This window comes from Collinsella sp. CLA-ER-H2 (genome assembly GCF_040092405.1).
Classification (GTDB): domain Bacteria; phylum Actinomycetota; class Coriobacteriia; order Coriobacteriales; family Coriobacteriaceae; genus Collinsella.
This window is the reverse complement of the sequence record NZ_JBBNLO010000005.1, coordinates 1-57,671: the sequence shown is the minus strand read 5'-3', so window position 1 is coordinate 57,671 and position 57,671 is coordinate 1. Positions and strand designations below refer to the sequence as shown.

General features: G+C 61.2%; 52 protein-coding genes and 1 pseudogene (1 of these 53 running past the window's edge). 5 read left to right on the top strand and 48 right to left on the bottom strand.

Translation table 11 applies throughout. The features are described 5' to 3' along the window. The 4 genes from AAAX59_RS02470 to AAAX59_RS02455 all read right to left on the bottom strand — a co-directional run. On the bottom strand, positions 1 to 72 hold the beginning of the coding sequence (locus AAAX59_RS02470) for a 4Fe-4S binding protein (RefSeq protein WP_271747272.1). The gene continues 408 nt to the left of window position 1, outside the view; the window shows 72 of its 480 coding nt (coding positions 1–72); its start codon is at positions 70 to 72; the stop codon falls past the left edge of the window. An 11-nt stretch (positions 73 to 83) separates the two neighbouring features. Further along, positions 84 to 3,083 (bottom strand): putative selenate reductase subunit YgfK, encoded by a 3,000-nt coding sequence (gene ygfK / locus AAAX59_RS02465; RefSeq protein WP_349070379.1) that lies wholly within the window; start codon positions 3,081 to 3,083, stop codon positions 84 to 86. A gap of 149 nt (positions 3,084 to 3,232) precedes the next feature. Beyond that, positions 3,233 to 4,588 (bottom strand): putative aminohydrolase SsnA, encoded by a 1,356-nt coding sequence (ssnA, locus tag AAAX59_RS02460; protein ID WP_349070378.1) that lies wholly within the window; start codon positions 4,586 to 4,588, stop codon positions 3,233 to 3,235. A 196-nt stretch (positions 4,589 to 4,784) separates the two neighbouring features. Further along, positions 4,785 to 6,179 (bottom strand): solute carrier family 23 protein, encoded by a 1,395-nt coding sequence (locus AAAX59_RS02455; protein WP_089572468.1) that lies wholly within the window; start codon positions 6,177 to 6,179, stop codon positions 4,785 to 4,787. 352 nt (positions 6,180 to 6,531) lie between these two features. Between AAAX59_RS02455 and AAAX59_RS02450 the strand changes: the two genes are divergently transcribed. Beyond that, positions 6,532 to 7,188 carry a PAS domain-containing protein gene (locus tag AAAX59_RS02450; RefSeq protein ID WP_349070377.1) on the top strand — a complete coding sequence of 219 codons (657 nt, stop codon included), beginning with the start codon at positions 6,532 to 6,534 and terminating at the stop codon, positions 7,186 to 7,188. Positions 7,189 to 7,300: 112 nt separating this feature from the next. Here AAAX59_RS02450 and AAAX59_RS02445 read toward each other — a convergent pair whose 3' ends face one another. Beyond that, positions 7,301 to 7,678, bottom strand: a complete 378-nt coding sequence (locus AAAX59_RS02445; protein WP_195232293.1) for a RidA family protein — start codon at positions 7,676 to 7,678, stop codon at positions 7,301 to 7,303. A 300-nt stretch (positions 7,679 to 7,978) separates the two neighbouring features. On the opposite strand from AAAX59_RS02445, the gene AAAX59_RS02440 reads away from it, so the two are divergent. Both AAAX59_RS02440 and AAAX59_RS02435 read left to right on the top strand, forming a co-directional pair. After that, positions 7,979 to 10,471 carry a U32 family peptidase gene (locus tag AAAX59_RS02440; RefSeq protein WP_195232295.1) on the top strand — a complete coding sequence of 831 codons (2,493 nt, stop codon included), beginning with the start codon at positions 7,979 to 7,981 and terminating at the stop codon, positions 10,469 to 10,471. A 15-nt stretch (positions 10,472 to 10,486) separates the two neighbouring features. Further along, positions 10,487 to 11,146, top strand: a complete 660-nt coding sequence (locus AAAX59_RS02435) for an RluA family pseudouridine synthase (RefSeq protein ID WP_227789749.1) — start codon at positions 10,487 to 10,489, stop codon at positions 11,144 to 11,146. 60 nt (positions 11,147 to 11,206) lie between these two features. On the opposite strand, the gene AAAX59_RS02430 is transcribed toward AAAX59_RS02435, so the two are convergent. The 27 genes and pseudogenes from AAAX59_RS02430 to AAAX59_RS02300 form a co-directional block, all read right to left on the bottom strand. After that, the gene (locus AAAX59_RS02430) at positions 11,207 to 11,953 is read right to left on the bottom strand and encodes a DeoR/GlpR family DNA-binding transcription regulator (RefSeq protein ID WP_349070376.1); all 747 of its coding nucleotides are present in this window, start codon (positions 11,951 to 11,953) and stop codon (positions 11,207 to 11,209) included. A 3-nt stretch (positions 11,954 to 11,956) separates the two neighbouring features. Continuing rightward, positions 11,957 to 13,033, bottom strand: coding sequence for a Gfo/Idh/MocA family oxidoreductase (locus AAAX59_RS02425; RefSeq protein WP_349070375.1), 1,077 nt, complete (start codon positions 13,031 to 13,033; stop codon positions 11,957 to 11,959). Between the two features lie 330 nt (positions 13,034 to 13,363). Beyond that, the gene (rplX, locus tag AAAX59_RS02420; protein WP_349070374.1) at positions 13,364 to 13,669 is read right to left on the bottom strand and encodes a 50S ribosomal protein L24; all 306 of its coding nucleotides are present in this window, start codon (positions 13,667 to 13,669) and stop codon (positions 13,364 to 13,366) included. A 13-nt stretch (positions 13,670 to 13,682) separates the two neighbouring features. Beyond that, entirely contained in the window at positions 13,683 to 14,051 is a 369-nt protein-coding gene (gene rplN, locus AAAX59_RS02415; RefSeq protein ID WP_006235041.1) for a 50S ribosomal protein L14, read from the bottom strand. Positions 14,052 to 14,169: 118 nt separating this feature from the next. Then, positions 14,170 to 14,430, bottom strand: a complete 261-nt coding sequence (rpsQ, locus tag AAAX59_RS02410; RefSeq protein WP_006235040.1) for a 30S ribosomal protein S17 — start codon at positions 14,428 to 14,430, stop codon at positions 14,170 to 14,172. A 16-nt stretch (positions 14,431 to 14,446) separates the two neighbouring features. Next, on the bottom strand, positions 14,447 to 14,662 hold the full coding sequence (gene rpmC / locus AAAX59_RS02405) for a 50S ribosomal protein L29 (protein ID WP_006235039.1): 216 nt from the start codon (positions 14,660 to 14,662) through the stop codon (positions 14,447 to 14,449). Positions 14,663 to 14,769: 107 nt separating this feature from the next. Further along, positions 14,770 to 15,165: pseudogene (gene rplP, locus AAAX59_RS02400) on the bottom strand (50S ribosomal protein L16); the annotation flags it as partial. Then, entirely contained in the window at positions 15,165 to 15,875 is a 711-nt protein-coding gene (gene rpsC, locus AAAX59_RS02395; protein ID WP_006235037.1) for a 30S ribosomal protein S3, read from the bottom strand. The gene rpsC and the pseudogene rplP, both read right to left, overlap by 1 nt. Before the next feature lie 6 nt (positions 15,876 to 15,881). Then, positions 15,882 to 16,253 (bottom strand): 50S ribosomal protein L22, encoded by a 372-nt coding sequence (gene rplV, locus AAAX59_RS02390; RefSeq protein WP_006235036.1) that lies wholly within the window; start codon positions 16,251 to 16,253, stop codon positions 15,882 to 15,884. Positions 16,254 to 16,267: 14 nt separating this feature from the next. Next, entirely contained in the window at positions 16,268 to 16,528 is a 261-nt protein-coding gene (gene rpsS, locus AAAX59_RS02385) for a 30S ribosomal protein S19 (protein WP_006235035.1), read from the bottom strand. A gap of 32 nt (positions 16,529 to 16,560) precedes the next feature. Beyond that, positions 16,561 to 17,391 (bottom strand): 50S ribosomal protein L2, encoded by an 831-nt coding sequence (gene rplB, locus AAAX59_RS02380; RefSeq protein ID WP_022094198.1) that lies wholly within the window; start codon positions 17,389 to 17,391, stop codon positions 16,561 to 16,563. A gap of 179 nt (positions 17,392 to 17,570) precedes the next feature. Continuing rightward, positions 17,571 to 17,858 (bottom strand): 50S ribosomal protein L23, encoded by a 288-nt coding sequence (rplW, locus tag AAAX59_RS02375; RefSeq protein ID WP_022094197.1) that lies wholly within the window; start codon positions 17,856 to 17,858, stop codon positions 17,571 to 17,573. Next, the gene (gene rplD / locus AAAX59_RS02370; protein WP_006235032.1) at positions 17,859 to 18,485 is read right to left on the bottom strand and encodes a 50S ribosomal protein L4; all 627 of its coding nucleotides are present in this window, start codon (positions 18,483 to 18,485) and stop codon (positions 17,859 to 17,861) included. Positions 18,486 to 18,531: 46 nt separating this feature from the next. After that, positions 18,532 to 19,152 (bottom strand): 50S ribosomal protein L3, encoded by a 621-nt coding sequence (gene rplC, locus AAAX59_RS02365; protein ID WP_035137484.1) that lies wholly within the window; start codon positions 19,150 to 19,152, stop codon positions 18,532 to 18,534. 454 nt (positions 19,153 to 19,606) lie between these two features. Then, positions 19,607 to 20,233: a histidine phosphatase family protein gene (locus AAAX59_RS02360; RefSeq protein ID WP_349070373.1), complete on the bottom strand. Its 627-nt coding sequence runs from the start codon at positions 20,231 to 20,233 to the stop codon at positions 19,607 to 19,609. A 39-nt stretch (positions 20,234 to 20,272) separates the two neighbouring features. Further along, complete coding sequence (locus AAAX59_RS02355) at positions 20,273 to 21,427, bottom strand: cation diffusion facilitator family transporter (RefSeq protein ID WP_349070372.1); 1,155 nt, start codon at positions 21,425 to 21,427, stop codon at positions 20,273 to 20,275. 150 nt (positions 21,428 to 21,577) lie between these two features. Continuing rightward, positions 21,578 to 22,792 (bottom strand): hypothetical protein, encoded by a 1,215-nt coding sequence (locus tag AAAX59_RS02350; RefSeq protein ID WP_349070371.1) that lies wholly within the window; start codon positions 22,790 to 22,792, stop codon positions 21,578 to 21,580. A gap of 40 nt (positions 22,793 to 22,832) precedes the next feature. After that, positions 22,833 to 24,557, bottom strand: a complete 1,725-nt coding sequence (accD, locus tag AAAX59_RS02345; protein WP_349070370.1) for an acetyl-CoA carboxylase, carboxyltransferase subunit beta — start codon at positions 24,555 to 24,557, stop codon at positions 22,833 to 22,835. Then, on the bottom strand, positions 24,544 to 25,887 hold the full coding sequence (locus AAAX59_RS02340; RefSeq protein ID WP_349070369.1) for an acetyl-CoA carboxylase biotin carboxylase subunit: 1,344 nt from the start codon (positions 25,885 to 25,887) through the stop codon (positions 24,544 to 24,546). The genes accD and AAAX59_RS02340 overlap by 14 nt, the downstream gene beginning before the upstream one ends. 10 nt (positions 25,888 to 25,897) lie before the next feature. Beyond that, positions 25,898 to 26,320 carry a 3-hydroxyacyl-ACP dehydratase FabZ gene (gene fabZ, locus AAAX59_RS02335; RefSeq protein WP_349070367.1) on the bottom strand — a complete coding sequence of 141 codons (423 nt, stop codon included), beginning with the start codon at positions 26,318 to 26,320 and terminating at the stop codon, positions 25,898 to 25,900. A gap of 9 nt (positions 26,321 to 26,329) precedes the next feature. Further along, positions 26,330 to 26,803 (bottom strand): acetyl-CoA carboxylase biotin carboxyl carrier protein, encoded by a 474-nt coding sequence (gene accB / locus AAAX59_RS02330; protein WP_349070366.1) that lies wholly within the window; start codon positions 26,801 to 26,803, stop codon positions 26,330 to 26,332. Between the two features lie 3 nt (positions 26,804 to 26,806). Continuing rightward, the gene (gene fabF / locus AAAX59_RS02325; protein WP_349070363.1) at positions 26,807 to 28,054 is read right to left on the bottom strand and encodes a beta-ketoacyl-ACP synthase II; all 1,248 of its coding nucleotides are present in this window, start codon (positions 28,052 to 28,054) and stop codon (positions 26,807 to 26,809) included. A 39-nt stretch (positions 28,055 to 28,093) separates the two neighbouring features. Continuing rightward, positions 28,094 to 28,867, bottom strand: a complete 774-nt coding sequence (fabG, locus tag AAAX59_RS02320; RefSeq protein WP_349070361.1) for a 3-oxoacyl-[acyl-carrier-protein] reductase — start codon at positions 28,865 to 28,867, stop codon at positions 28,094 to 28,096. A 30-nt stretch (positions 28,868 to 28,897) separates the two neighbouring features. Then, the gene (locus AAAX59_RS02315; RefSeq protein ID WP_349070358.1) at positions 28,898 to 29,824 is read right to left on the bottom strand and encodes an ACP S-malonyltransferase; all 927 of its coding nucleotides are present in this window, start codon (positions 29,822 to 29,824) and stop codon (positions 28,898 to 28,900) included. Further along, positions 29,812 to 30,756 carry an enoyl-[acyl-carrier-protein] reductase FabK gene (gene fabK, locus AAAX59_RS02310; protein WP_349070355.1) on the bottom strand — a complete coding sequence of 315 codons (945 nt, stop codon included), beginning with the start codon at positions 30,754 to 30,756 and terminating at the stop codon, positions 29,812 to 29,814. The genes AAAX59_RS02315 and fabK overlap by 13 nt, the downstream gene beginning before the upstream one ends. Positions 30,757 to 30,758: 2 nt before the next feature. Further along, positions 30,759 to 30,995 (bottom strand): acyl carrier protein, encoded by a 237-nt coding sequence (locus AAAX59_RS02305; RefSeq protein ID WP_006235019.1) that lies wholly within the window; start codon positions 30,993 to 30,995, stop codon positions 30,759 to 30,761. 51 nt (positions 30,996 to 31,046) lie between these two features. After that, complete coding sequence (locus AAAX59_RS02300; protein ID WP_349070353.1) at positions 31,047 to 32,006, bottom strand: beta-ketoacyl-ACP synthase III; 960 nt, start codon at positions 32,004 to 32,006, stop codon at positions 31,047 to 31,049. Between the two features lie 176 nt (positions 32,007 to 32,182). Between AAAX59_RS02300 and AAAX59_RS02295 the strand changes: the two genes are divergently transcribed. Continuing rightward, positions 32,183 to 32,959 (top strand): biotin--[acetyl-CoA-carboxylase] ligase, encoded by a 777-nt coding sequence (locus tag AAAX59_RS02295; RefSeq protein ID WP_349070351.1) that lies wholly within the window; start codon positions 32,183 to 32,185, stop codon positions 32,957 to 32,959. 116 nt (positions 32,960 to 33,075) lie between these two features. Here AAAX59_RS02295 and rpsJ read toward each other — a convergent pair whose 3' ends face one another. The 12 genes from rpsJ to AAAX59_RS02235 form a co-directional block, all read right to left on the bottom strand. Continuing rightward, positions 33,076 to 33,384, bottom strand: a complete 309-nt coding sequence (rpsJ, locus tag AAAX59_RS02290) for a 30S ribosomal protein S10 (RefSeq protein WP_022094184.1) — start codon at positions 33,382 to 33,384, stop codon at positions 33,076 to 33,078. A gap of 61 nt (positions 33,385 to 33,445) precedes the next feature. Continuing rightward, complete coding sequence (gene fusA / locus AAAX59_RS02285) at positions 33,446 to 35,545, bottom strand: elongation factor G (RefSeq protein ID WP_022094183.1); 2,100 nt, start codon at positions 35,543 to 35,545, stop codon at positions 33,446 to 33,448. 19 nt (positions 35,546 to 35,564) lie between these two features. Beyond that, positions 35,565 to 36,038: a 30S ribosomal protein S7 gene (gene rpsG / locus AAAX59_RS02280; protein ID WP_006235013.1), complete on the bottom strand. Its 474-nt coding sequence runs from the start codon at positions 36,036 to 36,038 to the stop codon at positions 35,565 to 35,567. Between the two features lie 73 nt (positions 36,039 to 36,111). Beyond that, positions 36,112 to 36,489 (bottom strand): 30S ribosomal protein S12, encoded by a 378-nt coding sequence (rpsL, locus tag AAAX59_RS02275; RefSeq protein ID WP_006235012.1) that lies wholly within the window; start codon positions 36,487 to 36,489, stop codon positions 36,112 to 36,114. Between the two features lie 334 nt (positions 36,490 to 36,823). Next, a complete protein-coding gene (locus tag AAAX59_RS02270; protein ID WP_349070349.1) occupies positions 36,824 to 37,900 on the bottom strand; it encodes a DUF4179 domain-containing protein in 1,077 nt (358 codons plus the stop codon). Continuing rightward, positions 37,851 to 38,369, bottom strand: coding sequence for an RNA polymerase sigma factor (locus AAAX59_RS02265; protein ID WP_349070348.1), 519 nt, complete (start codon positions 38,367 to 38,369; stop codon positions 37,851 to 37,853). The genes AAAX59_RS02270 and AAAX59_RS02265 overlap by 50 nt, the downstream gene beginning before the upstream one ends. 319 nt (positions 38,370 to 38,688) lie before the next feature. Continuing rightward, positions 38,689 to 43,167 (bottom strand): DNA-directed RNA polymerase subunit beta', encoded by a 4,479-nt coding sequence (locus AAAX59_RS02260; protein WP_199580722.1) that lies wholly within the window; start codon positions 43,165 to 43,167, stop codon positions 38,689 to 38,691. A gap of 6 nt (positions 43,168 to 43,173) precedes the next feature. After that, positions 43,174 to 46,665 (bottom strand): DNA-directed RNA polymerase subunit beta, encoded by a 3,492-nt coding sequence (locus tag AAAX59_RS02255; RefSeq protein ID WP_255412935.1) that lies wholly within the window; start codon positions 46,663 to 46,665, stop codon positions 43,174 to 43,176. A 287-nt stretch (positions 46,666 to 46,952) separates the two neighbouring features. After that, entirely contained in the window at positions 46,953 to 47,861 is a 909-nt protein-coding gene (locus tag AAAX59_RS02250; protein ID WP_148331913.1) for a UTP--glucose-1-phosphate uridylyltransferase, read from the bottom strand. Positions 47,862 to 48,177: 316 nt separating this feature from the next. Continuing rightward, positions 48,178 to 48,555 (bottom strand): 50S ribosomal protein L7/L12, encoded by a 378-nt coding sequence (rplL, locus tag AAAX59_RS02245; RefSeq protein WP_006235005.1) that lies wholly within the window; start codon positions 48,553 to 48,555, stop codon positions 48,178 to 48,180. A 102-nt stretch (positions 48,556 to 48,657) separates the two neighbouring features. Then, positions 48,658 to 49,179: a 50S ribosomal protein L10 gene (gene rplJ, locus AAAX59_RS02240; RefSeq protein ID WP_006235004.1), complete on the bottom strand. Its 522-nt coding sequence runs from the start codon at positions 49,177 to 49,179 to the stop codon at positions 48,658 to 48,660. Between the two features lie 508 nt (positions 49,180 to 49,687). Beyond that, positions 49,688 to 50,824: an aminotransferase class I/II-fold pyridoxal phosphate-dependent enzyme gene (locus AAAX59_RS02235; protein ID WP_349070345.1), complete on the bottom strand. Its 1,137-nt coding sequence runs from the start codon at positions 50,822 to 50,824 to the stop codon at positions 49,688 to 49,690. 93 nt (positions 50,825 to 50,917) lie between these two features. Here AAAX59_RS02235 and AAAX59_RS02230 point away from each other — a divergent pair, with 93 nt between their 5' ends. Continuing rightward, entirely contained in the window at positions 50,918 to 51,589 is a 672-nt protein-coding gene (locus AAAX59_RS02230; protein WP_349070342.1) for a hypothetical protein, read from the top strand. Between the two features lies 1 nt (position 51,590). On the opposite strand, the gene AAAX59_RS02225 is transcribed toward AAAX59_RS02230, so the two are convergent. The 4 genes from AAAX59_RS02225 to feoB all read right to left on the bottom strand — a co-directional run bounded on the left by AAAX59_RS02225 (position 51,591) and on the right by feoB (position 57,362). After that, entirely contained in the window at positions 51,591 to 51,947 is a 357-nt protein-coding gene (locus tag AAAX59_RS02225; RefSeq protein WP_349070339.1) for a uracil-DNA glycosylase family protein, read from the bottom strand. Between the two features lie 152 nt (positions 51,948 to 52,099). Beyond that, complete coding sequence (locus AAAX59_RS02220) at positions 52,100 to 53,476, bottom strand: alpha-amylase family glycosyl hydrolase (RefSeq protein WP_349070409.1); 1,377 nt, start codon at positions 53,474 to 53,476, stop codon at positions 52,100 to 52,102. Between the two features lie 154 nt (positions 53,477 to 53,630). Next, complete coding sequence (locus AAAX59_RS02215; protein WP_349070337.1) at positions 53,631 to 54,827, bottom strand: MFS transporter; 1,197 nt, start codon at positions 54,825 to 54,827, stop codon at positions 53,631 to 53,633. 123 nt (positions 54,828 to 54,950) lie between these two features. After that, entirely contained in the window at positions 54,951 to 57,362 is a 2,412-nt protein-coding gene (gene feoB / locus AAAX59_RS02210; RefSeq protein ID WP_349070335.1) for a ferrous iron transport protein B, read from the bottom strand. Between the last annotated feature and the right edge of the window lie 309 nt (positions 57,363 to 57,671).

Below are 57,671 nucleotides of genomic sequence, written 5' to 3'. Positions count from 1 at the left end.
GTCGCCGCCTGCGGAGGCGCAACCGCTTCCGCAGGCAACGTAGGCCACGTTATGTTGAATGGATTTGGCCATAAGAGACTCGCCTATTTCTTAAGAAGGTACGAATAGTTGTCGCGCACAGCCCTGATGGTCAGGCGGACGGCCTCGGGAAGACCGGTGTTGACGGCATCGACCGAGACGGTGCGGACCGTGCCGGCGACGCGGACCTTAAAGTGATCATCGCCCACGGCCAGGAAGCCCTCGTTCTCGGAGTTCTCCATGTCCTGCTCGCTCCAGAACAGGGTGAGCTTGTCCTTGTAGGGACGACCCTCCTGGTAGGGGCAGAACACGGCGCAGTTGCCGCACTCGTTGCACATGCCATCGACGTGAACGACCTGATGCTTGGCCAGACCCGGCACCTTAATGGCAACGTTGGCGCGGTTGGGGCACACGTCGCAGCAGACCTCGCACACCGAGCCGCAGCCCAGGCAGCGAGTCTTGGTGCAGTTGCGCTTGTCGCGGCACAGCGACCCCTTGCGCTCGTAGCAGGTGCCCTCGCGGCCGGCCTGCTCGTTGCAGTCGGCGTACTTGTTAAAGTCCACGCCGGCGATGGCACGAGCGACCTCGGCGGCGTCGGCGATAGCCTCGACCACGGTGGCCGGACCGCGACGGCAATCGCCTGCAGCCCAGACGCCCTCGACGCCGGTGGAGGTGGCGGCAAGGCGACCGCGACGGTCGTGTTCGACGCCCACGGCATCGTACAGGCTGGCATCGATGCCCTCGCCCACGGCGCAGATCACCGTGGTGGCGGAAAGCTCGACGGTCTCGCCCGTGGCGACGGGGCTGCGACGGCCGCTTGCATCCGGCTCACCGAGCTCCATAACATCGCAGGTCAGCACGGCGCCGTTGAGCGCCTTGGGCGCCAGCAGCTCGCAGAACTCAACGCCGTCTGCCAGAGCAAAATCGAGCTCTTCCTCGTCGGCGGGCATCTGCTTCTTGGTGCGGCGATACACCAGGCGCACGTTCTTCACGCCGGCCAGGCGCTTGGCCACGCGAGCCGCGTCCATGGCGGTGTTGCCGGCGCCGATGACCACGACATCCTCGCCCAGCTCGAGCTTCTCGCCCTTCTTGGCAGCCTCGAGGAACTCCAGTACATCGAGCTCGGCACCCTCGCCCAGGCCCGCAGAGCCGGGCATCCAGGCACCAGTGGCCACGACCACGTCGGTAAAGCCCTGGGCCTTGAGCTCGTCGATGGAATCCACGCGGGCGTTGAGCTGCACCTTGGCACCAAAGGCCAGGCAGAGCTCGGCATCGTGGGAGATATCATCGCTGGCGATACGGAACTCGGGGATCACGTGACGGACCACGCCGCCGAGTGAATCGCGGGCCTCGAAGATGGTGACGGGCACGCCGGCGCGCGTCAGGAAGAACGCCGTCGCCAGGCCGGCCGGGCCGCCGCCGATAACGGCAACGTTGCGCTCACCGTCGTTGGCGATGGCCTGGGCGCGCAGCTTGGGCAGCACGGCAGTCATGGCCTCGCGGGCGGCCTTGAGCTTGCTGGCGCGGATCTGGGCGCCCTCGGGCTCGTAGAACGCACGCTCGCAGGCACGACCGCAGGGATGCGGGCAGATGGTGCCGGTAATGAACGGCAGGGCGTTGCGCTCGATGATGATGTTGAGTGCGTCCTCGTAGCGGCCCTCGTCAACAGCCGCCAGGTAGGCAGGAATATCCTGCTGGATGGGGCAGCTCGTGCGGCACGGCGTGGTAAAGCAGTCGGAAAGCGGGCTCTTGCCGGCAACCTTGCGGTCGGGCAGCGGGCGCAGCGGCTTCTTATAGAGCGGATTGGTGAGCGAGTCGGTCTGGATCGCGGTCACGGCCTCGAGAGAGACGCCCGCGAACGGCTTGCCGTCCAGGTCGGCAAACTCGCCGGCCATCTGGCTAAAGCGCTCGTAGCCACCGGGCTTGAGCACGTCGGTCGCCAGGGTGACGGGCCAAATGCCGGCATCGTACAGAGCGCGGATGTTGTAGACCGTGGCGCCGCCGGAGTAGCTGATGCGCAGCTTGCCATCGAACTGCTCGGTAATGCGGCGGGCGGCCTCGATGGTCAGCGAGAACAGCGAACGGCCGGACATGTACATCTCGGTGGAAGGCAGCTCGTTCCTCGTCACGTCGACGGGGAACGTGTTGGTCAGCTTGACGCCAAACTCCAGGCCGCGCTCGGCACACAGGGCAATCAGGCGCTCGAACATGGGCACGGCGTCGGCCCATTGCAGGTCCTCGCGGAAGTGCGTGTCATCGAAGACGATGTAATCAAAGCCCAGCTCGTTGAGGCGCTGGCGGGCAAACTCATAGCCCAGCAGCGTGGGGTTGCACTTGATGTAGGTGTTGAGGCCCTTCTCGGTGATCAGATAGGTCGCGATGCGCTCGATCTCCGCCGGCGGGCAGCCATGCAGCGTTGACTCGGTAATGGAGTTGGAGACGCGCGCCGGGATGGACTCGACAAACGCGGCATCGACATGCTCAAACTTGTCCAGGTTGGCGAGCGCCCACGTGCGGCACTCGTTCCAGACGTCGGAGCCGCTGGCGTCCTTCATGCCCTCGATGTAGGCATCGACCTTGGGGCTCTTGATGCCCTCGAGGTCATAGCCCACGGACATGTTAAAGACAAAACCGTCCGGGCTGCCCAGGCCGTACTCGCGAGCGATCAGGTGGCAGGCAAACCATGCCTTCACGTACTCGGCAAAGGCCTGCGGAACCTCGAGCTCGGTCGACCACTCGCAGTTGTAGCACTCGTCCTGCGCCACAATGCAGGGCTTGTTCACACACTTGGAGAGCTCCTCGCCGTCCATAACCTGGACGGTCTTGAGCTCAAAGAAGCGGGAACCGGCCACGTAGGATGCCACGATGTTCTGGGCAAGCTGCGTATTGGGGCCGGCGGCCGGGCCAAACGGGGTCTCGATGCGCTCGTCAAAAATGGGAAGCGCGCCCTCCTGATTGGTCGTGACCATCTTACGCACGCCAAAGATGGCGTCCTGGGTCTTGTGCTCCTCGATGATCCAGTTCATCAGCTGCGAAAACGGGATCGGCCTCATGATGTCGCTCATAGTGAGCTCCTCTCTGTAACGCCCGGCGAGACCGCGCGGCGGGCGCAAATACGGTGTAGCGCTAGCACAGCGCCGGCGACCCCGCGGAGGTCGCCTATACGCGCGTCGGATGCGGCGAAACATCCGGCGCGCGTGAATCTACTTGTGAATTAGTAGGTGCGATCGTTGAGCGTGCTCCAGAGCTTCTTGGACTCAGCCATGGTCCACACGTTGATCTTGTCCTCATCAATGCCAACGAACTCGCGATCCTTGTACAGGACGCGGCCGTTGATGATGGTGGTGCGGCAGTTTTTGCCCATCATGCCAAAGAGCATGTGGCCGTCGATGTTCTCCTCGCTCAGCGGCGTAAAGGGCTTGTAGTCCATGACGATGACGTCGGCGGCAGCGCCGGCCTCGAGCACGCCGAGCTTGCGATCGAAGTACTTGCTCGCCATCTTGGCGTTGTTCTCGAACAGCATCGTCATGGCCTCGCACCAGCCCACGTTGGGCATGGCGGCGTTGTGGCGCTGGATGATCAAGAAGACCTTGAGGCTCTCGAGCATATCGTGGGTGTAGGCGTCGGTGCCCATGCACACGGGGATGCCGCGGCGGAAGAACTCGAGCACGGGGGCGCAGCCCACGGCGTTGCCCATATTGGATTCGGGGTTGTTGACGAGCCAGGTGCCGGACTCCTTGACGATATCCATCTCGGCAGGCGTCACGTGGATGCAGTGACCCAGCATGGTGTCGGGACCCAGCAGGTTGTGCTGCAGCAGGCGCTCGACGGGGCTGATGCCGCCGCGGTTGAGGCGGGAGTCCCAAACGTCATTCATGCCCTCGCACACATGGATGTGGAAGCCGGTCAGGCCGTTGTTGGCCTCGGCCATCTTGTCCATGGTCTCGTCCGACAGCGTAAAGGTGGCGTGACCGCCAAACATGGCGGCGATCATGTGGTTGTCGTTATCGCGACGCTCTTTGGCGGCCCACTGGGCAAATTCGGCGTTCTCGGCAATGGCCTGATCGCACTTTTCCTGGCCGCGGCGGTCGGAAACCTCGTAGCACAGGCACGAACGCATGCCCAGCTCCTGAGCGGCGTCCTTAATGGTAAAGAGGCTGCCCGGAATCTCGCAGAAGCTCGCGTGGTGATCGAAGATCGTGGTGACGCCGTCGCGGATGGAATCCAAAATCGTGGCATAGGCGCTGGCCTTGGTGCCGTCGAGCGTCAGGTTGTCGTCAATCTTCCACCACTGCTGCTCAAGATTCTCCAGGAAGTTGGTGGGGTTGCAGCCCTTAATGGCAAGGCCGCGGGCCAGACCCGAGTAGATGTGGGTGTGGCAGTTGATAAGTCCGGGCATGATGAGGTTGCCCTGGGCGTCGACGTACTCGGCATCCGGGTACTTGGCCTTGAGCTCGCGCTCGGGGCCCACTTCGACGATCGTATCTCCGTCAATGGCGACCGCACCGTTGGGAATAAACGGAGTCTGAGCGTTGCGGGTAAAGACGGAACCGTTAGCGACCAGAAGCATAAATGCTCCCTTCAACATCAGGGGCGGGGTTTGACACCTCTGACATGGCGGAAGTGCGAAGCGCCGGCCTACACCGGAAACGGGCCCTCTCCCGTCAACGCTTCACCAAAGGGACAAGCCCTTTGAAGTGCGGCTTGGCGCCGCATGGCGCCGGCGGACGAGGCGATGCGTCCGCCGGCGAATAGCACCGAATTGGTTACTTCTTGCTCTCGGGCAGGACCAGATCCACAGCGGCATCCTTGGCGGCATCGATGTGCTGAGCCACGACCGGCGTCTGCGGAAGGATCAGGTTAAGGACAATGGCCATGATGGCGGTGGGGGTCACGGCGTTGGAGCCGATGACGGTGGACACCCAGGCGGGCATGCCCTCGCCGGCGAGGCAGCCGCTGGCCATCCAAATACCCAGGCCAAAGACGACCGAGGTGCCGACGATGGTGGTGGTGCGCTGCGTGAGGCCCTCGCGGGTGAACATGCGCACACCGTTCATGGTGATGGTGCCAAAGACGCCGACGGTCGCGCCGCCGATGACAGGCTGCGGGATGGCGGAGAGCACGGCAGAGAGCTGCGGGAACAGACCGGCGATGGCAAAGACGGCCGCGATGATCACAAAGACCCACTTGTTGACGACCTTGTTGGAGCAGATGATGCCCACGTTCTGGCCAAGGGCGCTGGTGGGAAGACCGCCCAGCAGGCCGCCGACCATAGAGGTGAGGCCCTGGGACACAATAGCGCCGGAGAGCTCGCGCTCGGTGGGCATACGGTCGATGGAGCCCAGGCAGGCGGCGGAAACGTCACCGATAACCTGGATGGCGACCATGGGGAACACGACAGCGAGGGTAATGCAGACCTCGGGATCAAACTCGAGCGCGTAGGGCATGAGCTTGGGAAGGGCGAAGACCTGAGCGGTGGCGACGCTGGAGAAGTCGATCATGCCAAAGGGAATCGAAACGATCATGCCAACGATCATGCCAAAGAACACGGATCCCAGCTTGAGCGTGCCCTTGCCAAAGTTGGCGAGCGCAAAGACCACGGCGAAGGTGATAAGAGCGACGCACCAGGCCTGCGGGGTGCCCCACAGCGGCGTACCCATACCGCCGGCCATATACTTGACAGCCGTGGGATAGAGAGAGACGCCAATGGAGAAGATGACCGTACCGGTCACGACGGGCGGGAATAGCCACTTAATCTTGCTGTAAGCCAGACCAAAGAGGACCGCGACGGCGCCGCCGACGATCTCGCCGCCCAGCAGCGCACCAAAGCTAAAGCCCGAGGCACCCATGGCCTGGAGGGCCGGGAGGAACGCGAACGAAACGCCCATGACGATGGGCAGGCCGCCGCCGATGCGACGGAAGGGAGCGAAGGCCTGAAGGGCCGTGTCGATTGCCGAAAGAATGAGCGCGACCTGGATGATGTCGGTGCTCTGCTGGCTATTAAAGCCGTAGACGCCGGCCATGATGACAGCCGGGGTGATGATACCGGCAAACGAAGCCAGTACGTGCTGAAGGGCACACGGGATCATTTCCTTAACGGGAGGCATGCCTTCACGAGTGAACAGGGCTTCAGTGCCGTTCTTAACCGTCTCCTGGGTCATTTGACCACCAATCCTCGAAATAGTTGTTTTCGCATCTAACGCTCTATTGTGACGCAGTGCGGGGTTGAGGTTGTGCCTTCGTTGCATATCGTATTAAAGATGATTCTCATTCTCAATAATAATTTTTTGTTATCAGACTATTCTTGAGCTGAGACAATGCATTTCCGCAGGTCAAGAAAGTGTCTGGTCAAAATAACATCTAACTATTCTTTTGGTCGACCGTTTACCGCCAAATTCCTACCGTTCGTCTGTATTACGCAATGTACCTGCGAATATGCGAGATGAGGAATGGCGTGTTACCATGAGAAAAAATTGTTATGAACATTTTCGATTTCACCCCAAGGAGTTGCCCGTGAACGAGACCGTACGTCGCTTTTTGCCGATGGTCGATTTCCTGGAGCAGGTACTCGGTAAGAACAGCGAAATCGTGCTGCACGATTTCTCAGATCCCGACCACGCCATCGTCGATATTCGCAACGGCATCGTGAGCGGCCGCAAGGTCGGCGGTCCCGCCACCGATCTGGCACTCAAGATCATGCACGACGCCAAGTATCGCGACCTGCCGTTTATTACGGGCTACGAGGGGCGCGGTGCCGGTGGCAAGACGTTGGAGTCAGCGACGTACTTTATCCGCGAGAATGACGAGATCGTCGGCATGCTCTGCGTCAACACCGATCTTTCCACGGTACGCTCTATCAACGCCATAGCTCAGCAGCTCATGGCTTGCTTCGACGCTGCGCCTAGGCAGGCGGAGCCCGCGTCTATCGAGGTCGAAAGTCTTTCGGAGTCTACACAGGAGCTCATCGACCGCAGCATTGCCGAGTTGCTGAGCGCGCGCGGGCTGGATGTGGCGTCGCTTGGTCAGAGCGACCGCGTGGACGTGATTCGCCACCTTAACGGCAATGGCGTATTTATGCTCAAGGGCGCTGTTGCCTGCGCTGCCACCGCGCTGGGCATCTCGGAGCCCAGCGTCTACCGCTACCTGCAAAAAGTTCGCAAGGAGGGCTAACGAGCAAAATGGAGCGCGGCTCCACAAGCGATCCGTCACTTAACAAAAGACCCTGCAGCTCGCACGCGCTGCAGGGTCTTTTTGCATGTCATGTTTAGTTGTTGCCAACGCCTTAGAGAGCGGCGACGACCTCGATCTCGACCAGACCGCCAGCCGGAAGGGCGGCAACCTGGAAAGCGCTGCGCGCGGGGAACGGGGCCTCGAACTTGGAGGCGTAGATCTCGTTCACGGCAGCGAAGTCGGCAATGTCGGCCAGGTAGACCGTGGTCTTGACGACATCGGCAAACGTAGCGCCGGCGGCAGTCAGCAGGGCCTCGACGTTAGCAAGGGACTGCTTGGCCTGGGCCTCGACGCCCTCGGGCATCTTGCCAGTTGTGGGGTCGATGCCCAGCTGGCCGGACAGGAACACCATGTTGCCGGTCTGGATACCGGGGGAATACGGTCCGATGGCTGCGGGTGCGTTATCGGAAGACACGACGGTCTTGCTCATGTTTTTCTCCTTACGATCAGATAGAGAGCGTGAGCGCGGCGTTCGCACCGGGAGGCACAATTCGGTCTGAACACCGCGCTTGATTTGGGATAGTACTCAAGGTTTCTGTTTGATGCAAGAATATTATCAGCTGGAGAGAATATTTTATCGCCCAACGGCGCCCGTTGGCAGCTGAACGGTTCTCCACGGGGTCAGCCAGCCTAAGCTGCTGAAGACTTTATCCCGCTTGGAGCACGGGCATCGCCTGCCGCAACGGCACCACTATACTTTTGAATATCTGAGCATTTTGAAAGGCAGGATATGACCGCAACCGCCAGTCGAACCACCAACCGCAGACCCGAGCTTTTGGCGCCCGCCGGAGGGCCCGAGCCCTTTGCCGCCGCGCTCGCTGCCGGGGCAGACGCCATCTACTGCGGCATGGGCAGCTTCAACGCCCGCCGCAAGGCAACCAACTTTACCGACGAGGCCTTTGAGCAAGCCTGCCGCGCCGCGCATCTAGCCGGGTCGCGCGTCTACGTCACGGTAAACATCGTCATCAAGCAGTCTGAGATGGGCGATGCGCTGCAACTCATCCATCGCTGCTCCACGCTGGGCGCCGACGCCTTCATTATCCAGGACTGGGGTCTGTTCTTTGAGGTCAAGCGCACCATGCCCGGCATCGAGACACACATCTCGACCCAGGCGAACATCCACGACGACCGCGGAACCCTTTGGTGCCGTGAGCAGGGCGCCGACCGCGTGACTCTCTCGCGCGAGCTCTCCATCGACGAGATCGCCGCCATTCACAACGCCGCGCCCGATGTGGACCTTGAGGTCTTTAGCCACGGTGCCATCTGCTTTTGCTACTCGGGTCTGTGCCTGCTGTCGAGCTTTGCCATGGCTGGCCGCTCGGCCAACCGCGGCATGTGCGCCCAGCCCTGCCGCCTACCCTACAAGCTAATTGACGAGAACGGCCGCTCGCTCTCCCCTGCCGGACGCGAGCGCGCGCTGTGCCCGCGCGACACCAACACTTCGCAGCTTGTTCGCCGTCTGTATGACGCCGGCGCCGCATCGCTCAAGCTCGAGGGCCGCATGAAGGCCCCCGATTACGTGTATTCCATCGTCGACGTGTATCGTCATCAGATTGATGACATGCTGGCCGATGTTTCGACCTCTAAGGATGAGGATGCGGCCCGCCAGCGACAGCTCAAGCGCTGCTTTAACCGCGACTTTACGCACGCCTACCAAGACGGTACCTCGGGTGACGAGATGATGAGCTACGAGCGCTCCAACAACCGCGGCCAGATCGTGGGCACGGTGCTGGGCAGCCGCCCGGCCAACCGCGATGTGCGCGGCCTCAAGCCCGACGACCGCCGTCGGCGCGCCGCCATCGCCCGCATTGAGTTGTTTGAGCCCGTGGGCAAGGGCGACCTGCTGGAGCTTCGCCACGATAACGAGTTTGACCAGTTCCTGACCACCATTGCCGCCGATGATGCCGCCGCCGGTGACATCATCGAGTGCCGCGTGCCTCGCAGCATGCCCGAGGGCTGCCGCGTGCGCGTGATTCGAAGCCAGCGCGCCATTGACGCTGCCGGCGCCGCGCTCAAGCGCGATGTGCTGCGCCGCCGCGCCGTTGATGTAACCGTTGTGGCGCGTTTGGGCGAACCGTTTGCCGTCACGCTTACTTGCTGCGACGCCCCTTCGCTTACGGCCACGGCCACGGGCTTTACCGTCGAGGCCGCCAAGACCCGCGCGGTCGAGGCGTCCGATCTGGTAGAGCATGTGGGCCGCATGGGGTCCTCGCCCTTTGAGTCCGCGAGCTTTGATGTGGCGCTCGATAAGGGCTGCGGCATGGGCTTCTCCGCTGTGCACAAGGTGCGCGCCGCCGCCTGCAAGGCGCTGGAGGAGGCCATTCTGGCACCGTATGACGAGCGTGCCCGCACGCTCGAGCTGCCGGTGCTCGACAAATGTACGCGGCCCATGCCCGAGCACTACCGCGACGAGCCGCAGATCTGCGCCACCGTCACCTCGCTCGAGGCCGCCGAGGCAGCGCGAGCGGAGGGTGCAACGCGCATCTACATGACCACCGACGCGCTCGATGCGGCCGAGCTCTCCCCCGCCGATGCGTTTGAGCAGGGCATCGTGCCCGTGCTCGACGAGGTCTGCCGTGCCGTTGACCACGAGCGCGTCGACCCGTGGGTTGTTGCCGGCGCCACGGTCGCTATTGGCAACATCTCTGAGCTTGCCCTGGCCGCCCAGGTTGGCGCCACGGCCGAGATTCGCTCTTGCCTGCCGGTGCACAACACGCCCTGCATGGAGGCGCTTGCCGAGCGCGGGGCCGGTGCGTTTTGGCTCTCGCCCGAGATCACGCTCGACGAGATTGTCTCGTTCGGCGCCGCCGCGCCCGCGACTCTGGGCATCACCGTCTTTGGCCGCCCACGCGTCATGACAAGCGAGCATTGCATTCTGCAGGTTGCCAACGGCTGCATCCACGATTGCGCCAACTGCCGCCTGCGTGCCCGCAAGCTCTCGCTCAAGAATATCGACGGCAAGGTCATGCCCGTACGCACCGACATCCATGGCCGCTCTCGCTTGTACGATGCTTACCCCATCGACCTCACGCCGCAGGTACCGCAGTTGCTCGACGCCGGCGTCCGTCGTCTTATGGTCGACGGAACCTTGCTCGAGGCCGATGAGATTGGCCGTGCCGTCGCTCGCGTCCGTCGCGCCGTCGAGGCGGCTCAAGCCGGCCGCAAGCCCGCCGCCCGCCTGCGCGGCGCCACCTCGGGCTGCATGTTTGTGGGAATTAGCTAATCGAAAGGCTTACACGTGAACGAAGAACCTCAAGTCCTCTACTGCGACGCCTGGCTCATGGCTATCGATAAGCCTGCCGGCATGATCGTCCACGGTGACGGCACCGGCGAGCGCACACTTACCGACTACGCCAGCGACCTGCTGCTGGCGATGGGCGACGGCTTTGCCGCGACCGACATGCAACCGCTCAACCGCTTGGACCGCGACACCACCGGCGTGGTGTTGTTCTCGCTCGACAAGCGGACGCAGCCCGCTTTTGACCAGATGGTCATCGACCACGCATTCGAAAAGCACTATCTGGCGCTCGCCGAGGGCAAGATCGACTGGAACGAAAAGCTCATCGACAAGCCCATCGCCCGCGACCGCCACGACAGCCGCAAGATGCGCGTCGGTGCCAGCGGCAAGCCGTCTCAGACGCGCGTCAAGGTACTCAAGCGCCTTAAGAGCCGCCGAGGCCTGCCCGCGCGTTCGTATATCGATGTTGAGCTGCTCACCGGCCGCAAGCATCAGATTCGCGTGCACCTGGCCAGCGAGCGTCACCCCCTGGTTGGCGACGACCTGTACGGAACGCCGCGCCCCTGCGGCCTGATGCTCCACGCCCACAGCGTGTCCTTCACGCATCCCGTAACCGGCGAGCACATCCACATCGAAGCCCCCTGCCCCTGGGAGCCCTAAACCACCACAATGGGGACAGGCACCTTCGCGGTGGTTTTGGCCTTAGCCCGTCCCCTGCTGCTAGACCGTGATGACGTTGTCCATTGCCCGGTACTTGGCGGGGACCTCGCCTGCGGTAATAATCGTTGCGTCGCGGAAGTCCGCGAACTTGACGGGCGCCACCATGCCAAATTTACTGGCGTCCGAGATTACGAAGCGTTTGGCGGTATGGCGCATCGAGATACGCTTGACCTGTGCTTCCTCGATATCCGGTGTGGTGAGACCTTGCTCGGCCGCGATGCCGTTGGATCCCCAAAAGCCGCAGTTGAAGTTATAGCGGTCCAGGGTTGCCAAGGCATCGGGGCCAACGAGCGCCTCGGTCTCGGGTTTGAGCTCGCCGCCCAGCACCACGGTACGCATGCCGCGCAAAGCAAGGTGCTGAGCATGGAGCACGGAATCAGTCACATAGGTGACCGATTCGAGATGCGGAAGATGCTCGATGAGTCTGAGCGTTGTCGAACCCGAATCGATGTACACAAAGCTCTCGGGCTCCACGAGCGCCGCGGCGCGGGCGCAGATACGCTCCTTGTCGTCGTTATGGAGATCACTGCGCTCACTGATCGTTAGGTCGCGCGTCACGTGCGCGCGCTCAAGACTTGTCGCGCCACCGTGCACCTTGGCGATGCGGTGCGCTCGGTCGAGCGTGTGTAGGTCGCGTCGAATGGTAGAGGCCGTCACGCCCAGGGCATCGGCAAGCTCGGGCACCGTTACCGAGCCAGCCTGCTGCACCATCGACACGATCGTATTGAGCCTATCTTCCGCAAGCATCGCTTACTCCTCCTCGGGGTAGACGACTCCCCAATCGGCGCGGAGCTTGGTCATGAGCTCCATCACATCAGAAGCATAATCCAGAAGCTCACGCTTGGAATCGTCGCCGGCGACGGCCTGCTCGAGGTCAGCCATCTCGTAGCACAGGGCATAAGCCTCGGTGCCCGCGGCGACCTCCTCGCGATGACCGTCCGCGGTCCACACGATCGTCGCGTGATCGGCGCGCGGATACTCGTTGACCTCGACATAGCAATTGTCAAAGCTGATAACCGAGCGCTTTGGCTGCTTGGAGTGGAGCGTAAGGCTCACGACGCCCAGCTGCTGCTCGGCATTGCGGCAGACGATGCCGCCTGCAACGTCCACGCCGGTCTCGCAGGTGTTACCCAGAGACACGACCTCGACGGGCTGGCTCGCCATAAACAGGCGCATGACGGACAGGGCGTATACGCCAATATCGAGCATGGCACCGCCGGCGAGGTTGCGATTGTAGAAACGGTTGGTCAGGTCGCCGTACTCCTTGTAGCTACCAAAGTTGAGCTGAGCGAGGTTCATGCGGCCAAACTCGCCGGCATCCATGCGGCGGCGCAGCTCTTGATACAAGGGCATGTGGAGCACCGTGGTAGCGTCCATAAGGACCACGTTGTGTTCGGCGGCAATGGCGCGGGCCTCATCGAGCTCGGCGGAGTTGAGCGTGATGGCCTTCTCGCAGAGAACGTGCTTGCCGGCCGCCAGGGCGGCGCGCAGATAGGTGATATGGGTGTTGTGCGGGGTGGTGATGTAGACGGCGTCGATGTCAGGATCGGCGTAGAGATCCTCAACCGTGTCATAGACCTTCTCGACGCCGTACTGGTCGGCAAAAGTCTGAGCCTTGGTGAGCGTGCGGTTGGCAACGCCCGTAAGCTTGCGGCCGGCCAGGGCAAGGGACTGAGCCATCTGGTTGGCAATAACGCCGCAACCGATCACAGCCCAACGGAGCTCGGGAGCCGTAAAGATGTCGTTAGGGAACGGCTTGTCCTGGACCGAAGCAAATGCTTTGGCGGCTGCCGCGGCGTCGAGTGGAGCCTGCTTGGAATCTGCCATTATGTGTCTCCTGTGTCATAGAACGTCTTGCATTTCTGACAGCTCTATATTCGCACAAACACGCGCGTCTGTGCGCGTTTTTGCGTATCTCACCGCTAAACGGTCATTATTGCCCCGTAAACGGCGCATATATACGCATAGGTGCGTAATTAAACGCAATCTAACGCGCATAAACGCGCACACAAGCAATTTATACAGCACGACCCGCTCATTTATGCTTACCCAGTTAGGGTACTCATTTAAGTCTGTCCCCAATGAGTAGGAATAGAAAAAGGCCCGGGTGCCGTGGGGCATCCGGGCCTTTGCTAGCAACTTGATGTTGCGGGCAGCTTAGAACTTGTGGCCGCACTTCTTGCAGACGCGCAGCTTGTTCTTGCCGTCCTTCTCGTGACCGACGCGGGTAACCTGACCGCACTCGGGGCAAACGAGATTGACGTTGGAGGCGTCGATGGGAGCCTCCTGCGAAACGATGCCGCCCTGCTGGTTGGCAGCGTTGGGCTTGACGGCCTTCTTGACGACCGAAACGCCCTCGACAACGACCTTGTTCTCGGCGGGGAGAGCACGCAGGACAACGCCCTGCTTGCCGCGATCCTTACCAGAGAGAACCTGGACCTTATCGCCCTTCTTGATATACATATATCTCCCCTAACTACAGGGTCTCGGGAGCGAGCGAGACGATCTTCATGTACTTCTTGTCACGAAGCTCGCGAGCGACAGGCCCGAAGATACGGGTGCCGACGGGCGAACCATCGTTGTTGATGACAACGCAGGCGTTCTCATCAAAGCGAATGTAGGAGCCATCCTTGCGGCGGATCTCCTTAACGGTGCGAACGACGACGCAACGGACAACGTCCTTCTTCTTGACGTTGGCGCCAGGGGTAGCCTCCTGGACAGCACCGATGAACACATCGCCGATGCCTGCATAACGACGCTTGGAACCGCCAAGCACCTTGATGCAGCGAATCTTGCGAGCGCCGGAGTTGTCGGCGACGTTCAGCATGGTTTGCATCTGAATCATGGTAGATGTTCCTCCGAACTAAGAACCGAAGAGAGGTGCGCAGCCTTTATGCGGCTCGTGGTATGCAAACCAGGCATACGCACATCTTCGGAAACGTACAAGTCGTAAGAGCGACTGCTTATTTAGCGCGCTCGACGACCTCGATGAGGCGCCAACGCTTCATCTTGGACATAGGACGGGTCTCCATAACGCGGACGGTGTCGCCCACGCCAGCCGTGCACTCCTCGTCGTGAGCGTGCAGCTTCTTGGAGCTGGTCATCATCTTGCCGTACTTGGGGTGACGCTTGCGCTCGGTGATGGTGACAACAATGGTCTTGGCACCGGAGACGGAGGTAACGACACCCGTACGGACCTTACGCGAGTTACGCGAATCAGTCATGTTCTCTCCTTAGGTCCTACTCGGCGACAGCGGACTTCTCCGCTGCGATCTCGCGGGCGCGCTGCTCCGTGAGGACGCGAGCGATGTCCTTCTTCACGGTGTTGACGCGAGCGGTGTTGTCCAGCTGGCTGGTGGCCATCTGGAAACGAAGGTTAAAGAGCTCGGCGCGCATTTCCTTCAGCTTCTCAACGAGCTGAGCGTCCGAGAGCTCACGAATCTCTGCGGGCTTCATTAGTTCTCCTCCTTGGCGGCGGCGGCGTCCTCAGCAGCCCACTTGGCCTCGAGAGCGGCCTCCTCAGCCATCTCCTTCTCGATGCGCTGCTCAGCGTTCTTGGCAGCAACAATCTTGGTCTTGATGGGGAGCTTGTGCTGCGCAAGACGCAGAGCCTCGCGAGCGACCTCCTCGGGAACACCCTTGACCTCGAACATGATGCGGCCGGGCTTGACGACGGCCACCCACTCCTCGGGGTTACCCTTACCAGAACCCATGCGAGTCTCGGCAGGCTTCTTGGTGATGGGCTTATCGGGGAAGATCGTGATGTAGACACGACCGCCACGCTTCATGTAGCGGGTCATGGCAATACGAGCGGCCTCGATCTGACGGTTGGTGATCCAATGGGCCTCGAGAGCCTGGATACCAAACTCGCCGAAATGCAGCTCGGTATTACCCTTGGCCTGGCCCTTCATGGAGCCACGCTGCACCTTGCGGTGAAGAATACGCTTAGGGGCAAGCACTACTGACCCCTCCTCTCGGAGTTACGACGACGAGGACGGGAAGAGCCCTCGAGTGCAGGGTTGGGAACAGGCTGGCCCGGGAGCTTCTCGCCCAGGTAGATCCAGACCTTCACGCCGCAAGCACCCATGGTAGTGCTGGCGACAGCCGTGCCGTAGTCGATCTTGGCACGGAGGGTGTGCAGAGGCACGCGACCCTCACGGTACCACTCACGACGGCCCATCTCGGCACCGCCGAGACGACCGGAGCACTGGATACGGATGCCCTTAGCGCCGGCCTTGCGGGCGGACTGGACAGCCTTGCGCATAGCGCGACGGAAGGCAACGCGGCCCTCGAGCTGCTCGGCGATAGACTGAGCAACGAGGTTGGCGTCGAGCTCGGGGCGCTTGATCTCGACAACGTCGACGGAGAGCTGGCCCTTGGAGACGCCAGCGACCTTCTCAAGCTCGGTGCGGAGGGTATCGATCTCGGCACCCTTCTTACCGATGACAACGCCGGGGCGAGCGGTGAGGATAATGACCTTCACCTTGTCGCCAGCGCGCTCGATCTCGACGCGGGAGACAGCTGCGCGGGAAAGACGCTTCTCGAGGTACTTGCGGATCTCGAGATCGTTACCGAGGGTCTTAGCGTAATCCTTCTCTGCGAACCAGCGGGAGCGCCAGTTCTCGGTGATGCCAAGACGGAAGCCGGTGGGGTAGACTTTCTGACCCATACAGCTTTACGCCTCCTTTCGAGGAGCAACGACGACGGTGATGTGGGAAGTACGCTTCAGAATGCGAGAAGCGGAACCCTTGGCGCGGGGACGGATGCGCTTAAGCGTCGGACCCTCGTCAACATAGGCAGCGGCGACAACCAGGTTGTCGGCACGCAGACCGTTGTTGTTCTCGGCGTTCGCAACGGCGGAACGGAGAACCTTCTCGACATCCACGGCGACGGCGCGGTCGCAGAAGTGGAGGATGTCGAAGGCCTGAGCGACAGGCTTGCGGCGGATCAGATCGACCACCAGGCGGGCCTTGCTGGGGGAAACACGCACGTACTTAGCGACGGCGCGAACCTCGGTGGCCTCAGTTTCAATAGACTTAGTTGCCATTTACGGTTAACCCCCTATTTGGCCTTGTGGCCACGGAACGTACGAGTCGGCGCGAACTCGCCGAGCTTGTGACCAACCATGGACTCGGTAACATACACGGGCACATGCTTGCGGCCGTCGTGGACAGCGATGGTGTGACCAACCATCTCGGGGAAGATGGTGGACGCGCGGGACCAGGTCTTCACGACGTCCTTCTTGCCAGCCTCGTTCATCGCGGTGATACGCGAGAGAAGGCGAGTCTCCACGAACGGGCCCTTTTTGAGACTTCTGCTCATAAGTGCTTTCTCCTAAAACTCGGTATCCGAAATTACTTCTTACGGCGACGAATGATGTGCTGGTTCGAGACCTTCTTCTTCTTGCGCGTACGAAGGCCCTTCGTCGGCTTACCCCAGGGGGTAACGGAGGGACGACCAGAGGTGTGGTTCTTGCCCTCGCCACCGCCGTGCGGGTGGTCGACAGGGTTCATGACGGTACCGCGGACGGTCGGGCGCACGTTCATGTGACGCTTACGGCCGGCCTTGCCGATGACGATGTTGGAGTGATCGGCGTTGCCGACCTCACCGACGGTGGCGCGGCAGGTAACGAGGATGCGGCGCATCTCGGAGGAAGGCATACGGACGATAGCGTACTTGCCCTCCTTACCCATCAGCTGGCAGGAGTTACCGGCGGAACGGGCGATAGCAGCGCCCTTGCCCGGCTGGAACTCGACGGCGTGGATGAGCGTACCGACGGGGATGTCGGCGAGGGGCAGAGCGTTGCCCGGCTTGATGTCGGCGTCAGAACCGGACATGATGGTCTGACCGACCTCGAGGCCCTTGGGGGCCAGGATGTAGCGCTTCTCACCGTCAGCGTAGTGCAGCAGAGCGATGCGAGCGGAACGGTTCGGATCGTACTCGATCGTGGCAACCTTGGCGGGCACGCCGTCCTTATTGCGCTTGAAGTCGATCACGCGGTAACGACGCTTCACGCCGCCGCCCTGGTGGCGGGTGGTGATGCGGCCGTTGTTGTTACGACCGGCCTTCTTGGGCAGGGGCTCGAGAAGAGACTTCTCGGGCTTGGTGCAGGTGATCTCGGAGAAGTCGGAGATCGTCTGCCAACGCCTACCAGCGGAGGTCGGCTTAAGGTGCTTTACAGCCATTACAATCCCTTTCAATAGGAATCCGTTAGCCATCGCAGACAGGGATTCGAGGTTCTGCCTCGGGTGCGATGACACCGGACGTATACACGGTTCCGGGCGTGTCCATTTTATACGCCCAAAACCTTGAGCTCTCGCCTCCCCTATTTGGGAGGCATGAGCTCACTCAACAGCAGCGAGTCTTAGGCCTGGTTGCCAAAGACCTCGATGGTGTCGCCCTCGGCCAGCGTGACGATGGCCTTCTTCCAAGAACGGGTCTTGCCGGCGACATAGCGCACGCGCTTGGTCTTGGGCTTGACCGTCAGGGTGTTCACGCGAACGACCTTGACGCCGAAGATCTCCTCGACAGCGTCCTTGATCTGATACTTGTTAGCATCCTTGGCGACCTCGAACGTGTACTTGTTCAGCTCCATGCCGGAGAAGGAACGCTCGGACACGATCGGACGGATGATAATCTCGTGGGCGGTCATTTATGCAAGCACCTCCCCGAAGTGAGCGGCGATGTCGGCGGGCATCAGCACGGCGTTATTGTTGACGAGATCGTAGGTGTTGGCCTCGTCGGCAGTGATGATGAACGTCTTGGGAATGTTGCGGAACGACAGGTAGGCGTTGACGTCCTCATCGCGAACGATGATGGTCAGACGCTTGCCCTCAAGGCCGAGAGCCTTGAGCATGGCAACGGCAGCCTTGGTGGAAGGCTTCTCGAAGCCGTAGTCGTCGACGAGCACGAGCTCGCCATCGGCCAGCTTGGCGGACAGCGCGGAGCGCATAGCCAGCTTGACCTCCTTGTTGTTCATACGCTTAGCGTAGGAACGGGGCTTGGGGGCGAAGACAACGCCACCGTGACGCCACTGGGCAGCACGGATGGAACCCTGGCGGGCACGGCCGGTGCCCTTCTGACGCCAAGGCTTCTTGCCGCCACCGGAAACCTCAGAGCGGCCCTTAGCGGACTGGGTGCCCTGACGCCAAGAGGCCATCTGGCACTTGACGATGTGGTGCATAACGTGGATGTTCGGCTCGATGCCGTACACCTCAGCGGCGAGCTCGGCCTCGGCGACCTTCTTGCCCTCGCTGTTCTTTACTTCAAACTTTGCCATTTAAGTGTTCTCCTTGGTATGACGCTGGGCTAAATGGGCTGGGCCCTTAGGCCATACGGATGGCGACGAGACCATTCTTGGCACCCGGGACAGCGCCCTTGACCAAGATGAGGTTCTGCTCGGCATCGATGCGGACAACGGAAAGGTTCTTGACGGTAACGCGCTCGTTACCCATGTGACCGGCCATCTTGACGCCCTTGAGGACGCGCGCAGGATAGGCGCACTGACCGATAGAACCGGGGTGACGCTGGAAGTGAGAACCATGCGTCATAGGACCGCGGCGCTGACCCCAGCGCTTGATGCGACCCTGGAAGCCCTTACCCTTGGAGGTACCGATGACGTCGACCTTCTCGACATCAGCGAAATCAGCGACGGTGACGACCTCGCCGACCTTGTGCTCCTCGCCGTTCTCGACGCGGACCTCACGAAGGAAGCGGACAGGCTCGACGCCAGCCTTGGCGAAGTGACCAGCCATGGGCTTGTTCACGTTCTTGGCCTTGATGTCGCCGAAACCGATCTGGACGGCGTCATAGCCGTCGGTTGCCTGAGTTTTAACCTGCGAGACAGCGCAGGGGCCAGCCTGGATGACCGTGACGGGAACGACGTTGTCGTCCTCGTCCCAAACCTGGGTCATGCCAATCTTGCGGCCGAGAATCATGCTGATCAAGATATGATCCCAACTCTCGCGTGGTCTTGGGACAATGCGTACACCACCGAGCGTACGCCCCTAGAGGACCACTACTTACACGACGTGCTCCCCAGCCTTGTATTTCGCCCGGACTACCTGACAACCCTATTAAGCAGGCATTTTGTCCAGCCAGAATACTCCCCTGGTTTCACACAGCTGTTTAGTATACACGGCTGCGGGCGTATCCATCGAGATTCATATTTCACTCACATTGTTTACGCAGGTAAAGTGCGTGGCACGTTCCCAGTGTGCGGCGGAGGGGGCGGGCCTGAGACATATTAAGGTTGCTGCTCTACAGTCCTGCGCAAGACGGAGAGCACATTAAGTGCTCTCCTTTGCGTGCGGAACTCGCGATGACCTTAATATATTTCTCCGGCCCTCGCCGTGCTCGGGAGACGACACGCTGATGTCTGCTTAACTCTGCTCGCTCAGGCTAATGACTTTGCTGGGGATCGATGATTTGCCGCAAGGTAAACTTGGATTGAGGCGTATCGCCCTCTTCTCCCGACTTTTCCTCATCGAAATCGAAGATCATGATGGCGCAGTTGGGGAGTTTTGTTGGGAGCTCAAAGTCCTCTGGGACGGCAGCCTTGATGAATTGGCGGCTGGCGCTGCCGTGGCTTACTGCTAGAAGGGTTTCGATACCATCGGCGTCCATGATATTGGTGAGGGTGTCTACCATGCGCTCTTGCAGCGCCTGGCTTCCTTCTCCTCCGAATGGGATTAAGTCCTCGCCTGGATCCCAGACGTCGGTGGGTAGCGCGTCGTGCGGGCCCTCTTCGAAGGTGCCGTAGCAGCGCTCGATAATGCCTTCGCAGGGCTCAACGTCAGCGTCTGCGCCGAGAAGCTCGGTTGCGACGAGGCTTGCCGTGGCCATGGCTCGGCCCAAAGGGGAGGAGACCACTTTATCGGGGACGACGCCGTGGGCTTTGAGCCATGCGGCTGCCATCCCGGCTTGCTGACGGCCTAAGTCGGTGAGCGGTGAATCGCAGCGACCCTGGACCAGCTTTTTGACGTTGAACTCCGTCTGACCGTGGCGGAGTAGATACAGTTTCTTCATGCTCTCCCCTTCTGCATCAGTTGCTTTATCGGCGTGGCCTTACTCGTGGGTATGGCCTACGTAGTCTTCGTCGATCGTAATCTTGGCAATCGACTTGGGATATTCCGATTCGACCCGTTGTGCCAGCGCGTGCTTTAAGTCTTCGGCACTCATCTGCAGATCCGAGGGACGCACGCAGTCAAAGATCACGTTGGTGTGCGTAGGACCCGGCACACAGCGTAGGTCATGAATCGAGAGGCGGTTATCGATCTCCTGAGCCATGGCGTGAATGCGCAAGCGCATGCTCGCCACCTTGGGGTCATCGGTCACGATGGGATCGTAGTGAAGCGTGACGATCATGCCGTCTTCGTCCCTAAACGACTGCTCGATGTTATCGAGCGTGTCGTGGCTTTCCAGCGGGCTGGCTTCGGCCGCCATCTCGGCGTGCGCACTTGCAAACTTCCAGCCCGGGCCGTAGTCGTGAACCATCAAATCGTGAACGCCCAAAACGCCGGGATAGCTCATGATCTTGTCTCGAATGTGCTTGACCAGCTTAGGATCGGGTGACTGGCCCAAAAGCGGGCTCACCGTATCCTGGATGAGTTCAAAGCCGCTCCAGCCAATATAAGCGCCAACGGCAAGGCCGACCCATGCATCAAGATTGATGTGCGTCACCTGCGAAACAATTGCGCACGCCAGCACGGCGCCCGTAGCAAGGACATCGTTCTTGGAATCCTGCGCGGTCGCATGCAGCGTCTCGGACTCAATGCGATCGCCGAGCTTTTGGTTGAGGGCCGCCATCCAGAGCTTTACGACCATCGAAAGCACTAGAACTGCCACCAGGGCAAGCGAGAACTCGACAGGTTCGGGGTGGATGACGCGCTCGACCGAGGACTTCACCAGCTCAACGCCAATCAGCAGCACGAGCGCCGCCACGACCAAACCCGAGAGATACTCATAGCGACCGTGGCCGTAAGGATGCTCGGGGTCGGCCGGCTTGCTCGCCAGCTTAAAGCCCAGCACGCTCACGATATTCGAGCTGGCATCGGACAGGTTGTTCATGGCATCCGCCACGATCGAAACCGATCCCGACAGCACGCCAATTGCGCCCTTTGCAGCGCATAGTGCCACATTGGCGAGAATACACACCACGCCCGTCAACGTGCCCACGCGCGCACGGTCGCCCTGCGCACGCTTAACAATCCACTCAACCATCTACATCCGCCCCCACGATGCTATCTATATATCTATTGCTCAAACGGATTGTAGTGTAGCCACTTTGTCCCCCAGATACAAAAAGGCCGCAACCCACATGGGCCACGACCTTGGAATGTGACATGCAGGACTGTCCCTTTGTCGATCGATTTATGCGCTTGCTTCGGCCGCGCTCTTCGAGGTTTCGGGCAAATCGGCTCCGTCTTCTGCCGCCCGCCCCTTCGCCGGCACCACGCCAAAGCAGTAGCTCAGCGCCGCAGACACCGCAAATGCCACACCGCCGGCAGCGCAGCACCACAGCAGGTTCGAGATGCCGCCCGTGGCAAAGCCAATGACCATAAGGACATTCGTCATGCCGATGGTATAGGCCGTAACGTGGCCCACGGCCGCAACAAGGCCTCCGACGGCGCCGCCAATGGCCATGCACGTCAGGCACCTGCCATATTTAAAGCCGCAACCGTACAGCGCCGGCTCGCTTACGCCGCCAAGAACACCCGAGATTGAATAGCCCAGCATGAGCGCCTTCTCGTCCTTATCCGCAACGCGAAGCGACGCGCCAAAGGGCATGCCCCAAACGGCGAACGTTGCCATCGTCGCGGCGATCAGGATGCACGAATCCGTTCCCACACTCATAAACTGCGCATAGGCGAGCGATAGGACAACGTTGCTGACGCCGGCGATCTTTAGGAACTCCCAGCCCGCAGCAAGCCCCATGAGCGTGAGCAGCGACACGATGCCACCGGAATTGCCAAGCATAAACATAAGCTGGCCCAACAGCATGCCCAGATAGCTGCCCGCCGGTGCCGTAATACACAGCGAAACCGGAACCATGACAAGCATGGTCGCAAACGGAACAAACGAAAACGCCACGGCCCTAGGGATAACGCGCTTAAAGAAACACTCCACTCGCCATAGCACAGGCACCGAAAGGAGAACTGGAATAACAGTCGTCGTGTAATCGTTGACCGGCGCGGGAAGCAGACCATACACGGAAGTCATCGATGCCCCCGTCGTCGATGCGGCATCGACGAGCTTGAGCAGATCGGGCGCAATCAATACGCCGCCCAGCATCATACCCAGCTGCTCCGAGCAACCGAGCTGGCGGGCGGCCGCCCAACCAAGATAAATGGGCAAAAAGTAGTAGCCGGCGTTATAGAGCCAACTGTAGAACAGGCGATAGATATCGGAATCGGCAGACCACAGGCCCAGCATGCCTTCGCCCATAATGACAGCGACGGTGCGGAACAACGCCGCGCAGACAATAAACGGCAGCGCTGACATCATGCTTTTGGACAGATAGTCCACCACGGCCATGGCGTTTGATGAAACCGACGTTGTAAACGAGGTGTTAGAAACTTGTGACATGGAACGCCTTTCCCAATGTGACATGCGAGCTTTCCCTTTGTCACATCGTGCGGTACTGACCGATTGCGCGGTACTTTTCGTAGCGGAGGTTTGTGAGGGTCGCGTCGTCGAGCTGCCCAAGCGCATCGAAGGCATCAAATGCCGAGGACATGACGGCACCGGCGATCTCCTCATGCGACAGGCCCTTATCGTCAACAATGCCGTCGATGATGCCGAGCGCCAACAGATCGGGGGCCGTAAGCTTAAGCGCCTCGGCAGCCTCATTCGCGCGGTCGGTATCCTTCCACAGGATCGACGCACAGGCCTCGGGGCTCACGACCGAATAGGCCGAGCTCGAGAGCATCAGGATGCGGTCGGCCACGGATAGCGCCAGCGCGCCACCAGAGCCGCCCTCGCCTGTCACCACCGAGACAATCGGCGTCTTAAGGCCGCTCATCTCCATGAGATTCTGGGCAATCGCCTCGCCCTGGCCGCGCTCCTCGGCACCGATGCCGCAAAACGCGCCCGAAGTATCGACCAGGCACAGAACCGGTCGACCAAACTTTTCGGCCTGGCGCATCAGACGACGCGCTTTGCGATAGCCCTCGGGATGTGCCATACCAAAGTTGCGGCGCATACGCTCTTTGGTCGTGGTGCCGCGCTCGATGGCGATGACCGTTACGGGGCGTCCGTCTTTCCAGCCAATGCCAGCCACCACAGCGGCGTCGTCGCCAAAGTAGCGGTCGCCGTGCAGCTCCACAAATCCATCCAGGCCCAGCGAGATCATCTCGCCTGCCGTGGCGCGATCTGCCGAGCGGGTCTGCTTGACAATCTCGAGCGCGGTTTTTGGTGCGGCCGAGCGCTTGAACAAGTGTCCCAGCTTTTTGCCGCGACGACCCGTATGCACAATCTCGTGCGGAGCCCCCAGGCCGGGCGCGTGCCCTTCGTGCAGCGCCAGCAGCTCGCCTACCGTGAGCGCAATCTCGCCACGCGGAACAACGGCATCGCAAAAGCCGTGCTCCAGCAAAAACTCGGAGCGCTGGAATCCTTTGGGCAGACGCTTGTGCATGTTCTGCTCGATCACGCGCGGGCCGGCAAATGCCGTCAGGGCATCGGGCTCGGCCAGGATAATGTCGCCCTCCATGGCGAAGCTCGCGGTTACGCCTCCGGTCGTGGGGTCGGTGAGTACCGTGATATACAGGCCGCCCGCCTCGCTGTGGCGCCGAACCGCCGCAGAAATCTTGGCCATCTGCATAAGCGATGTCACGCCCTCTTGCATGCGCGCACCGCCCGAAACGGTAAAGCCGACAACTGGCAATCCCAGCTCGATCGCTCGCTCAAATGTGCGACAGATCTTCTCGCCCACCACAGAACCCATCGAGCCCATCATAAAGTTGGCGTCCATAAAGAAGAGCGCCGTATCGCAGCCGCAGATTTTGCCCCTGCCGCACACAACGGCATCACGCTCGCCCGAACGCTCGACCGCGCCCTTGAGCTTGTCGGCATAACCGGGAAACGAGAGGAAATCCTCCGACGCCAGATTGGCATCCCATTCCTCAAACGTGCCCTCGTCGACCGTCATGCGCATGCGCGCGCGACCGCTCACGCGAAAGTGTTTGCCGCAACGAGGGCAGACCTCGAGGTTGTCGTGCAGGCGTGCCTCATCGATCACACGGCGGCACTCCGGGCACTTGATAAACACGTGGCGCGCGGGAAACTCGGCGCACGACTCGGTTATCGGCCCCTCGAGGACATTGACCGTCTTCGCTTTTCTATTCATCAGCATAGAGATGCCCCATCAGATCGGTGTGATACATGCCCGACAAGAACTCGTCGTTTGCCAGCACGTCGAGCTGAAGCTCGCTGTTTTCACTCACGCCCTCAATCACGAGCTCGCCCAGGGCCGAGCGCATCTTGCGAATGGCGCCGTCACGCGTGGGCGCACACACGATGAGCTTGCCGAGCATGGAGTCGTAGTACGGCGGAACTGTCGCACCGGTAAACATGGCGGAATCCCAGCGCACGCGCGGACCACCCGGCACACGCAACGCGGTGACCGTTCCGCATGACGGCAGAAAGTCCGGCGTCTCGGCATTGATGCGGCACTCCATGGCGTGGTTGCGGACCGGCATGTCCTCCTGCTCAAAGGGCAGAGGCTGGCCGGCTGCCACGCGCAGCTGCCACTTGACCAGGTCGGTATCGGTCACAAACTCCGTAACCGGATGCTCCACCTGCAAGCGCGTGTTCATTTCCATAAAGTAGAAATTGCCGTCGTCCGAATACAGAAACTCAATGGTACCGGCGCCCTCATAGCCAACGGCACGAGCCAGGTCGCGCGCGGCCTTGTGCATGCGCGCGCGAATATCATCGCGTCCGTCGAGGCACGGCGCGGGGCTCTCCTCGATCAGCTTTTGGTTGCGACGCTGCACCGAGCACTCGCGCTCGCCGAGCGAAAACACATGGCCCTGCTTATCGGCCATAATCTGCACCTCAACATGGTGCGCCGGCGCGACGAACTTCTCCATGTAACACTCGCCGTCGCCAAAAACGGCCTCGCCCTCGGCGCGTGCTTCAATAAAGGCCTTTGCCGCATCTTCCACGCGCTCGACCTTACGAATACCGCGACCGCCGCCGCCCGCACGCGCCTTAATAAGCACGGGGCAGCCAATGCGCTCAGCCTCGGCCGTTGCCTCCTCGGGACTTTTGAGCAAATCGCAGCCCGGCACGATGGGCACGCCCGCCGCGGCAGCCGTTCGACGCGCGGCGTCCTTGTCGCCCATGCTGTCGATCACCTCGGCCGAAGGACCAACAAACGCCAGGCCATACTTGTCGCAGTCGCGCACGAAGCTCGCCTTCTCGGAGAAAAAGCCATAGCCGGGATGAATTGCCTTAGCTCCCGACTTTACGGCACAGGTGAGCACAGCATCGTCGTTGAGGTAGCTCTCGGCAAGACGCGGACCGCCGATGCAATACGCCTCGTCGGCAAGCTGCACGTGCAGCGCGTCCGCATCGGCCGTGGAATAAACGGCGACGGTCTTGATGCCCATATCGCGGCACGCGCGGATAACACGGACCGCGACTTCGCCGCGGTTGGCGATGAGCACTTTGTCGAACATGAAGCCTTCCTTAACTTTCGTGCATGAGTGCAAAAGACATATCGGCGCGGCAGCAAACCTCACCGTTGACGCTCGCAGTACCCGTCGCAAAGCGGAACGGCCCGCGCGCACGCGTGATGGTGCACACCAGATCAACCGTGTCGCCCGGGCGCACCGGACGCTTAAAGCGCACCTTGTCCAGACTCGTGTAGAACGGCGTCGCGCCGCGCGCCCCCTCATCGCCCATCAGCAGCACGCAGCAGTTCTGGGCGAGCATCTCGCACTGAATCACGCCGGGGACGACCGGGTTTCCCGGAAAATGCCCCTGCAAAAAGTACTCGTCGCCCGTAATCGTGATCTTGCCGTGGGCCTCGTCGCCCACCAGCTCGGCTTCGTCGAGCAAAAGCATCGGCTCGCGATGCGGTAACAGCTTCTTGAGCTCTTCTTTGTTCATGGATATCACCTATCCGATCCTCATGAGGCAGCTGCCAAACTCCACGAGGTCGCCGTCGGCCACGCAGATCTCGAGCACCTCGCCATCCGCCTCGGCCGTTACCTCGTTGAGAACCTTCATGGCCTCGATGATGCAGAGGGTCTCGCCGGCCTTGACCTTAGAGCCCACGTGCACAAACGGCTCGTCGCCCGGCGCCGGGGCAGCATAGAACACGCCGACCATGGGAGCGGTCACCTCGGTGCCCTTGGGCTCCGGTGCGGCGGCAGGCGCCTGCGCGGCGGGCTCCGGTGCGGCAGGCGCGACTGTGGGAGCTGCAACTGGAGTGGCCATAGCGCTCGGCATGGGCATGGGCACGGCAACCGGCTGTGCGGCGCTCGCGCGCTCGAGTTCGACCGCGGTGCCATCGGGTTCCTCAACGCGTACGCGCGTGAGGCCGCGGTTCTCCATAACATCGGCTATCTCGGCAAGTCTTTTGGAATCCATGCTCTAGCTCCTCGTATATCTACGCAGCGCGATGGCGGCGTTGTGTCCGCCAAAGCCCAGGTTGGTCGAAAGCGCCCAGGTAAGGTCGGCGCGAACCGCGCGATTGGGCGTGTAGTCAAGATCGCAGGCGGGATCGGGCGTGTGGTAGTTAATGGTCGGAGGCACCACGCCCTGCTCGAGCGCCATGGCACAGGCCATGACCTCGATGGCACCCGTGGCACCGATCATGTGGCCGGTCATCGACTTAGTCGACGAGACGTGCGCGGCGCGCGCCGCGTCCTCGCCGAGCGCACGCTTAATGCCCGTCGTCTCGGACGAATCGTTGAGCTTGGTCGATGTGCCGTGGGCATTGATGTAGAGACCCTCGGAAGGCTTGACGTCGCCCTCGGTCACCGCCAGCGATATCGCGCGGGCAATGCCGGCAGCCTCGGGATCAGGACTCGTGATGTGATAGGCATCATCGGTGTTGCCGTAGCCCACGACCTCGGCATAAATGTGCGCACCGCGCGCCTGCGCATGTTCCATGCTCTCGAGTACCAGCACGCAGGCGCCCTCGCCCATCACAAAGCCGTCGCGGTCTGCATCGAACGGGCGGCAGGCCGTCGCGGGATCGGGGTTGGTGGTCAATGCGCGGCAGGACGTAAAGCCCGCAACGGCATCGGGGATAATTGCAGCCTCGGCGCCGCCCGCGAGGATCGCGTCGGCATAGCCGTGCTTGATGGCGCGGAACGCCTCGCCCACCGCATGGGCCGAGGTTGCGCACGCGGTCACCACGGGCAGGGTCGGGCCCTTTGCCTTGTGGCGGATTGCGATATTGCCCGATGCCATGTTGGGGATCATCATCGCGATCATATAGGGCGATGCGCGGCGGGGCCCACGTTCGGCAATCGTATGGACGTTGTCGACGAGCGTCGTCATGCCGCCCACGCCCGAGCCCACGTAGACGCCCAGGCGCTCGCGATCGATGGCGCCTTCGACATCAAAGCCCGCATCGTGCATGGCTTCGTCCGAAGCCGCCATCGCAAACTGAACGCAGGGGTCGAGATGCTTGGCGTCACGCTTGCCAAAGTACTCGTTGCCGTCAAAGCCCTTGACCTCGGCTGCCACCTTGACGGCAAACGCATCGGTATCGAAGTGCGTGATCGGGCCGATGCCGCACGTGCCGGCGCACATGGCCGCCCAGGTGGCAAGCGCGGTGTTGCCGAGCGGCGACACGGCACCGATACCGGTGATTGCAACTCTCTGTTCCATCATGGTCTCCTCATCCAAGCCGTTCTTCGGCCCTGGTTTCTACATCGCCATTCCGCCGTCGACGCGTACGACTTCGCCCGTAATGTAGGCAGCCGCATCGCTCACTAAAAATCGCACCACACCGGCCACCTCTTCGGGCTGCGCCATACGCTTAAGGGGAATCTGCTCCTCGGTTACCGTACGCACCTTCTCCGAGAGCTTTGCCGTCATATCCGTCTCGACAAACCCGGGGGCAACCGCGTTCACTCGTACGCCGCGGGGCGCAAGCTCGCGCGCCACCGCCTTGGTCAGGCCGATCACGCCCGCCTTGGAGGCAGCGTAGTTGGCTTGCCCGGCATTGCCCATCAGGCCCACGACCGAGCTCATGTTGACGACGCAACCGCCGCGCTGGCGCATAAAGGTCTTGGTGAGCGCGCGCGTCATGTTGAATGTTCCCTTGAGATTGACGTCGAGCACGCGGTCGAAGGCGTCATCGCCCATGCGCATGAGCAGGCCATCGCGGGTGATGCCAGCGTTGTTGACGAGCGCCCAAATGGAGCCAAAGTCGTTGAGGACCGCTTCCATGCACGCGTTGACGGCAGCGGGGTCGGCCACGTCGCATTGATATGAGCGCGCCGTGGCGCCAGCCGCCTCGCAGGCGTCGCACGTCTCGCGCGCCGCATCGACGCTGCCGGCATAGACGACGGCGATATCGTAGCCATCCTCCGCCAGACCGATAGCGCAGGCGCGGCCGATACCCCGCGAGCCGCCCGTGACCAGTGCCACGCGACGTGAGTCGTTGCGCTCGAGCGCGCCGTTGTTCAAGTTGCCCATGTCATTCCTTTCGGGTTACAGCCCTGTGAACTATGCGAGCTCGTCGGCAATAGCTGCGACCTGCTCGACCGTTTCGCACGAATACACACGAACGTCGCTCAGCGTACGCTTGACCAGGCCCGACAGCGTTTTGCCGGGGCCGACCTCAATAAACGTGTCGATGCCTTGATCCTGCAGAGCATGCAGCGTGTCGACCCAGCGCACGGCATGACTCACCTGGTTGGCCAGCACCTCCGATGCCGTCTGGGGGTCCGCCGGATAGGGCGCCGCTGTCATATTTGCCAAAACAGGAATGAGCAACGGGGACGGCGCGTGACCGGCCTCAATATATGCGGCAAGGCCACAGGCCGCCTCGGCCATATAGGGGCTATGAAATGCACCCGACACCGCGACCTTCATGGCGCGGCCGCCAGCCTCTTTTACTAGGACGTCGAGGGTCTGCAGCGCATCGGGCGCTCCGGCCACAACCGTCTGCTGGGGACTGTTGTAGTTGACCGGCCAGCAGTCCTCGCCGGCCTGCGCAGCCAGGTTCTCGACTTGCGCAGCATCAAGTTTGATGACGGCGCGCATGCCGCCGGGGTGACGCTCGGCCGCCGTGGCCATCAATGCCGCGCGCTCACACACGAGCTCAAAACCCGCTCGCGTATCGAATGCCCCCGCAAAGGTGAGTGCAGCGACCTCGCCCAGCGAGAATCCCGCACAGGCGGCAGGCACCATGCCGCGCTCGCGCAGGGCGACGGCGACAGCCAAGTCGTGCACGAACACGCAAGGCTGCGTGTTCTCGGTCTGCGAGAGCTCCTCCTTGGAGGCGCTCCGGCACTGCTCGCTCGTCCCCGGGCGCACCTCATCGGCAATGGCGAACACCTCGGCAGCCGCCGGCGATGTCTCGATCAAGTCGACGCCCATCGCGGGGTGCTGGGCACCCTGGCCGGCAAACAAAAACGCTACGCCACCCATGCGCACGCACCCTTCAGGACGTGCTCGGCGCCATCGACCAGGTCGTCAACGATTTCGCGTGCGCTCTGGCGCTCGTTGACCATGCCGGCAATCTGTCCACACAAAAACGAACCCTCTTCGTAGTTGCCGCCCTTGGCGGCCTTACGCAGCGCACCGGTTCCCATAGCACCGAGCTCCTCGGCACTCGCGCCGGAACCCTCGCTCTTGGCATAGGCGTTGGTGAAGGGGCTCTTGAGGGCGCGCACTGGATGTCCCGTCGAGCGACCGGTCGCACGCGTCGAAGTGTCGTTGGCCTTCAGGACCATCTCTTTGTACTGCTCCGAGACGGTGCACTCGTCTGCGACCAGAAAGCGCGTACCCACTTGCACGCCTTCGGCGCCCAGCATAAAGGCGGCCGCCACGCCGCGGCCGTCGGCAATACCGCCGGCGGCCACGACGGGAATGTCGACCGCATCGACGACCTGCGGCACCAGTGCCATCGTCGAGGTCTCGCCAATATGGCCGCCCGATTCGGTACCCTCGGCAACAACCGCCGTGGCTCCACGACGTGCCACGAGGCGCGCCAGCGCCACCGAGGCAACGACCGGGATGACCTTGATGCCCGCCTCGTTCCACGCCTTCATGTACTTGGCGGGATTGCCGGCGCCCGTCACGACGACCGGCACTCGCTCGTCAATCACGACCTGCGCGACCTCGTCGGCAAACGGGCTCATGAGCATGACGTTGACGCCAAAGGGCTTATCCGTCCTGGCGCGCAGCTTATGAATCTGGTCGCGAAGCCAGTTGGCGTCGGCATTCATGGCCGCGATGATTCCCAACCCGCCTGCCTCGGACACGGCCGATGCCAGCGAGGCATCGGCAATCCAGGCCATGCCGCCCTGGAACACGGGCTTTTCGATGCCGAGCAGATCGCAGAGAGGAGTCTTGAGCATCTCTACTTCTCCAATGCCGCCTCGACCGTATCGGCGAACTCGCCGACCGTCTTGGGGTTCTCCTCGGTATCGAGCTGGATGCCAAACTCGTCCTCGACGGCGACGAGGATCTCGACGGTGCCCAGGCTGTCGAGGCCAATCTCCTCAAGCGTGGACTCAGGCTTCATCTCGACGTCGTCAAGACCAGCGGTCTCGCGGATAACGTCGCAAACGCGCTCGAAGGTCTTCTGATCTGCCATGGTAGTTCTCCTTTGGTTGTGCCCTAGGGCGTTTTTATTTCCTATGTGCGACTACTTCCAACGAAGCAGATAGCCACCTATATCCAGACCGGCGCCAAATCCAACCAAGGCGATCGTGTCGCCCGTGTGAAGTGCACCGGCGTTTGCCAGCCGGTCGAGGGCAAGCGGAATGCATGCGCTCGAAATGTTGCCGGTCTCGCGCAACGTGCGAACCACACGCTCGTCCGGCACGCCCAGACGCTTGACCGCCTGGCTCAGGATTCGTTCGTTAGCCTGATGAAATACAAAATGATCGATGTCCTCGACCGCGATTCTCGCGTCGCAGGCGAGCTTGTTGACCGTGTCGCAGATGGCGTTGACGCCGAACTTGAACACACGGCGGCCATTCATGAACAGCACGCTCGCGCTATCTGCGGAAGCCTTAAACGGCGAGGTGCCAACCAGACCGGGAACGCGCAACGTCTCGACGTCAGGCGCCGTCGAAAGCTCAACGGCAAGGGGGCTGTCTCCCCCAGCCTCAATCACTGCGGCGCCTGCCCCATCGCCAAAGAGCACACAGGTGGCACGGTCGGTCCAGTCGAGCGCGCGCGTCATCTGCTCGGCAGCAACGGCAAGCACGCGCTCGGCGCGACCGCGGGCGATATAGCCCTCGGCGACATCGAGCGCAAATACGAAGCCGGCACAAGCCGCCGAGACATCGAAGGCAGGGCACGTCGCGCCTAGTCGCTCAGCAACGGCACACGCCTCAGCGGGAACAAGGTGGTCACCCGTCGTCGTCGAGCAGACGATCAAATCCAGCTGGCTCGCGTCGATTCCGGACACCTGGAGTGCCCGCTCGCTCGCCGCTACGGCAAGATCGTCAAGTGACTCGGTGGTGCAGACGTGGCGGCTCTTAATACCTGTGCGGGTAAAAATCCACTCATCCGAGGTATCGAGGAACTCAGACAGCTCGTCATTGGAAACACTGCGTTCAGGAAGCGCCGAGCCTGTTCCAAGAATCGTGAAACCCATCACTAACCTCCTTTGAGTTGTTGACGTGTTTACATCGACCAAGAGAGGATAGCGCATTTTAGTTGTTGTTGACGTGTTAACATTAAATTGTCCAAATGCGACAAAGGCTTCACATTGTGTCTATCTCTCGACACCATTGCGCGATTGCCTTATTAACTTAGGAGGTAGCAGTTGTTATGGATGCCATATTAACGATAGTCGACGTAACCGGATCGACCAACGATGACCTGCTCGAAGCAGGAAAACAGGGAGCACCGCACGGCACAGGACTTGCCGCCCGGGCTCAGACAGCAGGACGCGGCCGGCGCGGCCACAAGTGGGATTCAACCGCCGGCAACCTATTGCTTTCGATCGTCCTGCGTCCATGCGTTAATCCCGCAAAGTACTCTGGTCTTGCCGCCGTCAGCGGCCTAGCGGTGCTCGAAGCACTCGAAAAGCAGGGTCTTGCAAACGAGATTGGCCTCAAATGGCCCAACGACCTGGTCGCGCGAGGACATAAGCTCGGTGGCATTCTAGTCGAGGCAGCACGCGACAGCATAGGCATGCCCTTCGCCGTCTGCGGCATTGGCGTCAATGTGAACTACACGCCCCAAGAGGTGCCCGATGGCGGCCTGGCGGCAATTGGCCTGTCAGACCTCAACGAGAATGTTCCCGCCGTCGATGTGCTGCTCGAGGAGGTCTACCACGCCGTCGTAGGCGCTGTAGACGCGTGGGCAGAACGCCTCAATACCATGGAGGACAACGCCGGCCCACTCGCGCCCGTCCACGACGAATATATCGCTCACCTCAATTGGATCGGGAAGAACGTTATCGCCCGCTCCCCCGCTGGGGACGAGCTGGCACGCGGCATTTTTAGAACGGTCGACGATTACGGTCGCGCAAGCATCGAGACCGAGAGTGGCTTGTGCGTCTTCCACTTCGAAGAAGCGTCGTTGCGCCCTCTGAGCGATTAAGGCGCCGCAGTCGTTCGCTCGATAGACGTATTCGCCGTCCCAAAATCTCATCCCAAATCAAAAGAGCCCCGCTACCGTAATGGCAGCGGGGCTCTGTAAGCTATGAGCGATATCGCTTAGAGCTTGATGTCGATGTCGACGCCAGCGGGGAGGTCGAGACGCATGAGCGAATCAACGGTGCCCGAGGTGGGGTCGAGGATGTCGATGAGGCGCTTGTGGGTGCGCATCTCGAACTGCTCACGGGAGTCCTTGTTCACGTGCGGCGAGCGGATAACCGTGTACAGGTTGCGCTCGGTGGGCAGGGGGACAGGACCGGAAACGCGAGCGCCGGTCTTCTGAGCGGTCTCGACGATGAGCTTCGCGGACTGATCGACGACCTCGTGATCATAGCCCTTGAGGCGAATGCGGATCTTCTGGGTAGCCAACTTAAACCTCCAAAGAGTGCGAGAGATGTTCTCGCAGGATTACGTAACAGGGAGCTCGAACTTAGGCGTTCTTGCTCATGACCTCGTCCACGATGGACTTGGGCGCGGGCTCATAAGAGTCGAACTGCATCGTGTAAGATGCACGGCCCTGGGTCTGGGAGCGAAGGTCGGTAGCGTAACCGAACATCTCGCCCAGCGGCACCTTGGCACGGATGAGCTTGCTGTTCTTGCGATCCTCCATGCCCTCGATCTTGCCGCGGCGACCGGAGAGGTTGCCCATAACGTCGCCCATGTACTGCTCGGGGGTCTCGACCTCGACAGCCATGATCGGCTCGAGCAGCTGCGGATCGGACTTCTTGAGGGCGTCCTTGATAGCCATGGAACCGGCGATCTTGAAGGCGGCCTCGGAGGAGTCGACCTCGTGGTAAGAACCGTCGAACAGGGTGACCTTAACGTCGAGGACCGGGAAGCCAGCGATAACACCGGTGTTCAGGGCCTCCTGGATGCCCTTGTCGATGGACGGGATGTACTCCTTGGGCACGACGCCGCCGACGATGGCGTTGACGAACTCGTAGCCGAAGCCCTCCTCCATCTTCTCGAGCTTGATGACAGCGTGGCCGTACTGACCGCGACCGCCGGACTGACGGACGAACTTGCCCTCAGCCTTCTCGACGTCGTGACCAGCGGTCTCGCGGTAGGCAACCTGGGGCTTACCAACGTTAGCGTCAACCTTGAACTCGCGGAGCAGACGGTCGACGATGATCTCGAGGTGCAGCTCGCCCATGCCGGCGATGATGGTCTGGCCGGTCTCGTGGTTGGTGGACACCTGGAAGGTCGGGTCCTCCTCGGCGAGCTTGGTCAGAGCAAGGGACATCTTGTCCTGCTCGGCCTTGGTCTTGGGCTCGATGGCAACGTCGATAACGGGCTTAGCGAACTCGATCTTCTCGAGGACGATCTCCTTGCCCTCAGCGCACAGGGTGTCGCCGGTGGTGGAGTTCTTGAAGCCGACGCAAGCGACGATGTCGCCGGCGGCAGCGTCGTCACGGTCGATACGCTCGGCGGCGTTCATCTCGAGGATGCGGCCGAGGCGCTCGCGCTGACCGTTGGAAGCGTTGACCACGTAGGAGCCGGACTCGGCGCGGCCGGAGTAAACGCGGACGTAGGTGAGCTTACCGACGAACGGGTCGGTCATGATCTTGAAGACCAGGCCGGAGAAGGGCTCGTCGAAGGAAGGATGACGCTGGATCTCCTCGCCGGTGTCCGGATCGGTACCGGTGACGGCCTCAACGTCGAGCGGGCTGGGCAGGTAGTCGACGACAGCGTCGAGCAGCTCCTGAACGCCCTTGTTCTTGTAGGCGGAGCCCACGAAGACGAGGTTGAGCTCATTGGCCAGAACACCCTTGCGCAGAGCAGCCTTGAGCTCCTCGACGGTGAAGTCCTCCTCCATGAGGATCTTCTCCATGAGCTCGTCGTCAAAGCTGGCAGCAGCGTCAAGGAGCTCCTCGCGCTTGGTGGCAGCGATGTCGGCAAACTCAGCCGGGATCTCGTCCATCGGCTCGGGGTAGGTCATACCCTTCTCGTCGGCCTTGAAGTCCCATGCAGTCATGGTGACCAGGTCGATGACGCCCCAGAAGTTGTCCTCGGCGCCCATCGGGACCTGAGCGGCCACGGCGTTAGCGTCGAGACGATCCTTCATGGTCTCGATAGCGTTGAAGAAGTCAGCGCCCACGCGGTCATACTTGTTGATGAAAGCGATGCGGGGGACGTTGAAGGTGGAAGCCTGACGCCAAACGGTCTCAGACTGGGGCTGAACGCCGGCAACGGCGTCGAAGACGGCGACAGCGCCATCGAGGACGCGCAGGCAGCGCTCGACCTCGGCGGTGAAGTCAACGTGGCCCGGGGTGTCGATGATCTGGATGCGGTAGTCCTTACCGTCCTTGTTCCAGAAGCACGTGGTAGCAGCGGAGGTAATGGTTACGCCGCGCTCCTGCTCCTGAACCATCCAGTCCATGGTGGCAGCGCCCTCATGGACCTCACCGATCTTGTGGGTCTTACCGGTGTAGTAAAGAATACGCTCGGTCGTGGTGGTCTTACCGGCATCGATGTGGGCCATGATGCCGATGTTACGGGTATCGGAAAGCTTGTACTTAGGCTTAGCCATGTTAGTTCCTTACCTTAACTTACCAACGATAGTGAGAGAACGCGCGGTTGGCCTCGGCCATCTTGAAGACGTCCTCACGCTTCTTGACGGAAGCGCCCAGGCCGTTGGAAGCGTCGAGGATCTCGTTGGCGAGACGCTCGGCCATGGTCTTCTCCTTGCGAGCGCGGGAGAAGTTGACGATCCAGCGGATACCCAGAGCGGTGGAACGACGGGAGTTGACCTCCATCGGGACCTGATAGGTAGCGCCACCGACACGCTTGGGCTTAACCTCGAGCGTGGGCTTGACGTTGTCCATAGCCTTCTTGAAGGTAGCGAGAGCGTCGCCACCCTCGGACTTCTCGGCAACGATCTCGAAAGCGGTGTAAACGATGCGCTCAGCGGTGGCCTTCTTGCCGTCAAGAAGGACCTTGTTGATGAGCTGAGTCACCAGGCGGTTGTTGTAAACGGCGTCAGGCTGAACCTCACGACGATTAGCTGCTGCACGACGCGGCATGTGAAATCTCCTTAAGTGTCTACCGTGCGGCGCTTAGGCGGCACACGGCGAAAGTATCAAAACGTTATCTGGCTTATTTAGCCTTGGGGCGCTTAGCACCGTACTTGGAACGGGCCTGCATACGGTTCTGGACCGGAGCAGCGTCGTAGGCGCCACGGATGACGTGATAACGGACACCAGGGAGGTCACGGACACGACCGCCGCGGACGAGCACGATGGAGTGCTCCTGCAGGTTGTGGCCCTCACCCGGGATGTAAGCAGTAACTTCGATGCCGTTGACGAGGCGAACACGGGCAACCTTACGAAGAGCCGAGTTCGGCTTCTTGGGGCTCGTGGTGAAGACGCGGGTGCACACGCCGCGCTTCTGGGAGTTGTGCTGCAGAGCAGCGTTCTTGGACTTCTTGGGCACGGAACGACGGCCCTGGCGAACCAGCTGGTTAATAGTAGGCAAAGCGTACTCCTTCTCGAATGATTCCAGCTTTCTGTAAAGTGCAACGGCTTGAATCGAGGGGTCAGCATCCCCCTACGAAACACGCAGTTCGATAGGATACGTGGCGTTAGCTGTGCCGTCAACAGACCACGCCGCCGGGCGTATCCCAAAATGAGTATATTTCCGCAAAGCCTACACAAAAGGAATCCCCTTCGGTGCGCGGGGGCGGATTCCCGGTCCGGGCGGCCTATCAAGATTTTGCCGCATACTTCCGAAATTCAGACGAATACCGCTCGCTTTAACCGCCCATTTACCGCAAAAAGGCCGCTTCCCCTCTTGGGAAGCGGCCTAGACCTTACGAATAGACGATGGTAAAGGGTACTTCTGTTTCGGTCTCTCCTGTTGATGTGTACCTCGTGCCCTCAAGGGTTACCGAGACCACTTGATCGACATTGATCAGTTTTGTCGGTACCGAGATGTTCTCTCCGCTATTGCGCGTCAGCGAGACATAGAAATTGTACGCGCCCTCAGCATCATCTTCGATAATCTGCTCCGATCCATCCTTGTAGGTAACGGTCAACTTTTTCGTGACTGCGTCAATGCCCAGATCATCGATGTGTGTCTGGATGGAAAACGGGCTGATCTCGAGAGGCAAGTCATCGGAGCGGAGTTCCTTTGTATCGACGTACGCTCCAACGCTAAACTCGGGCGTCGATGCTTTAAACTGCCTCGCACTCTCACCTTCGCCCTCGGTCCACTGGATATTCCAGGTGACCGCATGTTGAAAACCTCGCTCGCGATCCATAGAAGCAAAGTACATCGTGCCATTAATGACAGTATCGCTTGATGTGTCCTTATCAATGGTGCAGCGTGTGTCAGCCCATTCCTCGCCGAACTTCATGTTGGGCGTGCCGATGCCTTGTTCTTCTTCACCATAGAGAACAAGTTCGCCAGTCTCTGCTGCCGGCTTGTAGTAGTTAACACCATTTGGATTGGACAACGTAAACGTCACGGCACCGCAACCGTTTTTATCGATAGCCATATCATGAATGTCGAGTGTATAGCCGTTGCCCTCGACGGACAGATTGACCTTCTGTACTGAACCCTCCAAGCTTTGGGGCGCGATACCATCACCAAACTCTCTGGTGTAGGTATATTTAGTCCCCGACGAGCCACCTTGAGTCCAGGTAATGGACTCTCCGTTGCCATGGTTTCCCCAGGCAGAGGCAAAATAACTGGAATTGACGACGGCGTAGGCGACCCCTCCGGTCGCCAGCACTCCGGCAAGGCATCCGATCACGGCAACATACAGAGGCTTCGCGTGACCCTTTCGGCGAAGCGGCTCACCAGCAGCGGCATAAAGAACACGGTCAGCAAGATCGCTATCGGCTTGGACGGACTCGAAGGCCTGCTTGATTTGATTGGATTTCACGGTCGCCCTCCTCTAGGATGAACTTGAGTTTCGATCTGCCGCGAGCTAAACGCGTTCGAACTGTCGCGGCTGGTACGTGCAGCAACTCGGCAATCTCTGAAGTCGAGAAGCCCAGATAGTAATAGAGCACGATGGGGATACGGAATCGTTCCGGAAGCCGCATGACATCTGACAGGACGGCCTTGGTCTCATCCTGCGCTGTCGAAAGCGACTCGGCCAGGTTCTCAATATCCTCCACACGCCTCCATGGCTTTCGAAAGAGAGATTTGCATTCATTGATCGTGACCCGGATAAGCCATCGACGAAGATGTTCCCAGCTTTCAAATTGCGCATCGCTTTTGAGTAACTTCAGAAAGACGTCTTGAGCGACATCGTCGGCGTCGGCGCGATCACGCAGGTACGTCAACGCGATCCGAAACACGACATCCCGGTGGTCTTCGACCGCCTGTCTAAATGCTTGTTCTTCCATAATCACCTCCCGGTGACGTTAATAATTCTTGGTGAGGCCCTCACCTTAGATACGCTCTTGTCGGACGAAATGTTTCAAATTCAAGCAGGAAAAACCGACCAAAATAACCCTGTCCCTTTTTTGGCAGGTCCCCAAGGGATCAACGGAGCGCAACAGGTTGAGCATACGCAAGCGAGCGGCCCCCAGAGCGTACAAGGTGGCATGAAAAAGGCAGGGCATTGACCTTTTGGTCATGCCCTGCCTTTTGAATGACAGATTGTAGCTCTGGGGGCCGCGCAGCGACGGAGGTCGCCGCCGTTCGTTAGAACGGCGGAACTAGTTATTCCTCGTCGTTGTCCTTGGCCTCTTCGGCGTCGTCGGTGTCCACGAGCTGGTTGAGCAGCTCGTCGAGGGACGCCATGTCCTCGTTGATGGCACCGTTCGCGGGAGCCTTCTTGTCGTCGATCGGGGCGCCCAGGAGCTCCTCGTCGGCGTCGGCGTGATGCGTCGGCGCAGCGGAGGTGCCCAGCAGGATGTCGTCCGGACCGTCGGGGCTAAAGACCATCTGCAGCAGCTGCGAGAGGTCTTCCTCGTCGGCAACGTCGTCGTTGTTCTCGAGGATGTAGAGCAGGTCGTGGGCCTCAAGGCCGTCACGGAGCTCCTCGATTGCCTTGGCACCGATGCCGTCGATGCGCAGCAAATCCTCCTCGGACTTGCCGACCAGGTCGCCGACCGTCTCGATGCCGACCTCGCTGAACTTGTTGGTCCAGCGCTGCGACACGCCCAGGTCGTCGAACAGGTACAGGCGAGCCTTCTCGGCGGAGATGGTGTGGCCGTTGCGGGTGAACGAACCGTCAGCACCACCGAACTCGTCGTAGCCGGCCCAGTCGAGCTGCTGCGGAAGCTGCTCGTCCAGGTCCTTGAGCTCCACCGGAGCCCACTCGGGCAGCGACTTGGCGTTGGGCGAAGCCGGGCCGTCGATGTCCACGTAGCCGTCGGCCGTGCGATACGTCAGCTTGGCGTTGGCGTACGGCTTGAGGCCGGTACCGGCCGGGATCTTCTTACCGACGATGACGTTGGACTTAAGGTCGAGCAGGTGGTCGACCTTGCCCTCGATGGCAGCCTCGGTAAGGACGCCAGCGGTACGGATGAACGAAGCGCTCGACAGCCAGGAGTCGATGTTGGACGCGACCTTGAGCGTACCCAGGATGACGGGCTCGGCCACAGGAGCCTGGCCGCCCAGACGGGCAACGCGCTCGACCTCGTCGGCGAACTCGTAGCGGTCGACGTACTGACCAAGCAGGTACTTGGAGTCGCCGGGGTTGGTGATCTGAACGCGACGCAGCATCTGACGTGCGAGCACCTCGATGTGCTTGTCGTTCAGGTCGACGCCCTGGCTGGTGTAGACGTCCTTGACGCTCTCGACGAAGGTGTGCATCGTCGACTCGATATCGGTCAGCTTGCGCAGGTTGCGGAAGTTGACGAAGCCCTTGGTGATCTGGTCGCCGGCGCGAACCTCGCAGCCGTCCTCGATCTCGGGCATAAAGCGCACCGATGCGGGGACGCGACGCTCGTCGAGGACACGGGTGTGATCCTCGGAGTCGGTGAGCGTCAGCACGTACTCGGACTTCTCGGGCTTAATCGAGAGGTGGCCGGAGTACGGAGCCAGCTCGGCCTCGCGACCCAGGATCTTCTCGTTGACGTTGCCGACGATATCGAACATACGGCTGACCGTAGGCAGACCCTGCGTAATATCGTCGACGCCAGCGACGCCGCCGGAGTGAATGGTACGCATCGTAAGCTGCGTACCGGGCTCGCCGATGGACTGGGCGGCAATAATGCCGACGGCAGTACCGATGGCGACCGGACGACGGGTGGAAAGATCCCAGCCGTAGCACTTCTGGCACACACCGTACTTGGAGCGGCAGGTGAGCAGCGCGCGGAGCTTGACCTTCTTGAGGCCCGCATCGACCATCTTCTGGATGTCGGCGACCTTCTCGATGTAGCCGTCCTGCTCAAAGAGCACGGTGCCATCGGGAGCCACGACGTCCTCAATGAAGCAACGGCCGACGAGGTCGGTGTTGAGGTCGGTGGTGCCGGGGATGATGAGGTTGTAGGTGACGCCCTCGTGCGTACCGCAGTCCTCCTCGCGGACGATGACGTCCTGGGCCACGTCGACCAGACGACGGGTCAGGTAACCGGAGTCCGAGGTGTGGGATGCGGTATCGACCAGGCCCTTACGGGCGCCGTAGGTCGAAATGAAGTACTCGAGCGGCAGCAGGCCCTCGCGGAAGTTCGCCTTAATGGGAAGGTCGATCGTCTCGCCGGACATGTCTGCCATCAGGCCACGCATGCCGCCGAGCTGACGCAACTGGGTCTTAGAACCACGGGCGCCGGAGTCGGCCATCATGTAGAGCGGGTTCTCCTCGTCGAACAAGTCGAGCATGAGCGCTGCGACCTTGTCGGTACAAGCGGTCCACTCGTTAACGACTTCGATGTGGCGCTCCGTCTCGTTGATGAAGCCCTCCTCGAAGTACTCGTTGATCTGGTCGACGTTGGCCTGGGCGCGGTCGAGCAGCTCCTGCTTCTCGGCAGGGATGAGAGCGTCCCACACCGAGATGGTGAGGCCGGCGCGGGTAGCGTAGTGGAAGCCGGAGTACTTGATGGCGTCGAGGATCGGACCGACCTTGGCCTCGGGATAGCGATCGCAGCAGTCGGCAACCAGTTTGGCCACATCGCCCTTGACCATTTTGTAGTTCATGAACTCATAGTCTTCGGGCAGGCACTGGCGGTTGAAGATGATGCGGCCGATGGAGGTCTCGAAGCGCGCGGTCTTGTTGCCGGTGACGTCGTAGTCGACAAACTCGTTCTTGCCGTTCTTGACGCGGAAGATACGGGTGCCGTCCTCGTTGATGACATTGGCGTCGGCAGCGGACACGCGGACCTGAATCTTGGCCTGCATGTCGACCTCGGAGCGGCAGTCATAGGCGTGCAGCGCGTCGTCGAAGCTGGCGAACACGTGGTTCTCGCCCGGCAGACCGTCGCGGACCTGGGTGAGGTAGTACACACCGATGATCATGTCCTGCGAGGGGATGTTGACCGGCTTGCCGGATGCCGGCGAGCGCAGGTTGTTCGCAGAGAGCATGAGCACGCGAGCCTCGGCCTGAGCCTGGCTGGACAGCGGCACGTGGACAGACATCTGGTCGCCGTCGAAGTCGGCGTTGAAGGGCGAGCAGACCAGCGGGTGCAGGTGGATAGCCTTGCCCTCGACCAGAACCGGCTCAAAGGCCTGGATAGACAGACGGTGCAGGGTCGGTGCGCGGTTGAGCAGCACGACGCGGCCGTCGATGACCTCTTCGAGGATATCCCACACAAAGGTGGCACCGCGGTCGATAGCGCGCTTGGCGCCCTTGATGTTCTCGACCTTGCCAAGCTCGACCAGGCGCTTCATGACGAAGGGCTTGAAGAGCTCCAGCGCCATGGTCTTGGGCAGACCGCACTGGTGCAGCAGCAGCTTGGGGTCGGTAACGATAACCGAACGGCCGGAGTAGTCGACACGCTTACCCAGCAGGTTCTGGCGGAAACGACCCTGCTTGCCCTTGAGGGCCTCGGCGAGCGACTTGAGCGGGCGACCGCCACGGCCAGAGACCGGGCGACCACGACGGCCGTTGTCGAACAGGGCGTCCACGGACTCCTGGAGCATGCGCTTCTCGTTGTTCACGATGATCGCAGGGGCGTCCAGGTCGAGCAGGCGCTTGAGTCGGTTGTTACGGTTGATCACGCGACGGTACAGGTCGTTGAGGTCGGACGCGGCGAAGCGGCCGCCGTCGAGCTGGACCATCGGGCGCAGATCGGGCGGAATGACCGGGATGACGTCCAGAATCATGTTCGCGGGGCTGTTGCCACCCTTCAGGAAGGCGTCAACGACCTCGAGGCGCTTGACGGCCTTCTCGCGCTTCTGCTTCTGAGAATCCTCGTCAGCGATGATGGCCTTGAGCTTCTCGGCCTCGGAGGGGAGGTCGATGGCAGCGAGCAGGTCGCGGACGGCCTCGGCACCCATACCACCCTTGAAGTACATGGAGTAGTAACGGGTCATCTCGCGGAACAGCGGCTCATCGGAGATGAGGTCGCGCTCGGTGAGCTTCATGAAGGCGTTGAAGGCGTCCGTGCGGAGCTGCTTCTCGTCCTTGCACTCTTCCTCGATATCGACGATGCCAGAGGCGATCTCCTCGGGGGTCAGCGGCTCCTCGTCGGAGAACTCGTCAAAGTTCTCGGGGTCGCCCTGCTCCTTGAGGGACTCGATCTGGCGGGCGCACTCGGCATCGATCTCTTCCAGATCGGCGGCGAGCTCCTCGCGCAGGTCGTCGGCGTCGGCCTCGCGAGCCTCGTAGTCAACCTCGGTGATGATGTAGCTGGCAAAGTACAGAACCTTCTCGAGGTCCTTGGACTTGATGTCGAGCATACGGCTCATCGGGAAGCTCGTGGGGCTCTTGAAGTACCAGATGTGGGACACGGGAGCGGCGAGCTCGATGTGGCCCATGCGGTCGCGACGCACCTTGGCCGAGGTGACCTCGACGCCGCAGCGCTCGCAGACGATGCCCTTAAAGCGGATGCCCTTGTACTTGCCGCAGGAGCACTCCCAGTCCTTGGCGGGACCGAAGATCTTCTCGCAGAACAGGCCGTCCTTCTCGGGCTTGAGGGTACGGTAATTGATGGTCTCCGGCTTCTTGACCTCACCGTGCGACCAGGAACGGATCTGGTCGGCGGAGGCAAGGGAGATCTTTACCGAGTCAAAATCAGTAGCTTCGAAATCTGCCACAGTCAACTACTCCTTATCAGTGGTCGTGGCGGCGACAGCCTCGGGTGCCTCGGCGGTCTCGGCATCCTCGGCCTCGACGTCGGTGTCAACGCCGGCGAGCGCAGCCAGGTCGTCGAGAGCAGAGGTCTCCTCGGCGGTCACAGGGGCGGAGGCGTCCTCGTCGGCATCGTGCATGGGCTCGATGTCCAGCGCGAGGGAGCGGATCTCCTTGACGAGAACCTTGAAGGACTCGGGGATACCCGGGACAGGAACGTTCTCGCCCTTGACGATGGACTCGTAGGTCTTGACGCGGCCCACGGTATCGTCGGACTTGACGGTCAGGATCTCCTGCAGGACGTTGGAAGCGCCGTAAGCGTACAGTGCCCAAACTTCCATCTCGCCGAAGCGCTGGCCGCCGAACTGGGCCTTGCCGCCCAGAGGCTGCTGGGTAACCAGGCTGTAAGGGCCAGTCGAACGGGCGTGGATCTTGTCGTCGACCATGTGGCCGAGCTTGAGGATGTAGGACGTACCCACGGTAATGGGCTCGCGGAACTCCTCGCCGGTGCGGCCGTCGAACAGACGGGTCTTGCCGCGCTCGTCAAGCTGGGTGACGAACTCGGGGCGCATGTGATCGCCAAAGGCAGCGGTGGCCTTGTTGAGCATGTTCTTGTTGGCACGACGGATGACCTCGGCGATCTCGTCCTCCTTGGCGCCGTCGAAGACGGGCGTGGCGGTGAAGAACGGACCGGGGACGTACTTGTCGGAGTCGGCCTGCTCGGTATCCCAACCGCAGGCAGCAGCCCAGCCAAGGTGGCACTCGAGCAGCTGGCCGACGTTCATACGCGAAGGAACGCCCAGCGGGTTGAGGATAACGTCGATCGGGGTACCGTCAGCCATGTAGGGCATGTCCTCGACCGGCAGAACGTTACAGATAACACCCTTGTTGCCGTGGCGGCCGGCGATCTTATCACCCTGCTGGATCTTACGACGCTGGGCGACGTAGACGCGCACCTGCTCGTTGACGCCGGGGGCCAGGTCGTCGCCGTTCTCGCGGCTAAAGCGGACGACATCGATGACGCGGCCGTAAGCGCCGTGAGGCATCTTAAGGGAGGTATCGCGGACGTCGTGGGCCTTGGCACCGAAGATGGCGCGCAGCAGGCGCTCCTCGGCGGTCAGAGCGCTCTCGCCCTTAGGCGTGACCTTGCCGACCAGGATGTCGCCAGGGCCGACCTCGGCGCCGATGCGGATGATGCCGTCCTCGTCGAGGTTGGCAAGCATGTCCTCGGAGAGGTTCGGGATCTCGCGGGTGATCTCCTCGGGGCCGAGCTTGGTGTCGCGGGCGTCGATCTCGTGACGGGTGATGTTGATGGTCGTCAGCAGGTCCTCGGCCACCAGGCGCTCGGACACGACGATACCGTCCTCGTAGTTAAAGCCTTCCCACGGCATGTAGGCCACGGTGAGGTTCTGGCCCAGTGCGAGCTCGCCGTGATCGGTCGAAGGACCGTCGGCCAGAGGCTCGCCCTGTTCAACGGTGTCACCGACGCGCACGAGCGGACGGTGGTTGATGCAGGTGGACTGGTTGGAGCGCTGGTACTTGGCCAGATGATACTCGTCCATGCCGCCGGCATGCTTGACGATAATCTTGGCGGCGTCGGCAAAGATAACCTCGCCGGCGTTCTTGGCCAGGGTGACCTCGCCGGAGTCCAGAGCGGCGCGACGCTCCATGCCGGTACCGACATAGGGAGCGGCGGGGTGAACCAGCGGCACGGCCTGACGCTGCATGTTAGCGCCCATCAGCGTACGCTTGGCGTCGTCGTGCTCAAGGAACGGGATCAGCGTGGCTGCGACGGAGAGCATCTGACGCGGCGAGACGTCCATGTAGTCGACGTCCTCGACAGGCACGTCGGCGGGAGCGCCGAAGGAGCCGTCGAAGTCGCGGGTACGGGCGATCACGGTGTGCGGACGGACGATCTTACCCTCGGCATCGGTCGTGATGAACTCGTTGGTCTTGGGATCGAGCGGCGTGTTGGCCGGCGCGATGACGTGCTTCTCTTCCTCGTCAGCGGTCATCCAGTCGATCTGATCGGTGGCAACGCCGTTCTCGACGCGACGGAACGGGGCCTCGATGAAGCCATACTCGTTGACGCGGGCGTAGAGGGCGAGCGAGCCGATCAGGCCGATGTTGGGGCCTTCGGGGGTCTCGATCGGGCACATGCGGCTGTAGTGCGAATTGTGAACGTCGCGGACGGCCGTCGGCACGTTGGTGCGGCGGCTGGAGCCGGACTTGTGGCCGGCAAGACCACCAGGGCCGAGTGCGGACAGACGGCGCTTGTGGGTCAGACCGGTCAGGGGGTTCGCCTGGTCCATGAACTGCGAGAGCTGAGAGGAGCCGAAGAACTCCTTGATGGAGGCCACGATCGGGCGGATGTTGATGAGCGACTGCGGGGTGATCTCGTCGATGTCCTGGGAGCTCATGCGCTCACGGACGACGCGCTCCATACGGCTCATGCCGATACGGAACTGGTTGGCGACGAGCTCGCCGACGGTACGGATGCGGCGGTTGCCAAAGTGGTCGATGTCGTCGACCTTGAAGCCCTGCTCGCCGGCAGCGAGGGACAGGAGGTAGCGCAGCGTCGCGACGATATCCTCGTCGGTGAGCACCGTGACCTCTTCCTCGGTGGTGAGGTTGAGCTTCTTGTTGACCTTGTAACGACCGACGCGGGCCAGGTCGTAGCGCTGCGGGTTGAAGAGCAGACCCTCGAGCAGGCTGCGGGAAGCGTCCACGGTGGGAGGCTCGCCCGGGCGCAGACGACGGTAGATCTCGATGAGGGCGTCCTCGCGAGTGAGGGCGGTGTCGCGCTCCAGGGTGCGCTTGATCACATCGGAGTTGCCGAGTAGCTCGATAATGTCATCGTTGGTGACGGCGATGCCAAGGGCGCGCAGGAACATCGTGGCGCTCTGCTTGCGCTTACGGTCGATGGAGACCATGAGCTGGTCGCGCTTGTCGACCTCAAACTCAAGCCAGGCACCGCGGGACGGAATGATCTGGGCCTTGTAGATCTGCTTGCCCGAATCCATCTCGGAGCTGTAGTACACGCCCGGGGAGCGGACGAGCTGCGAGACGACGATACGCTCGGTACCGTTGATGATGAAGGTGCCCTGATCGGTCATCATGGGGAAGTCGCCCATAAAGACGAGCTGCTCCTTGATCTCGCCGGTCTCCTTGTTGGTGAGACGGACGTCGGTCAGAAGCGGAGCCTGATAGGTCATATCCTTCTCGCGGCACTCCTCGACGGTGTGCGCGGGGTCGCCGAACTGATGCTCGCCGAAGGTAACCTCGAGAACATGGTTCTGGCTCTGGATGGGGCTGGATTCCTTGAACGCCTCACGAAGGCCCTCGTCCTTAAAACGCTCAAAGGATTCCCTTTGAACAGAGATAAGGTTGGGGAGCTCCATGGCCTCCGGGATTTTCCCGAAGCTGACGCGCTTGCGCTCAGTGGCAGTGTATGCGTAGGTCACCAGGTTTTTCCTCCTTCACGGAAATGCTCGGTGGGTTGGCGAGGCATAGCTTCGCCAGTTATCGCAACCTAATAGTTTATCAGGTAGCGACCGTTGGGCAAGAAAAGCCTTGACGCGATTGAGTTTTTGGAGTAGCAAAGTTTTTCGACAGAAAACACGCAGGTAGATGTATGTGTATCGAACATATGTTCATATATTTTCTGTGAACAGAGAGCCGGCAATCGCAGCTCTTATAAAAAACGGGCGCGAACCGAGGTCCGCGCCCGTAAATGTCGATGTCCGAAGGCTTACTTGCGCATCAATCCGCCGCGCTCGTCGATGGCGTCCCAGAAGGCGCCGGCAAAGCGGGGATCGCTTGCAGCCATGAGGGCGTTGGTGGCCATCCAGCCAGAGGGAGTGCCGGTGTCGTAGCCCGACAGCGGGTCGATGACGACCGCATACATGGCCTCGCGATCGAGCGAACGGGCCATTGCGTCGGTGAGCTGGATCTCGCCGCCCTTACCAGCCTGCTGATCGGCCAGCAGGTCCATGACCAGCGGGCTCAGCAGATAGCGGCCGACGATGTACAGGTTGGACGGAGCAGCCTCGGGAGCGGGCTTCTCGACCAGACCGCCGATGCGCCAGACAGCGCCCGGCTCGGCATCGGCAACGCCCTCGGCGCCCTCGAGCGAACCGACGCGCTCGCCGGCGATAACGCCGTAGCGGCTGACTTCCTCGGGCGAGCAAGCAGCGACGGCGATAACCGAAGCGCCACCGTGCTCCTTGGAAACGGCGAGCATCTTGTCGCAGATGTCGCGGTTAGGCACAACGTAGTCGCCCAGAAGAACCAGGAAGTTCTCCCCTGCCACGGCGTCGGCAGCAGAGCGGATAGCATGGCCGAGGCCCTTGGGCTCGTACTGATAACGGAAGTCGACCGGCATACCGCCAGCGTGGGCGACGGCATCGGCATAGGCGTTCTTGCCGCGCTCGCGCAGCAGGTTCTCGAGCGAGCGATCGGGCTGGAAGTAGTTCAGCAGCTCGGGCTTGCCGGGAGAAGTTACGATGATGGCATCGTCGACCTCCTCGGGGTCGAGCGCCTCCTCAACGACATACTGGATGACCGGCTTGTCGAGAACCGGCAGCATCTCTTTGGGCGTGCACTTGGTGCCAGGCAGAAAACGCGTGCCAAGACCGGCGGCGGGGATGATTGCCTTCATGTTATTCAAAGATCCTTTCGCAGGCGCAAAAGCGCCCCGTGCGTGCGGCGCGTCTGCCGCAGACCAAATTGCGATACCCAAGCATCTTACCGCTGGAACTATATGTCGCTACAAGGCAGAGACAATTCTTCAGCAGGTCAACGCAAATTATTGCTCGAATGGTGCAATTTTATTGCCCAACGGCAGGGCACCCGATACGACGCAAATCACAGAACATGGCAGTTTGAGCAACCGATGCCGAGGGACCGAAAAACAAAAAAAGACGGGGCTCGCAATGCGAACCCCGTCTGCAAAGAAATCTGGCGAGAAAGCCTGATTACTTGAGGGTGACAGCAGCGCCAGCAGCCTCGAGCTTCTCCTTGGCAGCCTCGGCGTCCTCCTTCTTGGCACCCTCGAGAACAGCCTTGGGAGCGCCCTCGACGACCTCCTTGGCCTCCTTCAGGCCAAGGTTGGTGAGCTCACGGACGGCCTTGATGACCTGGATCTTGTTGTCGCCGAAGCCCTCGAGCACGACGTCAAACTCGGTCTTCTCCTCGGCCTCAGCAGCGCCAGCAGCGGGAGCGGCGACAACAGCGGCAGGAGCAGCGGCGGAAACGCCGAAGGTGTCCTCGATAGCCTTGACGAGCTCGGAAGCCTCGAGAAGGGTCATTTCCTTAAGAGCATCGATGATCTCATCGGTGGTAAGCTTAGCCATTTCTAAGTCCTTTCGGTTTCCGTGCGGATGCACGGAGATCAGTTAAAACACGGCGCGAATGCGCCAGGGGTGCGGCGTTGCCGCCGCGGGTGAAAACAGCAACTAGGCTGCCTTCTGCTCGGAGACCTGCTGGATCGAACGAGCGAGACCAGAGGAAACGCCGTTGACGCAGACAGCGATGTCGCGAGCGAAACCGGAGATGAGACCGGCGATCTGACCGAGAAGCTGATCCTTGGTGGGCAGCTCGGCGATAGCCTTAACATCATCAGCGGAAACGGCCTTGCCGTCGGAGATACCGCCCTTGATCTCAAGGACGCCCTTGGACTTAGCAGAGAAGTCCTTAAGGGCCTTAGCGGCCTCGACCGGCTCGGACTCGTAGAACACATAAGCGACGGGGCCGGCGAGGATCTCGTCGAGCTCGGGCTGCTCCTGGTTCTTGAGAGCGATCTTGACCAGGTTGTTCTTGTAGACCTTCATCTCGGCGCCGCACTCGCGAAGCTGATGACGCAGCTCCTGAGCCTGCTTAACCGTCAGACCGTTGTAGTTGACGACGAACAGACCGGCGTTCTCGGCGATACGGGACTCGATCTCTGCAACCTTGTCGATTTTGTACTGCTGGGGCATGAATTACACCTCCTCGAATTCTTTCCGGGCACGGTCCGCCACAAGGACGTGACGGGGGCATGTCCAAAAAGAAAGCCCCCGCGCTGCATGAGCGACGGGGGCGAGAAGACATATCTACTCGACCACCTCGGCTGGCGGGAAGTCCCATTAAGCTCGCGGGCGATGCCCGTTTGCACCGGCTGTCTCTGGCAGCGGATTCGTGCGTGAACCGAAAGTATTATGGCGGGGACCCCGGCGTCGGTCAACGGGAAACCGGGCTGCACACAATTCCACCATCCGGCCGCGCCGCCGAAGGCCAGGCGCAAGGTTTTCGCTCGGTCAGGTCCTGGGCTCGCACGAAGAGCACATTAAGTGCTCTTCGGCTCGTGCGGAATCTACGAAAACCTTGCGCCTGGCCTTCGGCGGCGCGGCCTGCGGTGACTTTGGGGCAGCCCGGTTTCCCGTTGGCCGGCGCCCCCCCCACTCATAAGCCTTAAGTCGGTGGGCTGATATGTTGCGTCCCTGATGGCTATAGGGTTGAGACGAAGGTGGATAGGCGGTGGAGACCTTCGTCTAGGTCTTTGTCGGAGACGCAGTAGCTTAGGCGGATGTGGCCTTCGGTGCCGAAACAGTCGCCCGGAACCAGGGCTACGTTTGCCTCTTTGATGGCTTTGATGCAGAAGTCTTCGCTTGTTAGGCCGAATTGTTTGATGCTCGGGAAAGTGTAGAAGGCTCCTGCGGGCTCCACGACGTCCAGGCCCATGGCGTCTAAGGCTGCGAGTACGCGTTCGCGGCGGGCTCGGTAGACTTTGAGCATGGGGGTTGGGTCGACGGTCAGGGCTCGGGCTGCGGCGTCCATCTCGAAGGAGACGGCGCTCGATACTAGGTATTGGTGAGCTTTTGCGATCTCGGCGATGACGGGTGCCGCTGCCGCGAGCCAACCCAGGCGCCAGCCGGTCATGGCCCAGGGCTTGGAGAAACTCTCGATGACGACCGTCTGCTCGCGCAGCTCCGGGTGTCGCTGGGCGAAGCGCTCGTAGCCGTCCACATAGACGAGGCGGTTGTATACGTCGTCGCAGACTACGTAGATGCCCGCCTGCTCTGCCACGCGCGCCACGACGTCGAGCGATGCCGCGTTGAGAATGCAGCCCGTGGGATTGTTGGGCGAGCAGATAACGATGGCCTTGGTCGCCGGGGTCACACAGGCGCGAAGCGCATCCTCGTCAATCTGAAATTGCGTAGGCTCCGTATCCAAAAAGACCGCCTTGGCATGGTTGGCCACGACGATGCTCTCGTACAGACCAAAGGCGGGCGTGGGGATAATGACCTCGTCGCCGGGGTTGAGCATGGCCATAAACGTAGCCGACAGGGCCTCGGTCGCACCATCGGTCAGGATGACCTCGTCAGCCGAATATGTAAGGCCCGCGTCCCCCATGTAGGCAGATAACGCCTCACGCAGGGCGGGGCGACCGTTGTTGGGCGGATAGTGCGTGTCACCGCGGTCCAGTGCGGCGGTCACCTCGGCGCTAATCACATCGGGCGTGGGAAAATCGGGCTCGCCAAGCGCAAGCGCGATGCACCCCGGGTGCTGGGCGGCGAGCGCGTTAATCCGACGGATGCCGGAGGGCTTAAGCGTAGCAAGCGAGGTATTCATGGACAGACGCATGGCGTTCCTTTCGTAAGGGTTGCACTAGGATAGCGCGGCGAGGCGCCGCCGGACGGTGTAACCTAAACGGAAATGAACCGGAAAGGAGGCGGCATGGAGACGACCGCACGCGGCGATGTACCAAAAACACTGCATAACATCGCGTTTGTCAGTATTTCCGAGAGCGCCGATCTTGAGTTTTTGCTCTGGGACCTGCAGGATGCCATCGCCGCCTATGCACAGCTTTCCGGCACTGTACTCCCCCGCCCAGTCGACTTGGAGGCGGATGATGCCGGCAGCGTTGCCGGTACCGCCGATGGCATTGTGTTCGCCGTTGAAGATGCACCCAATGATGAAGCGATGGCGCCCATTGAGCAGGTGCTCGACCGCTTTGGCGGCGCAGGGACGCGTGTCTATGTTGTTGTCCAGGCCGACGTCGGCGGCCTCGAGCGAGCACACGGGCTCGTCGTGCGTCTGCAAGCGGCATGCGACCTTCATGAGCTGTCATGGTGCGGCGGCGTTGTCGTCTGTACCGGCAGCGGTTTCGCGGTGCTTCGTCACTCACCGCGCATGGGACTCTTGCGGCGACCGTTTTCGGAAGCGATGGACAAGCTCGTAGGCGCCGTTCGTATGGGCTGTTCGGTTGAGCATGCGCAGCGACTTGGTGGTGGTAATGCCGAGGACGTCGACGCCGACGGCATGGCTTGCGCCGAGCCAGCCGTGCCCGTGCCGATCTGGCGAGGCGTTCTGAAACACCTCGGCGCCCGCACTCAATCAATAATCTAAATTAATGAGCTGCCCAGTCAACGGCTTCACTCCAACGCTCGACAAGCCGCTCCAAACGCCACGCCGCGTTGGCAGGACTCGTCGACGGCAGCACGATGGCGGGTAGGCCCGTCCGCTCTTGTAGATAGCGTTTGTAGAGCCGTCCGGCCGTGCCGCCGTTGCAAACAACGATCTCGATCGGCGTGGCATCCACAATGCGTTCAATATGTGCCGGCACAACGTTTTTGATGCTAGCGTCACTCGAGCCCTTGATGTCACAGCTCTCGATCACATCCCACAGGGCCACGCCGCCGTTGAGCAGCATAGCCCGCTTGGCAGCAACCGAGGCATCGAGCGTCGCGAGCTCGCCGCGCGCCAAAAGCGGTTCTGTGGGTTTCCATAGTAAAAGGCGTTGGCGCGCGAAAGCACCGAGGGAAACGATCCGAGCACCAAAACGCGCGAGTGCTGGTCGAACACGGGCTCAAACCCATGCTCAATATGTTGATAGCCCTTGTCAGACACAGGCATGGGCTAGGCTCTCAACAAATAGCGCACCTCGTAGGGTGCAAGCTCAAGGGCACCCGTTAGCTCGACTGTGGGCGCGCCGTCGGCAAGTAGGTCGGCAAAGGAGCCGTTGAGCTCGCCGGCTCCAAAGGTATAGGGCTCGTTCACGGCATTGACCGCCACGAGCACCGTCGCGTCGTCGCAGGCGCGCTCGAACAGCAGCTGCTTGTTCTGGATCACCACGTTGCGATAGGCACCATAGTTGAGGGCACGGGCCGCCGCGTCGTCTGCCGAGCGCAGGTGCGCGAGCTGCTTGATGAAGGCCGTCAGCTCGTTGGGCACAGGCTCATCGAGCGCAGGTCGCAGCGCCCAGTCGCCATCGGGGCCGCCCTTTTCGCCAGGAATCCCCCACTCGCTGCCATAGTAGACGCACGGGATGCCCGGCATGCCAAAGAGCATGCCATAAGCGGGGCGCAGACAGGATTTGTCGGTAAGGATGCTCGCCAGGCGCGGCACATCGTGGTTGTCGACAAACGACAGCAGATGCTTGCCGCGATAAATGCACCACGGGTCACCGCCAAACTGGCGATGCAGCGAGTGGGCAATCTCGAACATGTTGACCGAGTTAAAGCTGGAGTACAGGCCCTTGTAGCACTCGTAGTTGGTGCAGGAGTCAAGCATCTCGTCGTTGACGATCTGGTTGTAGTCGCCGTGGAGCGTCTCACCAATCAGCACAAAGTCGGGTTTGAGCTCACGGGTAAAAGTATGCAGGCGGCGCATAAAATCGCGATCGAGCATATAGGCGACGTCCAGGCGCAGGCCGTCGACGCCAAACACGTCAGCCCAGCGACGCACGGACTCAAGCAGGTAATCGACCACGGCGGGGTTTTGCAAGTTGAGCTTCACAAGCTCAAAATGGCCTTCCCAGCCCTCGTACCAAAAGCCGTCGCCATAGCAGGAGTCGCCGTCAAAGCTAATGTGAAACCAGTCCTTGTAGGGCGAGTCCCACTTGCGCTCCTGAACATCGCGGAAGGCCCAGAAACCGCGGCCCACATGGTTAAAGACGGCATCGAGCACCACGCGAATGCCATGAGCGTGCAGCGTCTCGCATACAGCGGCAAAATCGGCATCCCCGCCCAGGCGGCGGTCGATATGGCGCAGGCTGCGCGTGTCGTAGCCGTGGCTGTCGGATTCGAGCGGCGGGTTAATGAGCACAGCACCGATGCCGAGCTCTTGCAGGTAGTCGGCCCATTGGGCGATCTTCATGATGGGCGCATCGGGGTTGGGCGCTGCGTTGGCAGCCTGGGCGAGCTCATCTTCGGCAACGGGCGCGGCGTTTTCGCGCGGAGCTCCGCAAAAGCCCAGCGGATAGATCTGATAGAACGTCGTCTCGTATGCCCACATAGCAGCCTCCCGGCAATCTTTCACGCAACGCCATCCATTGTATGCCCGCCGCGCATCCCCTCCCCCAAAATAAGTTGCAGTGAAATAGGGACTGTTGAGACCAATAAACCGGGCAAACAGTCTCTATTCCACCGCAACTGATGAGGGAACGTGATTAGGCGACGGGCTTTGCGCGGCGTATGGCCGGGAACAGCACCGTAATGGCGAGGATGACGCCCACGACGGTGATCGCCCCGCCCGCAAAGCCGATCCAGGCGATACCGGGGCCCGAAACCACGGCGCCGCCGATCGCGGTGCCCGTGCCGATGCCGAGGTTAAACAGGCCCGAGAAGATCGACATGGCGACGGCCGACGAATCCGCCGGCGTGTACTTGATGAGCTCGGCCTGAAACGCCACGTTAAAGGCCGTGGAGCAGCAGCCCCATAGCGCGCAAACAGCGAGAACGGCGACGAGCGACGGTGCAACCGGACCCATGAGCAGCAGAGCCACAGGCACGCCGGAGAGTGTGATAGCCAAGAACGGAAAGCGATGGCCATCGAACAGTCGGCCGAACAGCCAGCTTCCGAGCAGACCGGAGCAGCCAAACGCCGTCAGCGTCATGGTGATGGCGCTTGCGTCGACATGGGCGACCTGCGCCAGGAAGGGCTCGATATAGCTGTAACCCGCGTAGTAGCCGGTCGCCATAAAGACCGTGACCGCGTAGAGCGCGATGAGGAACGGGTTCTTGAGCAGCTCGGGCAGCTGTTTGACGGTAAAGCGCTCGCCCGCCGGCATGGCCGGGAACACCGCGGCCTGGTACACCACCGCGGCGGCAGAGAAGGCACCGACCACGGCAAACGTCATGCGCCAGCCCACAGCTAGTCCGATGGCGCGGCCGATCGGCAGGCCAAAGATCTGCGCGATAGACGAGCCCGTGGCGATTATGCTGATGGCGAGCGCCCCGTGGCGACTGTCGACCAGGCGCGAGGCCATAATCGAGGCGACCGACCAGAACACGGCATGCGCGCAGGCGACCACCAGACGCGCGCAAACCAAAATAGGATAGGTGGGCGCCACAGCGGACAGGAACTGGCCGAGCGAAAACACGGCCAAAACGCCCAACAGCATCCGCTTGAACTCAAAGCGCGAGGCAAACACCATAAGCGGCAGCGACAGCAGCATGACGCCCCAGGCATAGACCGAAATCATGATGCCTGCCTGGGCCTCGGTGAGCGAGAACGACGCGGCGATATCAGTCAGAAGGCCGATGGGCATGAACTCTGATGTGTTGAACACGAACGAACAGCAGGCGAGCCCGATAAGCGGGAGCCACTGCTTGAGCGAGATGCCATCTTGTCTTGCCTGGGTCATGTAGGAAACCTCTCCGATTGTCTTGGGCGGTGGGCGATTATATAGCAACGGCCCCGCATCCGTCAGTACAGATGCGGGACCGCAATCAACTCAATACACAGGGGTTGCGCCGTCAATAAATAGCTAAGCCAACCCCAACAATATGCCCGCCGAATGCACGACAAACGCCACGATCCAGGCGACCGTCACCTGAAACGCGAACACGGCAACGGCATAGCGCGCACCCAGCTCGCTCTTGACGGCACCGATGGCCGCCACGCAGGGCGGGTACAGCAGCGTAAAGACCAGGAACACGTAAGCGGTAAACGGCGAAAACATGGTCGACAGTGCCGCGGGCGACGTTGCACCCAAAAGCACCGTGAGGGTCGAGATGACACTCTCCTTGGCGATAAGGCCGGTGACGAGCGCCGTGGATGCTCGCCAATCGCCAAACCCAAGCGGCGCCAGCGCCGGCGCGATGATGCTGCCGAGACCCGCAAGCAGGCTTTGCGACTGATCGGCGACCACATTAAAGCGGATGTCGAACGTCTGAAGGAACCAAATGACCACCGTAGCGGCAAAGATAATGGTGAAGGCCTTGGTGATGAAGTCCTTGGCCTTATCCCATGCCAGCATCACCGTCGTCTTAACGCTCGGCAGGCGGTAATTGGGGAGCTCCATGATAAACGGCACCGGGTCGCCCTTAAATGCCGTGCGGTTGAGCACCAAAGCCGCTATGCATCCGACCGCAATGCCAATCAGATAGAGCGAGACCATGGCGGGAACTGTCGCCTGCGGGAAAAACGCCCCGCACAGCAGACCGTAGACCGGCAACTTGGCCGAACAGCTCATGAACGGCGTGAGCATGACCGTCATCTTGCGGTCGTGCTCGGATGGGAGCGTACGGGTCGACATGATAGCCGGCACGGTGCAGCCAAAACCGACGAGCATGGGCACAAAGCTGCGGCCCGACAGGCCAAAGCGACGCAATACCTTATCCATGACAAAGGCCACGCGCGCCATGTAGCCCGAGTCTTCCAGAATGGAGAGGAACAAGAAGAGCACGACGATGATCGGCAGGAAGGTCAGCACGCTGCCCACGCCCGTGAGAACACCGTCGACGGCCAGCGAGCGCACCACGTCGTTGGTGCCGAACGCCTTGAGACCCGCATCGGCCGAGGCGATGATGGCAGCGATGCCGTCCTCCATAAGTCCCTGCAACGCCGCGCCGATCACGCCAAACGTCAGCCAAAAGACGAGGCCCATGATCACCAGGAACGCCGGAATGGCTGTGTAACGACCTGTCAGGATGCGGTCAATCTTGACGGAGCGCACGTGCTCGCGGCTCTCGTGCGGCTTTACGACGCAGCGCCCGCACACGTCGCCGATAAAGCCGAAGCGCATGTCGGCCAGCGCAGATAGACGGTCGGTGCCGGCCTCGCCCTCCATCTGGGTAATGATGTGCTCGATGGCGTCAAGCTCGTTGCGATCCAGATGAAGTGCCTCGGTCACCAGCTCGTCGCCCTCAACCAGCTTGGTCGCCGCAAAACGCACGGGAATGTGCGCCGTCGCGGCATGGTCCTCGATCAGGTTGGCAATGCCGTGGATGCAGCGATGCAGTGCACCGCCGTCTGGACCATCGGGCGCACAGAAGTCCAGGCGACCGGGGCGCTCACGGAACCGTGCCACGTGCAAGGCATGATCCACCAGCTCGCCGATACCCTCGTTGCGGGCAGCGCTAATGGGGACAACGGGCACGCCCAACAGGCTCTCGAGCAGGTTGACGTCCACGGCGCCGCCGTTGGCCGTCACCTCGTCCATCATGTTGAGCGCGATGACCATGGGACGATCGAGCTCCATAAGCTGCAGCGTCAGGTACAGGTTACGCTCGATGTTGGTGGCGTCGATGATGTCGATGATGGCGTCGGGGTCTTCGTCCAAGATGAATTGGCGGCTGACGATTTCTTCGCCCGTGTACGGCGACAACGAGTAAATACCGGGCAAGTCGGTAACGCTCGCCTCGGGGTGGTTACGGATAGTGCCGTCCTTGCGGTCGACCGTCACGCCGGGAAAGTTACCGACATGCTGGTTGGAGCCCGTCAGCTGGTTGAATAACGTGGTCTTGCCGCAGTTTTGGTTGCCGGCGAGGGCAAAGTGCAGCGGCGCGCCCTCGGGCACGGCCGTCTTTGCCGCACGGGGCGAATACGTCCCCTCGCCCAGGGCCGGATGCTCCGTCGTGCCGATTGCGGCGTTAGCGCGCGGACCCGTATCGGTGTCGTGAATACCCACAAGCTCGATGCGAGCGGCATCGTCCTTGCGCAGTGTCAACTCGTAGCCACGCAGGCGGATCTCGAGCGGGTCGCCCATGGGGGCGTACTTCATCATGGTGACTTCGGTGCCCGGCGTTAGGCCCATGTCCAAAATATGCTGTCGGAGTGCCTGATCGTCCGATGCCACCGATGCGACAACGGCGTCCTTTCCAATCTCGAGTGTATCGAGCTTCACGTCCGTGTTCCTCCCCCGGCGCCCACAGGGCGTTGCATTTATGTTTACCATGGCTAACCGTTTGCCATGGCTAACCAATTTAACCATGCATGATAGCGCGAACACGCAACGATGTTCAATCGACAGATTGGTGCAAGGGGGACGGATTACTTTGCACCAAGCCCTTGACGGCCAGGACGATGCCGATGCCTTGGAACCGACAGCGAAAGCCCGTCAGAGCGAGCAAGGTGCCTTGAAATCAAAACCACCCCTAAAAGGGGTGGTTTGCTCTTAGGGTATAACCCTTGGATTTCCGGCACGCGTCTAAAGGCGCCGGCCCTCACGGGGTTCGGGCCGCACTGCAGGTTGACCCGTGACGGG

Excerpts from the sequence above, each read along its gene's own strand:
- ygfK (WP_349070379.1), bottom strand. The coding sequence starts at position 3,083 with ATGAGCGACATCATGAGGCCGATCCCGTTTTCGCAGCTGATGAACTGG.
- ssnA (WP_349070378.1), bottom strand. The coding sequence starts at position 4,588 with ATGCTTCTGGTCGCTAACGGTTCCGTCTTTACCCGCAACGCTCAGACT.
- AAAX59_RS02455 (WP_089572468.1), bottom strand. The coding sequence starts at position 6,179 with ATGACCCAGGAGACGGTTAAGAACGGCACTGAAGCCCTGTTCACTCGT.
- AAAX59_RS02445 (WP_195232293.1), bottom strand. The coding sequence starts at position 7,678 with ATGAGCAAGACCGTCGTGTCTTCCGATAACGCACCCGCAGCCATCGGA.
- AAAX59_RS02440 (WP_195232295.1), top strand. The coding sequence starts at position 7,979 with ATGACCGCAACCGCCAGTCGAACCACCAACCGCAGACCCGAGCTTTTG.
- AAAX59_RS02430 (WP_349070376.1), bottom strand. The coding sequence starts at position 11,953 with ATGCTTGCGGAAGATAGGCTCAATACGATCGTGTCGATGGTGCAGCAG.
- AAAX59_RS02425 (WP_349070375.1), bottom strand. The coding sequence starts at position 13,033 with ATGGCAGATTCCAAGCAGGCTCCACTCGACGCCGCGGCAGCCGCCAAA.
- rplX (WP_349070374.1), bottom strand. The coding sequence starts at position 13,669 with ATGTATATCAAGAAGGGCGATAAGGTCCAGGTTCTCTCTGGTAAGGAT.
- rplN (WP_006235041.1), bottom strand. The coding sequence starts at position 14,051 with ATGATTCAGATGCAAACCATGCTGAACGTCGCCGACAACTCCGGCGCT.
- rpsQ (WP_006235040.1), bottom strand. The coding sequence starts at position 14,430 with ATGACTGATTCGCGTAACTCGCGTAAGGTCCGTACGGGTGTCGTTACC.
- rpmC (WP_006235039.1), bottom strand. The coding sequence starts at position 14,662 with ATGAAGCCCGCAGAGATTCGTGAGCTCTCGGACGCTCAGCTCGTTGAG.
- rpsC (WP_006235037.1), bottom strand. The coding sequence starts at position 15,875 with ATGGGTCAGAAAGTCTACCCCACCGGCTTCCGTCTTGGCATCACCGAG.
- rplV (WP_006235036.1), bottom strand. The coding sequence starts at position 16,253 with ATGGCAACTAAGTCTATTGAAACTGAGGCCACCGAGGTTCGCGCCGTC.
- rpsS (WP_006235035.1), bottom strand. The coding sequence starts at position 16,528 with ATGAGCAGAAGTCTCAAAAAGGGCCCGTTCGTGGAGACTCGCCTTCTC.
- rplB (WP_022094198.1), bottom strand. The coding sequence starts at position 17,391 with ATGGCTGTAAAGCACCTTAAGCCGACCTCCGCTGGTAGGCGTTGGCAG.
- rplW (WP_022094197.1), bottom strand. The coding sequence starts at position 17,858 with ATGACCGCCCACGAGATTATCATCCGTCCGATCGTGTCCGAGCGTTCC.
- rplD (WP_006235032.1), bottom strand. The coding sequence starts at position 18,485 with ATGGCAAAGTTTGAAGTAAAGAACAGCGAGGGCAAGAAGGTCGCCGAG.
- AAAX59_RS02360 (WP_349070373.1), bottom strand. The coding sequence starts at position 20,233 with ATGAAGAAACTGTATCTACTCCGCCACGGTCAGACGGAGTTCAACGTC.
- AAAX59_RS02355 (WP_349070372.1), bottom strand. The coding sequence starts at position 21,427 with ATGGTTGAGTGGATTGTTAAGCGTGCGCAGGGCGACCGTGCGCGCGTG.
- AAAX59_RS02350 (WP_349070371.1), bottom strand. The coding sequence starts at position 22,792 with ATGTCACAAGTTTCTAACACCTCGTTTACAACGTCGGTTTCATCAAAC.
- accD (WP_349070370.1), bottom strand. The coding sequence starts at position 24,557 with ATGCTGATGAATAGAAAAGCGAAGACGGTCAATGTCCTCGAGGGGCCG.
- AAAX59_RS02340 (WP_349070369.1), bottom strand. The coding sequence starts at position 25,887 with ATGTTCGACAAAGTGCTCATCGCCAACCGCGGCGAAGTCGCGGTCCGT.
- fabZ (WP_349070367.1), bottom strand. The coding sequence starts at position 26,320 with ATGAACAAAGAAGAGCTCAAGAAGCTGTTACCGCATCGCGAGCCGATG.
- accB (WP_349070366.1), bottom strand. The coding sequence starts at position 26,803 with ATGGATTCCAAAAGACTTGCCGAGATAGCCGATGTTATGGAGAACCGC.
- fabF (WP_349070363.1), bottom strand. The coding sequence starts at position 28,054 with ATGGAACAGAGAGTTGCAATCACCGGTATCGGTGCCGTGTCGCCGCTC.
- fabG (WP_349070361.1), bottom strand. The coding sequence starts at position 28,867 with ATGGGCAACTTGAACAACGGCGCGCTCGAGCGCAACGACTCACGTCGC.
- AAAX59_RS02315 (WP_349070358.1), bottom strand. The coding sequence starts at position 29,824 with ATGGGTGGCGTAGCGTTTTTGTTTGCCGGCCAGGGTGCCCAGCACCCC.
- fabK (WP_349070355.1), bottom strand. The coding sequence starts at position 30,756 with ATGCTCAAGACTCCTCTCTGCGATCTGCTCGGCATCGAAAAGCCCGTG.
- AAAX59_RS02305 (WP_006235019.1), bottom strand. The coding sequence starts at position 30,995 with ATGGCAGATCAGAAGACCTTCGAGCGCGTTTGCGACGTTATCCGCGAG.
- AAAX59_RS02300 (WP_349070353.1), bottom strand. The coding sequence starts at position 32,006 with ATGGGTTTCACGATTCTTGGAACAGGCTCGGCGCTTCCTGAACGCAGT.
- AAAX59_RS02295 (WP_349070351.1), top strand. The coding sequence starts at position 32,183 with ATGGATGCCATATTAACGATAGTCGACGTAACCGGATCGACCAACGAT.
- fusA (WP_022094183.1), bottom strand. The coding sequence starts at position 35,545 with ATGGCTAAGCCTAAGTACAAGCTTTCCGATACCCGTAACATCGGCATC.
- rpsG (WP_006235013.1), bottom strand. The coding sequence starts at position 36,038 with ATGCCGCGTCGTGCAGCAGCTAATCGTCGTGAGGTTCAGCCTGACGCC.
- AAAX59_RS02265 (WP_349070348.1), bottom strand. The coding sequence starts at position 38,369 with ATGGAAGAACAAGCATTTAGACAGGCGGTCGAAGACCACCGGGATGTC.
- AAAX59_RS02250 (WP_148331913.1), bottom strand. The coding sequence starts at position 47,861 with ATGAAGGCAATCATCCCCGCCGCCGGTCTTGGCACGCGTTTTCTGCCT.
- rplL (WP_006235005.1), bottom strand. The coding sequence starts at position 48,555 with ATGGCTAAGCTTACCACCGATGAGATCATCGATGCTCTTAAGGAAATG.
- rplJ (WP_006235004.1), bottom strand. The coding sequence starts at position 49,179 with ATGCCCCAGCAGTACAAAATCGACAAGGTTGCAGAGATCGAGTCCCGT.
- AAAX59_RS02235 (WP_349070345.1), bottom strand. The coding sequence starts at position 50,824 with ATGCGTCTGTCCATGAATACCTCGCTTGCTACGCTTAAGCCCTCCGGC.
- AAAX59_RS02230 (WP_349070342.1), top strand. The coding sequence starts at position 50,918 with ATGGAGACGACCGCACGCGGCGATGTACCAAAAACACTGCATAACATC.
- AAAX59_RS02220 (WP_349070409.1), bottom strand. The coding sequence starts at position 53,476 with ATGTGGGCATACGAGACGACGTTCTATCAGATCTATCCGCTGGGCTTT.
- AAAX59_RS02215 (WP_349070337.1), bottom strand. The coding sequence starts at position 54,827 with ATGACCCAGGCAAGACAAGATGGCATCTCGCTCAAGCAGTGGCTCCCG.
- feoB (WP_349070335.1), bottom strand. The coding sequence starts at position 57,362 with ATGGTAAACATAAATGCAACGCCCTGTGGGCGCCGGGGGAGGAACACG.